Raw genomic sequence first — 57,671 nt, 5'->3', positions numbered from 1 at the left:
GTGAGCCCTCCGATGACGATGTTACCCGATCTAACTAAAACGACTTTGGCCTTACTGGATGCCACAGATCCATTGGCCAGTAAACGTGATGCGTTTTTTTTACCAGACAACACGCTGTATCTGGATGGTAACTCGTTAGGCGCTATGCCACGCGTGGCGGCATTAAGAGCACATCAGGTGCTAAACGAGCAATGGTCGCGAGATTTGATTAAAAGTTGGAATAGCCATCAATGGATTGATTTACCGCATAAGGTGGGTGAAAAAATAGCACCATTATTAGGTGCCGCGCCAGGTCAGGTGATTTGTTGTGATTCTACCTCGGTGAATTTATTTAAAATATTAAGCTGCGCCATGCTTATGCAGCCGGGGCGTACCAAAATACTGTCGCAAGCGGGTAACTTTCCTACAGATCTTTATATGGTGCAGGGCTTAGCAAGCTTATTGGGTGAGCAATATTGTCAGTTAGTGTTAGTTGACGACAGCCCGGATAATCATGCGCTTGAGCAAGCTATCACCACAGAGATTGCTGTATTACTGCTGACGCAAGTCGATTTTCGCAGTGGCCGGTTACTCGATATACAACGCCTGACTCAGCGAGCACATGAGCAAGGTGTCTTAGTTATTTGGGATTTGGCGCACAGTGCTGGCGCATTGCCGATTGAGCTTGATGCGTGCCACGTCGATTTTGCCGTAGGTTGCGGTTATAAATATCTTAATGGTGGGCCAGGTGCGCCTGCTTTTTTGTATGCCGCCACCCGTCATCATGATCGTTTAACCCAGCCGTTAACCGGTTGGATGGGGCACAATGCACCCTTTAGCTTTGCAACCGATTATCAAAAAGCGCCCGGCATAGCGCAATTTCTTACCGGAACTCCTGCCATTATAGCGATGAGCGTTTTAGACGCCGCGTTAACGGTATTTGATAATATAGATATGCAGCAAGTGCGCTATAAGTCGCTGGCGCTCAGTCATTGTTTCCATCATTTAGTTACAATGCAACCCTGTTTAGCTGACCTGCAGTTAATCACGCCGCTGCAACCAAGCGCCAGAGGCAGCCAACTGGCTTACCAGCATCCTCACGCTTATGCACTATGCCAGGCACTGATTCAGCGTGGCGTTATTGCTGATTTTCGGGCCCCCAATATTTTACGTTTAGGGTTTACGCCGTTGTATTTACGCTATGTGGATATTGGCACTGCGGTAACCATCTTAGCTAATATCGTGAGTTCACAAGAGTATTTAAAGCCAGAATATGCGGTGCAGCAAAAAGTTACCTAATGCCGCCTATAACTGACTATAAATAGTCAGTTAGTAAACGTTTCGGTAACGTTTTACTGCACCACACATTTTTCTCAGATCAGGTGTTTAGCCGCTATACTGATTAGTAGGCATAATTAGGTGCTGTGGAGAATAGTATGTATAGGGCAGTTATTCTTTGTATTCTGGTATTTCAGCTTATAGGTTGTAGCACCGCTATTAACTCGCAAAAAAATGCAGATCACCCATTAGAAAATCAAGGCCTTTTGTTAGAACAAGAAGTGGCAGCTTTGCTCGCTCAACCTTATATCGACCCGATCACGCGCTATCTTCAGCTTCATCAACAAGATGCGTCGCGTGCTAGATATCTGCAAGCACTCAGAGACGAAAGGATAAATCGTTGTCAGAAGGTAGCAAGCAGCTATCAGCAACAACCCAAAACTGTCCAAATGTTACAGCGGTTTCAGGCAGGGTATCGATTCTCTTGCCCTGACGAAGTGGAAGATTTCGCCAGGCAGCTTACGGTTGCTGAATACGGAGATTGTTATTTGTTAACCAATTTACGCAACTATAGTGCTGCGCTTGTGCCATGTGAGCAAGCCGCTGCAAAAGGGGATCCGCGCGGGCAGTTAAATATGGCGATAATAAGCAACGCACAGCGGAACTATCCAAAAGCACGGTATTGGGCGGAAGTTGCGGCAGAATCATTACCAGAGGCGCATTGGGTGTTAGGTGAGCTACATGCAAATGGCCATCTGGGGGAAAAAGATTTAACGGCCGCCCGATTGAGTTACCAGTTTGCGGCTGAGCATGGGCTGGCCCAGGCCCAAATAGCCCTAGGCCTTTTACTGATAAATAATGCTGGAGGGGATTTGCCGCAAGCAAGAGCCTGGTTGCTGAAAGCGGCTAGACAGGAGAATGCAACGGCGCAATATTATCTGGGAGACATGAGTGAAAAAGGCTTAGCTGGGCCTGCCGATCTATATGAGGCTATGGTTTGGTACGATTTTGCTAATATGCGAGGAAGTAATCAAGCTCGTATAAGGTTACTTCACCTTAGTCAGCAGGCGATAGATCTGAAGTTATTGTCGTTGGCTAAGGATAAGGTGCTGCGGCAGTTGGAGCACGCTGACTAATGAACTTCAATAGAATGTTTTTAACGCTGACGTTGTGGTTTAAAAGTCATTGGCAGATGGCTTACCTGAAACAACTCAATCAATCTAAACAAGCGATTTTCTTGCTGTTGCTACTGCTGATTGCATTGTTTATTAGTTGTATGCTGGTGATTTCCCGCTTAAATCTCACCTTTTCAGAAAAAGTTATCTCGGAATTGAGAGAAGAGCAATTAGAGGACTCTTTCTATGCGAATCTGGATCGACTTAATAGTCAGCAGCACTTACTAGAACGCTATACAGACGATTTGGCCTTGTTTGCTCAGGCGTTTCATTCACTACATAGAGTGGGTAATACGCGGGTACAGGCAGAACTGGGGCCTGCTATTAAAGGCAAACTTGTCGGGTTTCCAAAGGCTTTTGGGGTTGGAGTTTGGTTTGACTCGACGCCAGGGAGCAATGCAGTGTCTCTTACCAGTTATGTATACCGGGACTCAGCACAGCACAGCAAACTAACATTGCTGACCGGGCGTGATGGTATTAATTATCGTTATCAGCCGTGGTTCGAGCAGTATCAAACCAGAACTAACCAGCAAGACCCTAATGCAACTTACCTGACCTCCGCCTATTTTAACTCCTTATCTAATGCGGCTGTCATGACCTTAGTAAAGCCCATTTTAGATAAAGACGGGGCACAGATAGGTATAGTCAGTACCGATTGGCATGCTGAGCAGATCATTAATCTGGTGAGCCAAGTACAAGTAACTCCTAATACTTTTGCCTACCTGATTGATCGTAATAACAGCATATTGTCAGGCCTGAGTAACATAGAGGATATGGAACAGGTCGATGAGATTATGCTACATATTCAACAATCTCGTTTGATCGATAAATTGAATTTTAACTCGCTATCCGGAGGTTTGAGCGTTCAGCGCCCTACTGTTATTAAAGAGCAATTGACGGTAGAAGGGCGGCAATACGACTTGTCCTATGCGGCGAGTAACGCGGGAATGTTGTTTGGTATTGGTGTACCGAGAGACGAAATTGACGCCGTGCTGCGACCTATCCGCACCCGTAATATGCAGATTTTATGGTTTAGTACACTTTTTATGGTGGGATTATCTGCATTGTTATTGCGCTGGACTTTAGGCGTAATGCGACAATTACAGGCATCTTACAAGGATGAACTGACTAACCTCCCTAATCGGGCCCGTCTTTTATTGGACCTTTCCAAAGGTGACAGGGTAAGCTTGGTGCTGGTAAATCTGGATGACTTCAAGGAAGTAAACGGCTTGTTTGGTTACGCTTGTGGTGATTATGTGCTGCAAAGCATAGCTGGGCGCCTTAACAATGGTATAGATAGACAGTCATTTGGCGAGGCTAGTTTGTATCGGTTGGCCGCTGACGAGTTTGCTATTGTTACACATCCTTTATCGTCAGAGCATTTGATACTGTTTCTACAGCACATTCAGCAGATGCTGGATACGCAACACCTGTCTTGGCAGCTGCAAGAAATTCCGGTACGTATGACTCTGGGGGCAGTAGTACAAGATGTCAACGGGCAAGACCATCCCAACAGTTTGATCACCAGAGCCGAGTTCGCATTGCAGCAGGCGAGGCAGCAGCAAAAAGGTTTTGGTATCTATCAGCCAGATCAACATATCGAAGAAATCTACCAATACAACTTGCTGTGGGCTGGCTATGTGAAAGAGGCGTTGCGGGATGATCGGATTATTCCCTACTTTCAACCAATTTATGATAACGCAAACAATCGAGTGAGTAAGTACGAATGTTTGGTCAGAATGCAATTAGATAACGGTCAGATTGCAAATCCAGGCCAGTTTCTTGATGTAGCACGCAAGGTTCGTTTAGATCGGCAACTCACCATGGTGATGGTGGAAAAATCCTTTAAAAAATTTGCAGGCACAGATTTGGAATTTTCCATCAATCTGTCTTATGCCGATTTACTTGATGAAAACCTGACAGCTTTTATTAGTCAAAAACTGGATGAGACAGCTATCGGCCCACAAGTGATTTTTGAAATTCTGGAATCGGAAAGCATTGAAAATTATCACGGGGTGAAACGGTTTATTGACGAGGTTAAGAGTAGAGGTTGCCGGATTGCAATAGACGATTTTGGTACTGGTTACTCTAACTTTGAACATCTGTTGCGGATGAAGGTGGATATTATCAAGATCGATGGCAGCCTCATTCGTAATTTGGATCAAGACTTTGTTGCGCTTAAGGTTACACAGGGTATAGTGCATTTCGCCAACAGTTTGAACATGACTACGGTCGCAGAGTTTGTTCACAACGAAGCGATCCAGCAGCATGTACGACGGTTGGGTATAAACTTCTCTCAGGGCAGTTATATCTCTATGCCACAGGTTGACTTAATGCTTTAGCAACAACGCTGCTCTTTTTTACATTCATTTAATTGCATAACAACAATATAGTTAATCATTGTCGCAGCAAAGTGTGCCTATTTGGTGCAAATTGCACTGCGCAAAAGCGTGGGGCTAGCACCATATATGACGAGTTTTACGTTATCTGTTTACATCATGGCAATGGCGGCATTTATTATTGTTACCGCCAAATTTCTTACTGTAGGTCTGCTACCAGTTTTGGCCCGTGACTTACTAAAGCCGCCTAACATAAAAAGGTAAAGCCTGTTTATCTAATTTGTGGCGATCGGTATATTTGGCGCTATTAACGGTTACCCCAAAGCCCGCAATGCATGGAGAGGTGAATATATGCAACGGTGGCTAGTGGTATTAGTACCATCATTTGGAATAATTAGGCGGGCACAGGCTGCTATACGCACAGAGCAAATTTCACATCTTTCATTGGAATATTTAAAAGACGAAGGCCTGGTAAATGGCGCGCGTCTGGGATACCGGCTGCTGGAATTTCACTTTACTACTCTGTCGCTGCTGGGCGACACCAATAGGGTAGAGCAAATATTTACCCTTAAAAACTAAATAAGTCTTTGTGTGCTGTAATGCGCTAGCACTGCACATATGTACACTGGCTATTGTGTTAGGTTTGAATGGTTAAAATAAAAGGAAATGGCGATGTGGTTGCAAAAAGAGCTGTCATTACAGGCCCGAAAGCGTGGTTTTCACCTCATTACCGATGAAGTACTGCGCCAATTGCCACAGCTTGAACAATTTTCGGTGGGGATCTGCCATATTTTTATTAAACATAGTTCTGCTTCGCTAACGATTAATGAAAATGCCGATCCGACTGTGCGGCAAGATTTCGAGCAGTTTTTTAATCAAGCTGTACCTGAAAACGAGCCTTATTATACCCACACCTGTGAGGGCAGTGACGACCTGCCCGCACATATCAAAAGCAGCTTGCTTGGCAGCAGTGTCAGTATCCCCATTACCGATGGCAACTTGTGTTTAGGCACTTGGCAGGGCATCTATTTAGCAGAGCACCGTAATCATGCGGGTAGCAGAAGACTGGTAGTGACCTTGCAGGGCGAATAAAAAGTCGTTTCAGATAACACTTCATTTTTGACAGAGCCAATTGATTGTTGGGTCATTTTTTAACGAGCGGTATAGCCGATATCAATCACCAACTCGGTACCTGCTATGAATTTAGACTCATCTGAAGCAAGGTACAGTCCGCCACAAGTAACATCCGTTTGCTCATCAGTCGCACCGTTCTCTTTGATGCACGCTAGGGTAGCGGGGCGGCGGTGTCTACTTTTACGCCGACGGCAGTGATGTGGCGGTAGCGCTGGCAAGGTCCCGAACGCCCTGAAGGCAGCCCCGGGAGCCAGTGATGTCACCGTGACGATCTCGGCTGGTGTGGTCGAGGTGCAATATGACAAGAAAATGGTATCAGTCGAGCAATTTAAAGCTGCTGTAAAGGAGGTGGGCTATGGTGTTGATGCCGCTAAACCTGAACAGTTCTGTAGCCGCTGTTGCGGTTAACTTGCTTATGTTTGCCAACGCACCGATTAATGTTTTCTGAATTATTAGACTGGATGCAAGCAACATTTAAAGCGTTGGTCATTTGAAAAACGATGCCGGTAGTCAACGCTCAGGAGATCAAAATGAAAATCAATAAATCCCTTACCAAAATAGCCGTGCTTGTTTCTTCATTTATGTTCGCAACTATTGTATCCAGCTCAGCCGCTGCGCACTGCGACAGCGGGATTAGTGCTGTTATTAAAGATGTGCAGGCGGCAATTGCCAATCAAAAGATTGATCGCGTTTTAACGTGGGTAGGTAGAGATGACGAGGCTACTGTGCGAGACGCACTTAAGATGACATTGGCGGTCCGGGAGGAAAGTGAAATTTAGCAACTGTCGCCGAATCAACAAAGTAGTTGATATTGATCTGTGCCAATACATTACGCACTTTTATTTCAATTTTAGCCATGCCACAGCAAGGAGTTTTAGATGAAAACAGAATCGCAGAATGATTGGAACCCGCTTGACACCTCGAACTTAAAAGACCAACGTCAAGCTTACGATAACATGCGGGAGCGTTGTCCGGTTGCGCACTCAGAATTTATGGGGTGGTCGTTGTTTCGCCATAAAGATATTACTGCAGTTCTTGCCGATCCGAAAACCTTTAGCAATGTATCGCAGTTTCTGGCCATTCCGAACGGAATGGATTTACCAGAACATGGCCAATACCGCAAAGCACTTGATCTTAATTTTGAAAGCGAACAGATGAGCTGGTTAGAACCAAAGGCAAGAAAGATTGCTGCGGAGCTTCTAGAATCAGCGCTTACAGGCGATGAGGTTGAAATGGTTACTGCTTTCGCCAACCCCTTTACATTAAAAACGTTATGCGCCTTGCTGGGTTGGCCAGTACAACAGTGGCAGTATCTTGATAGCTGGGTACAAGGCAGCTTGCAAGCATCGTTTGATAAAGACTCGGTTGCTGGCAAAACCCTGGCAAATGAATTTTCCCAGTACGTAAAAGCCAACCTGAATAAGCGGCGTCTTTCACCTCTCGAGCAGACGGATGCTACAAATAATTTGATGAACACGAAAGTTGATGGAGTGGAACTTGACGACGATCAAATTGTAAGTGTACTTCGTAACTGGACTGCGGGTCATGGCACTGTCTCAGCCAGCTTGAGCGTTCTTTTTATGCATCTGGCTGAAAACTTGGAGCTTCAACATCAGTTGCGAAGCGATTCAATGTTAATCCCGGCAGCAATAGAAGAAATTTTAAGGCTGGATGGTCCGCTTGTTTCTAATCCACGCACTACTACTAAGGAAGTTGAGATCCAAGGGAAGATTATACCGAAGGGTGAGCATATAGCCCTGATGTGGATTGCCGGTAATCGTGATCCGCGTGCATTTGCAAAGTCAAATGAATTAAAGATTGAGCGAAATAATGAAGAGACCTTAGTTTGGGGCCAAGGTGTCCATATCTGCCAAGGCGCTTCTTTGGCCAGGCTTGAAATGCGGTTAGCTGTTGAAGAAATGCTGTCGAAAACGAAACTTTTTGAACTGACAGATAAAGTCCCGCGCCGAGCAGTCTATCCCAGTAATGGCTTAAGTTCACTCTATCTGCAGTTCAGGTGAATAGATTATTAGCAAGATCGTGTTTAAGTACACTGTAGGGCGAAGCACTATGATTAAGGTTTATCGATACAATACTGCACAAGAGCAATGGCTTTATATGCAATCGTGAACACTGCCTGATGAGTTTTGGGATCGCGTGGTCTTCTATGCCGTAGAGTACTTAAAGCAAAAAGCCCCAACCCTTGTGTATCAGTGCTCCTGCCGGGAGGGCCTTTGTGGTTCGGATGGTATGAACATTAACGGCAAGAGCTGGTTAGTTTGCATAAAGCGTCCAGTTTAGTGTGATGGTTAGTGCGCTCCGGTTGCGAGTTATAAAGTTGGACCCGGACAACTAGCAACAGCACTTTTTATTTACTAAGGAGCAAGAGATAATGCAAATTAAAACACTATCTGAATTGATTGAATGGACTCGCGCGTTGCATGAAAAGCTGGCGGCCTGTTTGGCACATTGCGCACCACGGCATGCTGAAGAGCGTGTGTCCATGTTGCTTGGCTATCTGGCGTCGCACGAAGTTGCAATGGAAAAAATGGTTGCTAAGTTTAGTCAGCAAGCGGATCCGAAAGCTGCCGATACCCTTGTTTATGATTACATTCCCCATAACCCCGTTTCCACACATTTAGTTTGTGACGAGCATTACGCCAAGATGACGGCTGCTGAGATTAACGCGGAAGTTTTTGAGTTTCATGAAGAGATTAATGAGTTGTATCGTACTTTGCTGGATACCGCAGTCATTCCCGAAGCAAAGCAGCTGATGCAAGCACTGCTTGATATGGAGGAGCATGAAACAAAAAGATTAGTACGGCAAGTCGCAAGGATGGACGACTTGTAATCAGCAGATTTTTAATGGTAATGAAATGTTGAACAAAAAATATGAATATCGGCTATTATTTCGTGGTAAGGTATTTGCCTTATCCGGGTAGAAGGTAATGATGGTTCGTAAATTTTTATTACTTTTGGTTGTTTTTACTCTTAGCTTTCAAGCGCTGAGCGTATCCTTATCGCCTGTAGAAACACCACGCGCCCTCTCATTTGAACATGCCGCATTACATTTTTGGGGGCAGCCACATACCCACGATGCTGATCACCCGGAACAGATACACCTGGAATTTTCTGCCGAAGCCCGTAACCACGTAGCCCATGATATTCATAGCACAGCGGCTTTAATGCAACACAACTTAGTAAAAGACAGCCCGGTACACACCATGGCTGATAGCCGTTTTATGCAAACTTTGCCTGACCCCTTTTTACACCGTGTAACACCTCCCCCCAGAGCCTGAAGCTACCCTTTTTAAACAGGTTAAACTCGCTGCATGCGTAGCGGTTTTTGTTGATTGTGCTTCATATTCTGGACTTTATATGACATTGCTTCCCTGCAAGCCATTTGCCATGGCTGGTTTTTTGCGTACGTTACTGCCGTACCTGATGATGTGTTTTGCGTTAAACACGCCTTTGCTGCATGCCGCACCCGGTGCGCATGGCCCTGATGGTGAACATCTCACCACTGATAGTCAGCAACAGCTGACACTGCTGCCACGCTTTGAAGCCTTTAGTGAGCTATTTGAATTGGTCGGTGAGTTACAGCCGCATGCGTTGGTGCTGCATCTGCATGATTATCAGAGCAACCGCCCGCTGGCTAATGCACAAATAGAACTTGAAACAGCTAACCTGAGCAGCAGTGCCCACTATATAGCGGATAAAAATCATTACCTTATTGACGACTCAGCCCTGCTGGACAGGTTGCAGCAACCCGGCACTCATGAAATGATCCTCACCATTATCAGCGACGATAATGCCGATTTACTCACCGCCAGCCTGGACTTTTCTGCAACAGATCATGCCGATACAGCACACCATCATCATGGTCACTTTCCCTGGTGGAGCTTGCCTTTTGGCCTGCTGATGTTTGTTGCAGGCGCGCTGTTTGGCCGTCGGGGAGCTACCAAATGATTCACTTAATGAATAGCACAATACGTTGTTTCACCAGCCTATTAACGCTGGCTGGCCTAGTGCTTGCCAGCAGTTTAGCGGTTATCGCTGCGCCTGGTGCACATGGACCTGATGGTGAGCATCTAACTGAGGCCAGGCCTACACAAGGCAACGCTATTGGCCGCCAGGCCGATGGTTCAGTACAGATGCCAATGGCAACCCAGCAGCAGCTGGGTATTTTAACGCAGTGGGTGCACAGCAGCATCACCGAAAAGTATGTGCAACTGGACGGCGTAGTGCGGCATCATCCTTCCGGCCGAGCTGTGGTACAACCCAGCAGTAATGGCAGGCTGGATAGCGGGCCTCATGGTTTGCCGGTTTCTGGGCAAGTGGTGCAAGCCGGTGATGTGCTGGGCTATATCCGTTATCAGGATAGCGCTTATGAACTGGCCAATCAAAACAGTGAGCTTATTGCCCTGCGTAGTGATGCTGAGCAAGTGCAAAGGGACATCCGGCGCTTAACCGCATTAGGCGATTTAGCCCCAACCCAACAGCTGGAGCAGTTGCAAACACAGTTGCAACGGTTAACACAGCAAGAGCAGCTGTTACAGCAGGGCTTAGAAAAACCTGAGGTGTTACTGGCCCCGATGGCTGGCATTGTGCACAGTGACAATATCAGTCGCGGCCAGTGGGTCCAGGCGGGCACGACCTTGTTTGAAATTATTAACCCGGCGCAACTGATGATTGAAGCGGCCACAGTGAACGCCCATTTGCTGTCAGACATTGATATGGCGGTGCTTGAGCATGCACCTGACATTAGCCTGCGCTTTACCGGTTATGGTGCAAGATTAAAACAAGGCCAAATTCCGCTGTATTTTGAGCCGGTTATGCATGCTGGCGCAACCAAGGTGCCGCTTATCCTGGAACAGCCGGTAAGGCTTCGCGCCAAACTCAAGCAACAACAGCAGGGCATTGTATTGCCCGCGCAAGCGGTAGTGCGCAATAACGCCAATATGCCAGTGGTATGGATAAAGCTGTCAGCAGAGCGCTTTTTGCCACAGCAAGTACAATACATGCCATTAGACCCTGAGCGAGTGCTCATTTTGCAGGGCTTAGGGGACGATAATCGCGTGGTAATACACGGCGCCTCCTTACTTAATCAAGTGCGCTAAGGAGCCATCATCATGTTTACTGCTTTGGTTCGTGCCAGCCTGCGGCATAGGATATTTGTCATTGCCAGCGCGTTGCTGATGTTGTGCTACGGCCTTTGGCAAGCCCCACGGTTGCCGGTGGATGTGTTCCCTGATTTAAACAAACCCGTTATTACCGTACTGACCGAAGCGGGCGGTCTGGCGCCGGAGGAGGTGGAGCAACTGGTGACCTTTCCTTTGGAAAACATGTTAAACGGGGTGACTGGCGTCACGCGAATTCGCTCGACCTCGGGCATTGGTTTGTCCATTTTGTATGTAGAGTTTGACTGGGACACCGACATTTACCGCAACCGTCAGCTCGTCGCTGAGCGGCTAAGTTTGGCCAATGCCCAGCTACCGCCTGGGGTGGTGCCCACCATGGGGCCGGTTTCTTCTATTATGGGCGAAATTATGTTGCTGGCACTGCCCTTGTCTGCCGATGGCGGGGCAACACCAATGCAGGCCCGTGATTATGCCGATTTTGTGTTAAGGCCACGTTTGTTGGCACTGCCCGGCGTGTCTCAGGTTATTGCCATTGGCGGGGAAGTGCGCCAATTGCGGGTAGAGCCAAATACGCTTAAATTACGCCAACTGGGGGTAAGCCTTGAGCAAGTACAGCAGACATTAACCGATTTTGCGGCCAATAAAGGCGGGGGTTTTATTGATCTTGGCAATCGGGAATACTTAATCCGCCACCTTGGCCGCACCCAAAGCCTGGATGATGTGCGTCAGCTGGCCGTGAGTTGGCAGGAAGGCGTACCGATAAGGTTGGCACAAGTGGCTGAGGTGAGTTACGCCGCTGCAGTAAAGCGTGGCGATGCTGGCTTTAACGCTATGCCCGCGGTAATTCTTAATGTACAAAAGCAACCCGGTGCTGATACGGTGCAGCTCACTGCAGCCGTCGAGCTAGCCTTGAGTGACATGAGCGCGGCGCTGCCGCCGGGCTTAGCGCCACCACAAGTATTATTCCGCCAGGCAGACTTTATTACCGCTTCTGTGGCTAATGTAACCGAAGCACTGCGTGATGGCAGCATTATGGTGGTGCTTATTCTGTTTATCTTTTTGTTATCTGTCAGAACAACACTGATTTCATTGCTGGCGATACCGCTATCGTTAGCGGTAACGATGTTAGTGTTTCAGTGGTTGGGGTTATCCATCAACGTAATGACGCTGGGCGGCTTGGCCATTGCTATTGGTGAGCTGGTGGATGATTCGGTGGTCGATGTCGAAAACATTTTGCGCCGCTTAAAGCAAAACCTGCACAGTGTGGCACCTCAGCCGGTATTGCAGGTGATATGGCACGCCAGTGTCGAGGTACGCTCGGGTATAGTCTATGCCACTGCTATTGTGGTGCTGGTGTTTTTGCCGCTGTTTGCCTTACCGGGCATTGAAGGCAGGTTGTTTTCACCACTGGGCATTGCTTACATAGTGGCGATTCTGGCCTCCTTATTAGTCTCCATGACGCTGACGCCGGTGCTCTGTTACTACTTACTGCCGAAGATGAAGCAACTAGAGCAGGGCGACAGTGCTTTACTGCGCCTGCTTAAACGAGCGCAGCAGTGTTGGCTGGGTTGGGCTTTGCCTAAAACAAAGCTGCTGATCGCTGCCGCTTCGGCGTTAATGCTGCTGATAGCCGTAACAGTGGTGGCGTTACCAAGGGCCTTTTTACCGGCATTTAATGAGGGCTCGCTAGTGTTGGGGGTATTGTTTCAGCCTGGCACTTCCTTAGCGCAAGCAAACCAGATGGGGCAGTTGGCTGAGTCATTATTAATGACAGTCCCGGAAGTGCATCAGGTCGGCCGGCGAACCGGGCGGGCAGAGCTGGACGAGCATGCTGAAGGGGTGCACTCCTCTGAAATCGATGTGGATTTACGGGCATCAGCACGCTCGCGCGATGAGGTGCTGGCCGACATCCGGCAGACATTATCGGTGCTGCCGGCTCAGGTGGCGATAGGTCAGCCTATTTCTCACCGCTTGGATCATTTGTTGTCTGGGGTGCGGGCACAGTTAGCGGTAAAAGTGTTTGGTGATGATTTGGATAACCTGCGTATGAGTGCAGATCTGTTGCGACAGCAACTGCTGCAGGTGCCCGGTCTGGTAGACGTGACCGTAGAGCAGCAGGTCCTTATTCCGCAGTTAACAGTGCGCTTACAGCAGGCAAAATTGGCCCAATACGGTTTGACACCGGGGGAGGCGTTACGGCAACTGGCGATGCTGACCGACGGCGCCCATATCAGCGACATTATTGACGGTGTAAAACGCTATCCACTGATTTTGCGCTTACCCGAGCAGCGGCGAACCCCCACTGAGCTGGCGAAGGTGTTATTAAACTCGCCAGCTGGTGCCATACCGGTGTCTGCCATTGCACACATTGACATGCAGGATGGCCCTAATCAGATTATCCGCGAAAACGGGCTGCGGCGTATTGTCATTTACGCCAATAGCGATCATGCGGATGTGAGCGACTTACTGGCGGCGGTGCGCACTATCGTCAATGAAACGCCATTACCGCCAGACAGCTTTGTCAGCATTGAAGGCCAGTTTTTGGCGCAAGAGCAGGCCATGCAACTATTAGTGGTGTTGTCTGTGCTGTCCTTCAGCCTGATTTTTCTGGTGTTGTATATCCGTTACCAGTCGCTGATTTTCGCCGGTATTATTATGTGCAGTTTACCCATGGCATTAACCGGTGCCGTGCTGGCCATGTGGCTGACTAACACGCCACTGTCGGTGGCCTCGGTGGTTGGCTTTATTACCCTTACCGGTATTGCTGCACGCAATGGTATTTTAAAAATCAGTCATTATTTGAATTTGTGCCGGCATGAAGCAGAAGTCTTTAGCACCAACTTGGTGATACGTGGGGCACAGGAGCGTTTGGCGCCGGTGTTAATGACGTCTATGGTGACGGCTTTTGCGCTGATACCATTACTATGGGCCGCTGATCAGCCAGGCAAAGAAATTTTACACCCGGTAGCGGTGGTGATTTTTGCCGGGCTGCTGAGCTCAACGCTACTGGATACCTTATTAACACCCTTGTTGTATTGGTTGTTTGGCGAGAAGCCAACACAGCAATGGCTACAACAAGCCTCTGATGAGGTTATCTAAGATTTTTTAAAGGGCATCTTGACAACGCCTTTAGCAAGTTTGTCATTTATAAACAGGGTCAATGATGATGAAAAAACAGTTATTAATGGTATTGGCAATAATGGGCGCTTTGGCATTGGTGTCACCGGTAGCACTGAGTCACAGTGATGCTAAGCCGCAACACGGTGGCGTATTGCACAGCAAATATGATCTGAATTTTGAACTGGTGCGTGAAGCTGACAGCATAAGCTTATATGTAGATGATCATGGTGAGCCTGTTGACACAACGGCATTAACCGGCCAGATCATGATACTGGCTGGGGGGGAAAGATCAGAAGCCGCCTTGGTTGCGGCTGGTGCAGGTAAACTTATCGCAACAGGTGTGCACATTCCGGATGGTGCCAGAGTCGTGGTTAGCTTAACTGACGCAGATAATAAAGTGATGACAGTGCGTTATATCTTTTAATTAATTGAGGTACCGGCGTTAAAAATAAGCGCTGTTAACCGCATACTATATGCTTAATTAAAGTGGGCGCTGCTTAGTAGCATCGCCCGGCTGTAAACCTTTAACGAGGTAAAAGTCCTTTTGTCAGTCGTCTATTGCAATAGGCGTTATTGACAACTACCACAGCACATTTGGCGATCATCATCTTGAGCACTGGCTTTTGGCTGCACAAATAAGATTTGGTTTTCCAGTAAAATATGCTGCATTAAGTCTTCTTTCAGCTCCTGTAAAGCTAAATACAGTGCGGTCCAGGTATTGCAGGCGCCAGCAGGTAGAGTAATGTTATCGGTTAGCTTATCCAGTGTTTCCAGAGCATCGCCGTGCTGCAGGTGCTCTTCTTCCATTACACTAATTGGCCCGGTCGGATAAATGCCGCCTGCCAGCATCGGAAACAGAATCTGCTCTTCTTTTACCATATGGCTTTCCAGCTCCTGATACATATCTTCCAGGTGTTGTGTTAGCCCTGTTGGGCAATTTGGATCGTTAGCATGTACATGTTCTACCCGCCGGGCCAGTCGGATAACCTCGGGCAGTTGCAGACGGTGGCGCTGGTGAAAACGCTGCAAGATATGCTCGATAAGCTCCTTTACAGGCTTGCTGCGCCAGTCGGTTATCTCGCCTTCTTGTTGTTGTAATTGCTGAAGTGCACTGAGAATTGGCGTTGCATCCAGTTCTTTTGCAGCCAGTGCTTCACGCAGGCTGTGCTGGCCGCCACAACAAAAATCCAGTTTGTACTGATGAAATACCGCCGTGGCGCCGGCAATAGTAGTCGCAATCTGCCCCAGCGACTGGTCTAAAAACGATACATGTGTGAAAGACATATTAACTCCTGCTTGTTCAATTTAAGGTGCGTATTTACAACGCCGCTACGCTTAAAAGGGCAAGAGTCAGGCCAAAACTACCTCCTTTGATTTATATAGCTTTATTATGCACTGTGGTAAATTGCACCCAGTTAATTTAGGGTAATATCTACCCAAGGGTAAAAAATACCATGCTGGAAGAAAGTTTAATTGCTGATTTGGTAACAGATTTACCTGCGGCCGTGCGCTTGCAGCGTTTGGTGAGTACCTTGCGTAGCCACTTTAGTTGTGGCGCTGTAGGACTGCTCAGACTGGAGCATGACGTGCTTAAACCTGTGGCTCTGCATGGTCTGGTACGCGAAGCTCAGGGCAGGCGCTTTGTGGTGGCGCAACATCCCAGGCTGGCAGCCATTCTTGCCAGCCGCAACCCCGTCCGGTTTGAGCCTGAGTCTGAATTACCCGACCCTTACGATGGCCTGTTAGCCGAGCAACCCGGTCAGGCACTGCCGGTGCACGATTGTATGGGTATTGCTCTTTACATTGAGGGGCGCTGTTGGGGTGTTATTACCTTAGATGCGTTGCAGGCAGGCAGTTTTTCTCAGGCTGCGATATACGAGCTTCAGCGCTACAGTTTGCTGGTGGAAGCCGCTGTACGGATGACGGAGCTGGAGCAAGCTAACCGGGCTTTGCGTCTCAATCATCATGCCGACGAGCAGCAATATGAACCTGCCGCCAAACAACGCTATGAGCTGATTGGCCAGAGTAAAGCCTTGCAGCAAATTCTGCAGGAGTTAACGGTAGTAGCCAGCTCGGATCTCCCGGTTTTGTTGCTTGGTGAAACGGGTGTGGGTAAGGAGTTATTTGCCCGTCATTTGCACCGTAGCTCAGCCCGAGCCACAAAACCGATGATTTATATTAACTGCGCAGCATTGCCGGAAAACCTGGCAGAGAGTGAGCTTTTTGGGCATAACAAAGGTGCTTTTTCCGGGGCTCATAGCGAGCGAGCTGGCCGCTTTGAAGCCGCCGACGGAGGAACATTATTTTTAGATGAGGTAGGCGAGCTGCCACTTTCTGTGCAAGCCAAATTGTTGCGGGTACTACAAGACGGTGAAATTCAGCGCCTGGGTTCAGATAAAACCCGTCAGGTAAATGTGCGGCTGGTTGCCGCAACGAATCGTGATTTGAAACAACAGGTTAAATGTGGCGAGTTTCGGGCTGATTTGTATCATCGGTTATCGGTTTACCCATTGCCAATTCCGCCTTTGCGCGAGCGGCCAGACGATATTCCGCTGTTAGCCGGCCATTTTCTGGAACTAAATCGCAGCCGGTTGGGGTTACGGGCGCTCAGATTATCCAGTGACGCCGAGCTGGCGTTGTTAAGTTACGACTGGCCGGGCAATGTGCGGGAACTGGAGCATGTAATAAGCCGGGCAGCTATTAAAGCATTAAGTCATGGCGCATCGCGTACTGACATTGTTACTCTTGGGGCAGTATTGCTTGATCTGGATACTGTGCCGGCAGCCATTACGCACAATGAAACAAATGATGTGTTGCAACTAAGCGCTATACCGTTAAAGCAGGCGGTTAACCAACTGCAACGACAGATGATTCAACAGGCTATAAGCCAGCATAATGGCAGCTGGTCGTTAGCCGCACGGCAGCTTGAGCTGGATCCCAGCAACCTGCATAAACTGGCCCAACGGCTGGGTCTTAAATAAATGGGTGAAGGACATAATGTGGCATTATAGTCGGGTGTTGTTGTGGCGGGCGCTGGCTTTTATTAGCTTAGCACTGGGCATATTAGGCATACCCTTACCGGGCTTGCCGACTGTACCTTTTATTTTAGTTAGCGCCTGGTCGGCCGGTAAAGGTTGGCCGGCCCTGGAGCAACGCTTGTTAACTCATCCGCATTTAGGCCCACCCATCCTAGCCTGGCGCCAAAACGGGGTGGTGCCGCGCCGCGCTAAATATCTGGCCACTGGCATGATGCTGCTAAGTGTGCTGTTGTTGCAGTTATCTGCCGCGCCGTTATTGCTAAAACTGCTGTTGCCATGTTTTTTAATGCTGGTGGCAGTGTGGCTATGGCGCCGCCACGAACACGTTACCGAGGATAATAATTATGACAAAGCCGACTAACCCGCCAGCCCTAAGTGCAGAGCAAGCGATGCGTTACAGCCGCCAGTTAATGCTGCCGGCACTGGATTTCCGTGGCCAGGAGGCATTGCTGGCAAGCTCGGTGTTAGTGGTCGGGATGGGCGGGTTGGGTTGTGCCGCCGCACCTTATTTAGTGGCCAGTGGTATCGGCAGTGTTACCCTGGTAGATGATGACACTATTGACCGCAGTAACTTGCAACGTCAAATCTTGTATCGTGAAACCGATATCGGGCAGAGTAAAGTACAGCAAGCTGCGGCTAGTTTGCGCTTGTTAAATTCCGAAATTGCAATACATGCTTTGCAGCTGCGGTTAAGTGCAGACGATTTAGCAACACTGGTACTGCAGTATTCACTGGTGCTGGACTGCACCGATAACCTCGCCACCCGCAATGCCATCAATGCCGCCTGCGTTAACGCCAAAGTGCCGCTGGTATCGGGGGCCGCTATCCGCTTTGAAGGCCAGGTCGCCAGTTTTAGTATGCAAGGTGAGAGCGCCTGTTATCATTGTCTTAGCCAAATGTTTGGCGAGCAACAACTCACTTGTATGGAAGCCGGTATTTTAAGCCCGGTAGTGGGTATTGTCGGCACTGTTCAGGCGCTGGAAGCAGTAAAAATCCTTGGTGGTGTCGGCACGCCACTTTACGGCAAACTGCAGTTATTTGATGCGCTAACAGGCCAGTGGCGGCAGTTTGGTTTAAACAAAGATGCTGGCTGCACTGTTTGTGGTTAATGCTTGCTGCGATTACCGTAGTGCCGGCTTAGCCACTTGCGGCAAGATATCGCTATGTACCATGTGCAGCAGTTTATAGGCATCACCTAAATCACAGTTCTCATGGTCGCGTTTTTTATAGCCCAGAGACGTTAACTCGATATGCCAGGTGGGCACGACATCTACTGTCGCTAGGGTTTGCTTTACACAGTTAAGCGGGCAGCCGTCTACTGCTAAAATAGGCCGGCCAGACTGGGCAACCTTCACCAATTGCTTAACCTTACCGCCCACCCCGGCAATACAAGACATTTGCGCTGAGCCTTCGCGGTCGAGCACTACGGCGAGATCATTGGCCAGCTGCGCGACATTAGAGCAACCAGAGCAGGAATAGACTAAAGGTTTATCGTTAGTTTCGGTGTTCATAAGGCGCTCCCTTGTTAAATAGTGTGGTCAGACTATTTATTCAGTGTAGAGGCCATAGCAATACGCTACTTGATACAAATCAAAGCCGCGGCACGCTTACCTCTTCAGAGGTAAGTTGGTAAATGTAATGCAAAGAATGCTCGGGCAAGGTTGGCATAGCGTCGGTTGCAACTCCCGCTATGCTCGTCACAGCAACTATGCCGGGCGTCCTGCCCGGCACCTGCGGCCAGCTAAAGCTGTTCAAATTCGTTCCAGACGAATTTGTCGCCCTAATGCATGCGGCAGGGCTCAGACACTCTGTGGCTGCGCTACCGGGATTCCAACCTTGCTTCAATAATATGGCTTTAGCAGTCTCTTTTCAGCCAGGCCGGCCATCTGGCCTGGGGGTGGTAAGCACCGGAAAATATATCAGTATATAAAGTAAGTAAGCCAATACCCAGCCAGCAACGCCCAGCCACAGCCACTGTATCGTTTGTGCTGGCCAGAGCCAAATCAGCAAGGTGCGGCTGACAGCAGCGGCCAGAACCAGCAAAAATGCCAGTGACATAATGGTATGCGGCTTTAGCATCCGGCCGCTGTGGCCCAATGACACCCGCGCCATCATGCTTAAAATCATGCTGCCCATAGCGCCGGCGGTAAGTGCGTGTAACGCTATGCTATTACTGATATTAACACCAGCATAGCGGGCGCTGTATAGTGCCAGGCCAATTGGAATACACCAGTACGCCAGATGCAGTGACCACAGCAGTGGCACTTTTATGGTGATCCAAATTTTCCAGCGCAGACAGCGCAGGGCAGTTAAGGTGGCGCTAAGTGCAAATAGGCCACTTAGCGCCAGCGGCGGCAGGTATTTGGTCAGCGCAAAAAAGTGCAGCACAAAGATCAGCCACAGTGAACCGAGCGCAGCGCGATCCAGCCACAACAGCGGTTCAACTTTTTTGGTTTGGGTGCCATTGGCAGTAAACATTGGTAAGACCCGGCCACCGACAATGGCCATTAGTAAGGCCACTAACCAGACCGCATTTTGGCTGCCCAGTTGGATTAGCTCATAGCTGTTGGTGGCAACCCCGATATACATCAGCGCATTACAGGTGGTAAGAAGTAGCAATACCGGCACAAAAAACAAGTTGCGATGCTGGCCTGCCTGAATGAGAGGCCTGGCCAGCAAGTAGGCACAAACCGGTAAAAAGCTTAGGTCGATTGCTGCCACCAGATATACCGGTAAGCCCTGACCGAACAGCAACAGCAGGCGGCCAGCCAGCCACAACAGGCTGATAAAAAGCAGACTTTTGCCATGTGGCGCCCGTAGACCGGTCCAGTTTTGCACCGCAGTTAGCAAAAAACCGATGATAATGGCACAGACAAAGCCAAACAGCATTTCATGGCTATGCCAGAACAGGATGTTGGCAAAAGGCTTAAGCTGAATATGGCCAGAAAGCGCCAGCCCCCACAGTAGCATGGCAAGGGCACTGAAAGCGGCGCCAAATAGAAACATGGGCCGAAAGGCCTGGCGCAACAACGGCAACAGCTTTTGTTCAGTTGCCAGGTCGGTAATTTGCATTAGTTATCCTCATTTTAAACAGGGTTATCTTCGTCTGACAGAAAATTCGCTGCATGTGCTGCAGCCAGTTTTTGTTGGTATTGCGCCGCCTGATTGGCAAAAAACATAGTGATCATACAAAGTGCCAATACGCCGTATAAAATCATAAAACAGCCGGTAACGATGCCAAGTGCATCCTGTGCCAAACCAAATAATATTGGCAGGGTACAGCCGCCCAGGGCGCCAATTGCCGCCACAAAACCACCGGCGCTGCCCATATGGTGCGGATAATAATCATGGATAACCTTATATACACTGGCGCGGCCAAAGCCCTGAGCTACGCCTATCACAAAGATCAACAAGGTAAACCACCAGACATTAATGGCTATTTCCAGCTGTACGTCTTTTTCCAGGCCATGAACAATAAGGGTAGTGGGCGGATAACTGAGAAAAAACAGGCAAACAATACATACCCAGAACACACTCCAGTTTACTGCTCGCGCACCGTAGCGATCGGCGAACCAGCCACCCAGCGCCCGCACCATTGATGACGTGGTAACAAAAAACAAGGTAAAAGCCATTGCTTGCTGCGCGCTCATCTCATAGGCCTGCATGTAGTATTGCGGTAGCCACAATAACAGCGCTAAAAAGCTGCCAAACACAAAATAGTAGTACAGCGAAAAGCGCCAGATCCTGGCATCACCAGCTAATTGGCGCAGGCTAAGCGCTGGGGCGTTATTGTAAGCCTGGGCTGGCTCGGCGGGTGACAGCAACGCAAATAACAGGGTGATCAACAACATGCCTGCGGCATAGAGCGGGCCAACCCATTGCCAGCCAAGTACATGAATGGCCAGTGGTACCAGCACGAAAGTAATTGCCACACCGGCATTGCCCACCCCAAATAAACCCAGCGCCCGGCCTTGACGGCTGGAGGCAAACCAGCAACTGACGTAGCGCACACCAAAGGTAAAAGATACCCCACTGATCCCAAACCACAGACCCAACCACAAATAACCGCTGTAGCTGCTAACCAGCGGTAACAGTAACAGGGCCGGGAGCACTGCCAGCATTTGATACAACCATAAGCGGCGGCTGCTGATCCTGTCCGCCAATATGCCAAAAGGGATCCGCAGCAGGGCACCACTGAAAATAGGTGCGGCCAGCAAAATGCCGTACTCGGTGGCGCTTAAGTTAAGTTGCTGCTGCAGCGGAATGCCCATTACGGCGTATAACGTCCAGACCGAAAAACAAGCAGCAAATGCCAATGTTGCCAAGAATAAAGCTCGGTGAGCATCAGGCAGCGTGGCCTGCGTTAATGTAGAGGGAGCATAGTGCACCATAGCTAAATATCCGCTTTAGATCATTATGATTAGTGTAACGCCAAAGCAAGACCTTGCCGCAGCGAAGAGGGCGTACCTCTGACGCGCCAGCGAGCGCCGTGCCCAATCGCAGACTCATCCTAAGTGGGTATCCGGCGCTGAATTATGGCTGGGCGGCTGCATGGTTGTGGCTACCTACAAAGTAGTATCTGTCTGTTTTTGAAAATAAAATTGCTTGTCTTGCTTTGTTTTGTATCAATGATTTTATCGCTATGGCTCTCTAAACTAGGCGCAGTTAACTGTTAATCTTGTGGAGAATGTTATGGCTGGTTCTGCTTTAGCAACACCAAGCGGTGGTGGGTTAAACCTGTTTAATTTCGCTGAACAAAAAATAAAAATGCTGCATCTGACCTGGTTTGCCTTTTTTCTGACCTTCGTTATCTGGTTTGCGCATGCACCTTTGCTTATTCATATTAAAGAAGCGCTGGCGCTGACAGATGCTCAGATTAAAGCCCTGCTGATATTAAACGTGGCCATGACCATACCGGCAAGGATTGTGGTGGGGATGCTGGTCGACCGCTACGGCCCACGAATTATGTACTCTTTGTTGCTGTTTATCTCAGCGCTGCTGTGTATTGGTTTTGCTTTTTCCCAAACTTACGATGCACTAGCACTGTTTCGCTTTTTACTGGGCTTTGTTGGTGCAGGCTTTGTGGTGGGCATTCGTTTGGTTGGTGAGTGGTTTCCACACCATCAGGTAGGCACGGCTGAGGGCATTTATGGTGGTTGGGGTAACTTTGGCTCTGCCGCTGCAGCGATGACTTTACCGCTGCTGGCACTGAGCTTTGGTGGTCCTGATGGCTGGCGTTATGCCATTGGTACCGTTGGCGTAATAAGTGCGGTATATGCGCTGGTGTTTTATAAATATGCCCGCAATACCCCCAAAGGCTCGATGTATTTTAAACCGAAAAAAACCGGTGCTATGGTAGTATCAAGCTGGGGGGCAATGTGGGGTCTTATTCTGATGAATATTCCTATGCATCTGGCATTGGGGATGTTGGCCTGGCGTTTATCACCTGCCGGGGTAGAGCTATTCTCTACCAATATGATGTACGTGTTATGGGGCGTGTTGCTGCTATTGTTTATCGTGCAAACCCAACAAACTTGGCGGGTTAATGTTGAGCATTTGCGTGCCGGCGTGCCGGAGGCCGATAAATACAGTTTTAAGCAGGTGGGTATTTTAAACATTGCTTACTTTGCTACCTTTGGCTCTGAGTTGGCAGTAGTATCGATGTTGCCGCTGTATTTTCTGGAGACCTTTGAAGGGATCAGTGCGGTAAAAGCTGGCTTGCTGGCGTCGGGTTTTGCCTTTATGAATCTGGTATCGAGGCCAATGGGGGGCTGGTTTTCTGATAAGTTTGGCCGGCGTAAAAGCATGTTGATTTTAATTGGTGGCCTGGCCGCAGGCTATTTTCTGATGGGCTTAATGGACAGCCACTGGTGGATCCCACTTGCGGTGCTGGCGACCATGGCCTGTAGCTTCTTTGTGCAAGCAGGTGAAGGCGCGGTATTTGCGATAGTACCATTAATCAAACGCAGCATGACTGGCCAGATTGCTGGTATGGCTGGCGCTTATGGTAACGTCGGTGCTGTGGTGTATTTAACCGTGCTCAGTTATGTCAGCTACAGTATGTTCTTCTACGTTATCGCAGCGTCAGCATTGGTTGGTCTGGTAGCGGTAATGTTTTTAGATGACCCTAAAGGGCATATAACCGAAGTCGGTGAAGATGGTACTGTGCACCGGATTAATGTCGGTTAGTTTTAGTACTCGGCTAAAAAGGAGCAACAAGTGAGCGCATCTGAACTGCAACTTCGCTATAGCAGTGTCTGTGAAGCCGGGCTTAAACCGGCTAACGAAGATGCAGTGGCAGTTAACCTGCCCGATGACGCCCACCTGTTAACATATAAGGGGGCCTGTTTTGCGCTGGCTGATGGCGTCAGCACGGCTGAGGCTGGTCAGCAAGCCAGTGAACGCGCGGTAAGTCGCTTTTGCCGGGAATACAGCCAGACGCCAGACAGCTGGTCGGTGGCCTATAGTGCCACGCAGCTGCTGGCCACCATCAACAACGAATTGTATGAGCTAAGCCATCAATTTGTGCACAATCAAAAAGGTTACCTGACCACTTTTACCGCACTGATCATCAAATCGCAGACCGCGCACTTTTTTCATATTGGTGATAGCCGTATATACCACTGGCGAAACGGTGTGCTGGTACAGTTAAGCCAGGACCATACCACGGTATTATCTGAGCAGCGCCAGTTTCTGGGGCGGGCACTGGGCATGGATGCACGGGTTGAGCTGCAACAAGGCAGTATCAGCCTAATGCCCGGTGACAAATTCCTGCTTTGCTCGGATGGCATTTCCGATTTTATTAATGCTGAAGCGTTACAACGTCAACTCACTGCTGCGACCGATCTGCAATTAACGGCGCAGCAGTTAAAACAGCAGGCATTAACTCAGGGCAGCGATGATAATGTCAGCCTGATTGTGCTGGAAGTAATGGCTTTACCCGAGCAAAGTCTGGACGATTTAAATCAACATCTGACCCGGCTACCCTTTCCTCCGGCGCTTAGCCCTGGGATGAAACTGGATGGCTATAAAGTAGTTAGCGAGCTATTTGCCAGCAGCCGCAGCCACTTGTATTTAGTTGAAGAAGAGAGCAGTGGCAGGCAATTGGTGCTGAAATGCCCTTCGTTGAACTACGACGATGATGCTTTGTATATAGACCGTTTTATCCGCGAAGAATGGATAGGTCTGCGGATTGAGTCAGATTATGTGGTCAGGGTAGTACGGCAATGCCGACCACGTACTTTTTTATATTACCTGCTGGAATATCTGCCAGGCCAGAGCTTAGAGCACTGGTTTGAGCGGCAGCCTAAACCGCTGAAGCCGGCATTGGCGATTAAGCTGGTAAAACAAATAGCCGAAGGGTTAAAAGCCTTCCACCGCATGGGGGCTATCCATCAGGATTTAAAACCCGGCAATATTATTTACCTGGATGACGGCAGCTTAAAAATTGTCGATTTTGGCTCGGTCTATGTGGCAGGCCTGGCTGAAATATACAGCCCGCTGCAACATGAAGCTGCACTGGGTACCGCAGCCTATTCCGATCCCCATTATTTACTTGGACATAACTCCGGGGTGCAAGGCGATATTTATGCGCTGGCTACCATCGCCTATGAGCTATTCAGTGGCGGTCATTTACCCTACGGAAATGCAGTGGAGGAGTGCCGTACTGCGGCTGATTACGACAAACTACGCTATCGTAATAGCAGCCGTTTTAATTCGGTTATTCCAACCTGGTTTGACAGGGCGCTGCAAAAAGGGGTGAGTTTAGACTTATCGCAGCGCTATCAAAGCATTAACCAGCTGCTGACTGATTTACAGCAACCGAACCCAGCGTTTTTGCACGAAGAAGTAAAACAAGAACACAAAACCAACCCGTTATTGTTCTGGCAATTGTTATCTGGTTTCTGGTTTATTACCTTGCTGTTGGTAGTCTGGCTATTTTTGCTTAGGCGCTAAGTCTGGTGTTGGCAGAAACCGGTTTGCTCCGTTGTTTGGGTTAGCCGTCAGTCAGCTTTTAGGCCGAAACGGCTTAATCACATCTTCATTGCACTGCAAAAAGGGCCCATCCATTAAATCAATGCAATAGGGCACGGCCGGAAATACCGCATCTAAACACTGGCGAATAGCTTTGGGTTTGCCGGGTAGGTTTATAATTAAGCTGTTGCCACGCAGGCCAGCAGTTTGGCGCGATAAAATGGCGGTGGGTACATATTTTAACGATTCGGTGCGCATCAGCTCACCAAAGCCTGGCATCATCCGTTCACACACCGCTTCGGTTGCTTCAGGCGTGACATCGCGTTTAGCTGGGCCGGTGCCGCCGGTAGTGACAATTAAACAGCAGCCTTGTTGGTCTGCCAGTTCGCGCAGCGTTTGTTCTATCAGCGGCTGCTCGTCCGGGATCAACCGGTATTCTGGTTGCCAGTCGCAGCTTAAATAGTCTGTTAAGGTATCGATAATCGCCTTACCTGATAAATCCTCGTATACCCCAGCACTTGCCCGGTCGCTTACCGTTACTATGCCAATTTTGGCGATTTGGTTGGTCATTATTTTTATCCTGTTGCCATGCCGGCCAGTTGCAGCCAGTAGCCATTACTGTCCGTGGCACTCAGTTGTTGCGGCGCTGTGCCACCACGGTTAGCTTTAAATTTAGCCAGCCAGTCAAAGGTGCCTGTTAGCTGTGGGCTTAACCGTACTATATCCACTGTGTTGTGCATAGTACTTAACTGGTTTACCAGGTTATAACGATAACCGGACAGGGTCTGAATACCGTTTAGCACAAAGACCTGGGTGCCGTCCTGACTACTGACTTGCCTGCCTTCAGGGTATTTTATGCAGCATAGTTCACACTGATCTTTACTACGATTCTCTGAGCGGGCGGTAAAACAACGACCACTCCAGGCCAGTGGCAGGTGACCAAAGCTAAATACTTCGGTCGTAAAACAGTCACGGATATCGCTAATAACGCTTTGGTTTAACACATCACTTAACCACTGGCCGGAAAGCTCAACTGGCAATACCCAGCGCTTTAGCCCCATACCAACAAGCCGACGTAATGTATGCTGGTTATAGCAATTAATCGCTGCGCCGGCGACAAACGGCAGGCTTTGCTCTTGCAGCATGCTAATGGCACCAACATCATTGGCTTCGACTAAAAACTCGCCGTTGTCGACGTATTTACGAAGCTCTCTTAGCTCACCAGGTGCTTCGTACAAGGTCATCGACGATAAACAGACTTGCTTGCCCGCTTCGCGCAGCATTTGTGCTACAGCTAAGTAGTCGTCAAACTTCAGCTCACGCCGTTTGCTGCAGACTGTTTCGCCGAGGTAAACAATGTCAAAGTCGCTGTCAGCTACCTCACGGTAAAACTGCAGCATTTGTGCTTTGGGCCAGAAATACAGCACCGGACCTAGTGAGAATTGCATTAGCTTATTTCCATTTTCGATGATAGGCACCCAGCGTGGTCTGGCTGCCTTCAGACAAGCCAGCGAGCACTTGCTGCCAATGTGGTTGCACATTAAAATGATCTGGCGCGCTTACTACGGCATCGATGGCCGCGCGCCAGACCTTAGTTATTTGTGCCACATAGGCAGGGCTACGCTGACGGCCTTCTATTTTTAATGACGTAATACCTTCGGCATACAACTGTGGCAATAAATCCAGGGTGTTTAGGCTGGTTGGTTCTTCCAGTGCATGGTAAGTATCATCGCCCACACTAAAGCGACCCTTGCACAGGGTGGGGTAGCCAGCTGTTTCATTCGGGGCAAAGCGATCAATTAAAATTCCGTTTAAGCGCGATTCCAGCGTGCCGTCATTATCCTGCCACTCTACAAACGCCGCCGGTGAGCAGGCGCCTGCGGTGTTGGGTGACTGGCCGGTCATGTACGAGCTTAAATAACAGCGGCCTTCGGCCATAATACACAGACTGCCAAAGGCGAACACTTCCAGATCAATTTCACAACTTCTGGCAATGGCACGCACTTGCTGCATCGATAACACCCGCGGTAAAACGACCCGGCTGATGCCAAACTGGCGGTAAAAATTAATAGCAGCAACATTAGTGGCTGATGCCTGCACTGACAGATGCCGTTCTAGCTTAGGATAACGCTCAGCAGCATAGGCCAGCACAGCAATATCAGCCAGGATCAGCACATCGGCGCCAGCGTGGGCGGCCATATCAACGGCCCGCTGCCAGCGCTGATAATTATCCGGATGGGCAAAGGTATTTATTGCCACATGTAGTTTTTTGCCATGCTGATGGACAAAGCGCGCAGCTTCTTTCAGCCTGGCCTCGTCAAAATTTAGCCCGGCAAAATGACGGGCGTTGGTATCGTCTTTTAAACCAATGTACACAGCGTCGGCGCCATGTTCGATGGCCGCCTTTAACGCCGGCATACTGCCAGCAGGGCAGAGCAATTCCATTTCCAACCTCTTCAATATATTAGTCACTTCAGCTACCTCCGACAGGGCATAGCTAAGTGCTTCGTAATGTGGTTTTATTATAGAGCTATAACGGACAATAAGGCTTTTATATGTTTGATATTAAAAGAGTTAACCATAAGGTGGTAGCGGCGCTACCCCCAATGCTACGCACTGCTATCTGTTGTGCGCCAAAGGGGTTACAAAGCGGCATGTTACAGTTGGTATTAAACCGGTTTTTCCAGCCTGAGCTAAGTAGCGGCGAGCTGAATTTTATGCAGCATAAGACAGTAGTGATTAGCGTTGTCGATATCGCGCTGGAATTTGGTATTTGCCTTGATGGTAATAAGCTGCAAGTCCAGCTGATGCCCGCGCAGCAAGATCTGCTGTTAAAAGCTGAACTAGCCGATTTTATTGCCATGATCAGTAACACCACCGATCCGGATACGTTATTTTTCCGCCGTCGGCTGCAAATGTTAGGTGATACCGAGCTGGGTTTATACTGCAAAAACCTGCTAGACAGCATAGGGCCGGAGCGTTTACCGCTACCTTTAACGCGCGGGCTGCAATGGCTGGCACTGCAACAAAAGACAGCCGAGTTGTCAGATACTAAGCCCTCGGTGGAACAACGTTAAGTCAGCCAGGCGCAATAACAGAGGTAAAGATGCAAACAATTAAATGGGACCCGACATTAATTAGTAAATATAACATTAACGGCCCGCGTTATACCTCTTATCCTACTGCACTTTCGCTGAGTACCGACTTTGACCAAGGGCTGATCCAAGGCGCAATCAGCCAAAGCCCGGACGAGCTTAGCCTGTACCTGCATATCCCGTTCTGCCATAAGCTGTGTTACTACTGTGGCTGTAATAAAGTGATTACCCGGCACCAGCACAAAGCTGATACCTATCTTGATGCCTTAGCAGAAGAGATGGCGTTGTTTGCGCCACTGTTAGATAGCAAACGTATTAATCAGCTGCATTTAGGCGGCGGGACCCCAACTTTTTTGACTGAAGTGCAACTTAGCCGTTTAATGGCGCTGTTACATAAGTTTTTTACTATTAATGCTGATGCTGAAATCAGTATTGAAATTGACCCGCGCAGTTGTAGTGATGGCAAGCTGCGTCACCTAAGTACTTTGGGTTTTAACCGCGTTAGCTTTGGCGTGCAGGATTTAGATGAAAAAGTGCAGATTGCCATTAACCGCGTGCAGGACACTGATCTTATCCGTCATCAGGTGCAGCTTAGCCGTGAGCTGGGTTTTAGCTCAATTAATCTCGACCTTATCTACGGCCTGCCGTTTCAGCAGCCGGCCAGCTTTGCTAAAACCGTCGATGAAATTATCCGGCTTAATCCGCACCGTATTTCGCTGTTTAGCTATGCCCATATCCCGGATCGTTTTGCTGCGCAGCGCAAAATAGATGACAGCAGTTTGCCGGATGCACCGCGAAAGCTGGAGCTGATGCAACTGGCCATCAACCGTTTTGTCGCGGCCGGTTATCAGTTTATCGGCATGGATCACTTTGCCAGACCAGATGATACGTTGGCCAAAGCACAACAGGCAGGTAAGCTGCAGCGCAATTTTCAGGGTTATACCACCGCAGGTCAGGATGCTTTGATTGGCTTGGGTGTGTCCAGTATCAGCCAGGTAAGTGGCGTGCTGTGGCAAAACAGCAAAGAGTTACCTGCTTATTATGCGGCAATAAATGCTGGCAACTTGCCGGTAGAGCGCGGTTTTAGCTTAAATGGTGATGATAAAATCCGCGCGGCACTGATTAGCCAGTTAATCTGCCATTTTGAATTAGATATAGAAGGGTTTAGCCAGCAATGGCATCTTGCAAGTTTCTGGCACTATTTTGCCGAAGCATTAGAGCAGCTGCAGCCCTTTATGGAAGATGGCTTGGTAGAAGTGTATGACGGGCGGATTAACGTAACCGCCAGCGGCAGGCTCTGGGTACGCAGTATCTGCGCCTGCTTTGATGCCTACCTTACCCAGGGCCAACAGCGCTATTCAAAGGTGGTGTAGGTTAAAATAGGCATGCTACCCAAACGCCTTTTATGTTTTGTTAAATGCCGGTAACCAGAAAATCTATAGCCGCAACGATGTCATCCCTGCTGGCAACGAGCGAAGTTTCCTGTTGTTGCAAAAAGCTGACGGCGACGCTGGTCAGCTGATAGGTAAGCACAGCAAACTTTGAGTTGTTAATTTCAATGACAGGGCAAAGGTGTTTGGGGTAGGTTTTGTCTGATCCCCGAATGGGGGTTAGCGGAATGACAACTCTGCTGTTAAGGGTATCGAGCAGACTGTTCTGAATATCAATAAAATAAGGGTAAATCTTATTGGTAGCTTGATCAGTATTTACATATACATCGAACTGCGCCATCAGAATAACCGATGCTTGTCAGAGAAAAGACCATTTTGTTCAGCCAGTTCATTACAGGCGTCAATGGCTTCGCGGTTATCTTGCAGCCATTGATTGCGTTTTTCCTGGCGGATTTTTTCAGTCAGCGCCCACTCAAGCGTCGCTGACAGGTTTATATTCAGGCGGCGAGCCTCTGCCAATAAATCTATGTTTATACTAAGGTTTGTCGCTTTTTTAGCGGCTGGGTTGCCGGTTAAAGGTTGCATCGCCTTTGCTCCATATATCATCTATGCGCACTACTTATACGCATCATGCTAGTTAATAGCATTTTACAAGTCAAGCAAGGGCTGCGGTGTTATCGCATAACAGACAGATTACTCAGGCAGGTTGCCGATGAACGAGACCCTAGGTGCCTGACGTCAGATGGTTTATAAAGGCGCGGGCAAGCACTTCAAATCAGCAAAAAATCAAAAGAGTCAGTGTATTTGATTTGGAAAAGAGACATTACCAGCAGAATTATCAATAAAGCTGATCCTATCGGCACAGGCCCAGCTATCAGTAGCTGGAGTAATGTCTCACTACAGGCCCACACACTTTGTCAGATTAATGTCATCCAAGTAAATTTTGCCTTTGGACGTCTTATCAAATACAAACGACAGCGAGTGCACGTGTGTTAAATCCAGTTCCACATTGGCCACAGCAAAATCTTGTAGCGGTATTTGAACTGACTGAAACGTGGGCTCTATAAATGCCTTTTCTGAGAGCTTTGGTTTTCGAGTCAGTAACGGATAGAGTTGATAATATTTCTGTAATTCTACTTGTGCTGTGCGGCCATCATGGTCGGACACTTGTAACGAGAAATTAGTGATGGTTTCACTACTATTTTCATCCAGTGCATTAGACACAGAAAATGCGAAACACGTTTTATCGTTATGAATAATCGAAGCGTCCATCGTTAAAGTGAAAGATGCCGGGTTCTGCTCCCAGGCCAGTTTGACAGCATGAGTATTCAGATTGGTCCATTGCCACCCTGGATGATGTTTTAGTTTCAGTTCTTGCCATTGCGTAAAGCCTTGTGCACTTATCTTAGCTGCGTTACCTGATGAGAGGTTAGCGTCGTTCTCAAAATTTGCGATGATCAATGAATTGGAGTCCAGGTAATTTGAGATGAAGTAGTGTCCTGGAAAAAATGTAGCGGCGGTCTGTGCGTGCTGGAAATAGTTCAAATAGGGTCTATCGGATTTGGTAACCGTTTCTGCAAAACGACTGACAAAAAATTTGCTTATGCGTTCTTGCTCAGTTGCTGCCATTACAGGAACTTGTTGGCCTGCAAGCAAACAGATATAGGGCTGTAAATCGCAATCGCCCCAGTCGCTATTAAATTGCCCATGATTAGCCGAGTTAATCATGATGCTGGATTTAAAATAAAAGTCCTCTGAGTCCATATTAACTCGTGCGTAAGCTGATGCCCCCATAAATACCATAGCATCAGCATCGGCGCTTCCTTGGATAGTGAGATAATTGATAGCGTCCAGCTCTACAAGAGACCCCCGGGGTTCATACTGACCGTCTGACGGCGCGATTGAAACAATTCCCCGAATATTAAAATTGAAATCAAATTTCAAATTGGCATTGTCAGGATAGTAATCCAGCCGGTTAAACAGGGCTGCAATGAAAACGCCTTCACCACCTCTTGAGTGGCCGATTAAGATAATATTGTCAAGATCGACGTTTTTGAACCAGTCTGTTGTGGAAGATGCCTGCCATTGACGCCATTGTTCCAGGTGCTTTAACAGCAACCATGCTCTGGCGTCATTTTCATCTCTTAATCGGAATTTAGAAAACCCGAAGTATCCTTCTGCACTGGTAAGATTGAGAAAGTTTTGGTCAACGGAAACAACTATGTAGCCAAGACTGGCTAGGTGCTCACCAAGGTATGCATATCCCTCATCTGAAAAATGTTCCATGGTGTGGTTGCCATGTACCATTAAAACTAATGGCGTCTTTTGTTCGGTAATTGGTTGCCAAATGCGTCCCTGTACAGGTAGCTCTGTTACATCAATACCCCAATATAGTTTGCGCATCCATGACGTTATTCCATGCCAGTTGTCCAATAATAAACTGCCGTCAACAGAGTCTGTAATGAAATCTGCCTGCTCTGCAAATTCCACTCTTCTGCGGTCGGAACCTGAGCCGTAGGTGAAGGTTCTAAAATCAAATGGCCCTTTTATAGTGGGATCTGCAACAGCAGAACGATTGGCGTCTTGCTTTACTTCAGTAAGAAACCGATTCAGATCCTGCGGTTGTATGAAAAACTGATGTGCAGTCAGTAAACAAACGCTCATCAGTAGCGAGCCAGCTAAATAAGGTGAAAATATCTTTCTTTTTGGAGCCTTTAACAACTTAGCCAGATAGCAGCTAATAAAGGCGAAAGTTGTGAAAAGCAATACATATAGTAGGAGTGCTGCAGGAAGACCATAGACGGCACTAAGGAAGCGAATGACAACGGGTGCGAATACAAAAATGGAAAACAATAGGTTATTTTTTACCTTTAAAAGGAAAAAATATGCTTTACCTACTACGAAGCCAATCAATATATAACCGAAAATAAACAGTAAAGGGCCAGCTAATTGCAAGAGCCATATATCCCCTCGGAGTAAAGTCAAACAAACAAAAGTTAAAAAAAGGCTACTCCAAACAGCAAGGCCTATACGTATCGCATTCTGATTGATAGAAGACAGAGGATAAAATGGCAATAATCCATTGAACATGGTTTTTAATTTTCTATACACTTTTTATACACATCATGCTAGTTAGGAGCATTTTACAAGTCAAGCAAGGGTTCCGGTGTTATAGCAAATCAGACGCTTTACTCAGGCAGGTTGCCGATAAACGAGGCGCTAGGTGCCTGACGTGAGCTGGTTTAGAAAGGCGCGGGCGGCCGGGCTCTGATACTGCAGTCTCGGGTATACCAACGAGATATCTACGGGCTTCAGGGTATGGTCAGGGAGCAAGCGGACCAGTTGGCCTTGCTCAATTTGTGCTTTGCAGGCCAGCTCGGGTAACAAGGCGATGCCGAAGCCCTGCAAACAGGCATCCAGTGCCAGGACAATGGTTCCGGCGCTGATTGTCCAAGCCACACTAACCGACTCACCCGAAGCAAATCGCCACAGATGCTGGTTTGGCTGTGTCACCACGGCAGGCAAGCGCTTTAAATCAGCCAGCGTTTTAGGAACAAAGTGTGCACTTAAAAAATCCGGACTGGCGACAATAGCTCGATAACCTGTCGCCAGCTTACGCACCAGCAAATCAGAGTCTTCCAAGTCCCCCATGCGCACAGTAAAGTCGATGCCATCGCGGATCAGATCGACGTTTTGGTCAGTAATGATCAGCTCCAGCTGTACTTGCGGATAATGCCGCTTAAAACGCCATAGTATGGGCGCAAGCACTGCCTGAGCCCCCTGGATTGAAGCAGATATCCGCAGCAGTCCCTTAGGTTCAGCGCTCAGGTTTACTATATCAGCCAGGGCATTTTCGGCATCATGGATCAACTCCCGAACGCGCGTGTAATGCTGCTTACCGATATCTGTCAGGGAGAGATTGCGAGTGGAGCGGCGAAAAAGGCTGGCACCAACCCGGTACTCGTACTCCGCCAGCCTTCGGCTTACTGTTGATTTGGTTATGCCAAGCTTGCTCGCCGCAGCGGTTAAAGTGCCACAGTCGGCAATCGCCACAAACACTTGCATTCCTTCTAAATCCATAATTGTTCCGTATCTGCAACTATACTGGCTTGATAATAGCTATATAGATGCATAATTCAAACTAATATACTGCTGTGGTTGTTAAATCAAAGCTATTTGGAGTGAGTTATGAGCGGTACAAAGAAAATCATTGTTGTGTTGGGTGCCAGCGGTCAGCAGGGTAAAGGGGTGGTCAATGCCATTAAATCGACAACCGACTTTAACGTGCGAGCCTTAAGCCGTCGTCCCGAGTCCTACCAGGGGCAGGCGGATCAAGTGGTGTTTGCCGATCTGAACAATCCCGATTCCCTTGCCGCCGCCTTTGCCGGAGCCCACGGCGTATTTGCGGTGACCAACTTTTGGGAGCCTGGCACAGACGAAATTACTCAGGCGAAAAATGCCATCGCAGCAGCCAAAGCTGCCGGCGTTGAGCACTTTATCTGGTCGACGCTGCCAAACGTCAACACCATTAGCAGTGGTCGATACGACGTGCCTCACTTTAGCAATAAAGCGGTGGTGGACCAGCTGGTGACAGCGGCCGGGTTTAAACACCATAGCTTTGTCGTTGCCACTTTCTTTTACCAGAACCTGCTTAATAACCTGGCGCCGACCACACAGTCAGATGGCGCTGCCGGGTGGGCATTGCCGATTGCCCGCGCCAGCAAAAGCATCCATATGGCGGATATCAATGACCTGGGCGCTGCCGTAGCAGGGGCCTTTGCCAACCCAGCTATGGCCGGCCAGGGCCAGTATTTACCAGTAGTTGGGGAATTGCTGAGTTTCGACGACATCATCACCGAACTGGCTCATCAAGGTAAGCATTACAGTTACCAGGAGGTGCCTGCAGAAGTATTCGCCGGCTTTTTTCCCGGCGCAGCTGAGCTGGCGCAGATGTTTGGCTATTTTCAGGAGTATACCTATTTAGGTACTAAAATCGGTAAGGCTGACATCGAACTTGAGCAGCAAATTGCAGGACGAACGCCAACCCGCTTTGCTGCATGGGCCGCAGATAACCTGTAGGAACTCATGGGGCGCCCGTTTTCTAGTGAAAAAGGCGCCCCCATGTTCGCTAATACAATGCCACTAACTCGCCGTCTTTATTAAAGGTCAGAAAATCGGCAATCATGCCACCCTGAATTTTCTCGGTCATCATTTTTAGTGGTTGTGCTGCTTCATCGTTATTAGGGGCGAAGCCGCCCCTGCCGCCAATGGCTGACACAAAAGCAATATCCCAGTCGACTCCGGTACTTTTTGATTCAGCCACTAAAACGCTGAAATCAGCAACTTCGTCCGGTAGTTTATCGACACACAACACCGGTGCCAAAGCACCGCCCTGGCCTTGTTCAAAGTTGTGTTTTTGCGTATCGGTATAGCCATTTGGCAGCTCTGCCTTGGCAAATACAAACAATAACCGCTGTGGTTCATCTTGCATTGCGGCTGCCTGAATTAAGTCGGGATAGGATGCAATATTCATATTCAAAGCTCAGTAACAATTTTTTCCAGTGTAACAAAGCTGCTTACCGGATATGGCGGCTATAGCGGGGTAATTAACTAACTACAAAGAGGTAATCACCTTTGCCTGCTCGGCGCTTAGGTATTTTTTACCTAAAATGGCAGTACTTTTTACCATGAGGTTTTGTTTATGAGGCGTTTTATCCGCAATTTGGCAATCAGTCAGAAATTGATGTTATTACTTCTATTACCGGCCTTAGCTGCTTTGTGGCTGGCGGGGGGAAGGCTAACAGCCAGTTGGCAACAGGTAGCGCTGGCACAGCATGTCATTAGCTCGATAGAAGCCTCTGTGACAATGAATGCATTGGTGGGGACTTTGCAAGCCGAACGCGGCGCCAGTGGGGTGTTTCTGGCCAGCTCCGGCAAACGTTTTGCCGAGCGGTTAGCTCAGTTACGCCAACAAAGTGATCAGCAGTTGCAGGCATTTATGGCATTGCGTTTACCGCAGTTACAACCTTTACAGCAACAGTTGCAGCAGTTATCAGAACTGCGACGGCAGATTGACCAATTAGCTATGACCAATACCGTATCAGCTGAGCGATATACGGCATTAATTACAGCAATGATAGCGTTAAACCACCAGTTGGAAGTAGACGTACAGCATCGCGAAATGGCCAAACAGCTGGCAACATTAAACCAGTTTATTGAAATGAAAGAACGCGCGGGGCGTGAACGTGCCATTTTGGGCTTGGTATTTAGCCAAGGTAGTTTTACCGGCGAATTGCTGGCACGCTTTAGCAATAATCTGGGAACTTACAATGCCTATGCGGAAAACTTCTTACGCATGGTTAGCCCGGAGCAACAACTGCACTGGCAGCAGGTAATACAGCATAATAGCTTTGCTGAGGTGGCACGGTTACAACAACTGGCATTTATTACTGCAATTGGTGCTGCATTAAATGTAGATGATGGCCAGTGGTTTGATATATCTAGCAGCCGTTTGGCGCAGATGAGTGAATTTGAACAACTCTTAAGCCGGGATATCGCAGCATCAGCAGAGCAGCTAAATCAGCAAGCGACACGGCAGTTGTGGCTGCTTTTAGCAATATTACTATTGATAGCGGTAGTGCTGGTAGTCGTCACAATGATTACAGTGCGTAGCGTCGCGTCCGCCGTGCATAGCATAGAAAGTACCATCGCTGCGCTGGCGCAACGCGATCTTACAGCACGCAGTTACTATCAGGGTACAGACGAGTTTGGCCGCATTGCGCACAGTACCAATAGTATGGCGCAGGAACTGCAACGCATTATTAATGATGTCGGCGCGGCAACGGTACAAGTGGCAACGGCGGCAGAGCAATCGTCAGCAGTGACGTTGCAAACCAGCAAAGGTGTGCAACAGCAACAACAGGATACCGAGATGGTAGCGACTGCTATGCACGAAATGAGTGCCACTGTGCGTGATGTGGCCAGTAGCACCGCAGAAGCGGCTGAGTTATCTGAGTCGGTGCAGGCAGGTGCGACGCAAGGTCAGGCTAAACTGGAGCAGAGCATAACCCTTATTAACCGTTTGTCAGCACAGGTAGACAGTACGGCTAAAGTGATTGATAAAGTAAAACATGATAGCGATGCTATTACATCGGTACTGGATGTTATACGTGGCATAGCCGAACAAACTAACTTGCTAGCGCTTAATGCTGCCATTGAAGCGGCCCGTGCCGGTGAACAGGGACGGGGCTTTGCGGTAGTGGCAGACGAAGTTCGCACATTGGCACAGCGTACCGCCCAATCAACCGGCGATATTCAGCGCATGATAGAAGGATTGCAGCAGGGCGCTCAGCAGGCTACAGATGCAATGCGCCTAAGCCTGGGTCAGGCGCAGGAGGGTAGTGATAAAGTCGCAGAAACCGGCACCATACTGGCCGGTGTGTTAAGCGGTATTAGTGGGATAAACGATAAAAATATGCAAATAGCTTCTGCCGCTGAGCAGCAAAGTACTGTTGCCGACGAAATTAACCAGAAAGTACTGAGTATCAGCGATGTTGCCGTGCAAACCAGTGCTGGGGCAGAGCAAACTGCCAGCACCAGCCGCGAACTGGCGCGTTTGACTGAGCAATTGCAGACGTTAGTTGGCCGTTTTAAACTTGCCTGATCAGGCCAGCTTGCTGTTAAACAGCGCAGTGATAAGGTCGGAGTGGGTAATTATACCAACCAGCTGTTGCTGCGTATTTAGCACCGGAATAGTCGACACGACACCCAGCAGTTGCTGCTTTGTGTCGGTTACCGGCAGGATGCTGACTTTATGCTTGCGCAGCAGCTGCCATACAGAGGCTACGGCGCTGTTGGGCCCCACGGGTAATAAGATCGCGGGATATGATATCACGACAGCGTATCTCACCGCTTTTACGTTGATAAGCATTAAGCTGTGTATGATGATATGGCCACTCTAAATCCTGTTCGCTGATATCCACTACGGTATTAAAACTGTTTAACGCACTGAGCAAGTCTTCCGGTTGCAAGCCCAGCCGTTTTAGTGGCGATGCATCCTGGTGCAAATGTACCGGATCATATTTCTGTTTCGGTTTTTGCATGCCGTGTTTAAGCCAGAGTTTTTGCAATAACAGTGCTACCTTTAACCGTTGAGCTAGTGCAATGGCCGACAACTGCTCGCTGTCGCGTTTAATCAGGCCCAGTTATAGTAAGGCAGTAAATAGGTTTTTGGCTTGGTGTTGCAAGGTTAAATCCGGTATGAGCACCAAAGCGGGGCAATTAATAGGGAGTTAATAACAAAAAAGACACCGCTGCGGGTGTCAGTTGGGATCGGAATCGGTCTGCTCAGGTAAACACGCCGTGAACCCATCCTTAAGGTTTATCCCGCGGACCAGCTCCGCTGTTCAAGTTGCATGGCGACAGTTAAATGAGGTTTTTTGTTCATCACCATTCTCTGAATATAAGCTCGGGCCCATGCTATATCACGGCTTGGTTATGGGTAAATATTGCTAAAGCAGTACTATCAGCTGGTATTGTGAGTAAAGCGGGGTGCAATGATGCACCCCTGACAAGTTAAGCTGTTTGTTGTGCTACAGCGTTGTCTTGCTGGTAGTGGTGATTACTCTGGCGGTGATAATGCCGCAAGTTATGCTCTAATCTGCGGCCGCTGCTAAAAGCTGATACTCGTTTTAAATAGCCGATAACCCGGGTGCCGTAGTCAATATCTTTACTGCCACATTTCGGGCAGGCACACAGGGTGCGTTTATCGATGGTTTCACATTGGTTACAGATGGTAATTTTGACGTTGACACAAAAGTAATTGCAGCCGGTATGGGCGGCAAGGTTGAGCAGGTTTAGGTAACCTGGCTGATCGAGCTTTTCTTCCAGATTTAAATGTAGTGCCGAACCGCCATCGAGGTAATCTAACAGTTCGCGGCCATGCAGTTGAAACTTATCCAGCGTATTGCTCTGTTCATCCTCTACCACATAAAAATACGAGTTATAGCAATCGCGCGTCACCAGGTAGCCATCTTCGCGGTCCCACTTAGCATTTTTCACACCCAGGTTTTCCGCCGGCACAAACTCAGTATTAAACATATAACCATATTCGGCTTTAGCGGCTTTATTAGCATCAAAAATTACTTTTAGCTGTTGCTGCACAAAGCCGATATAGGCTGGGTTATTGCTGGCCACTAAGCCTTGTGATTCTGCGGCTTCCACCATGCCGTTAATACCTATCGTCAGAAACTGCTTATCCAGGCTGATAAAACCAGCGTCGTACACTGTAAGCAGGCCGGCGGCTTTGTATTCTTCCATTAGTTTACGGTACGCCACCTGATACTTATGGATTTTAGTTATCTCGGTGGCTAAATCGCGGCCATCCTGCACTAAACGGTTCATATTGATGGTAATCACGTTGATGGAACCGGTAGCGACACCGCCAGCGCCAAGCGAGTAAGAAAAGGTATTATCACTAATTTCACTGCGTAGCCGGCAGCAGCTGGCTAAGGAGTCGGCGTTGTCTGACTGATAGATAAAGAATGCGTTACCCGCCGCCATCTCGCCGGCGATATCATTGGCGAAGGCTGTGTCTTTACATTTACCGTTATCCGTTAGCATGGCTACGGTGACGACAGGGAAAGTCAGTACGGTTTTTTCGCGCTCTTTATTAAACCAGCTAAGGAAAAACTGCTGTAAAGCAGCGACCGACGGCCACTCAGGTTTGACGAAATCCGGAAACACAAAACTGCCAAACATACTGTTAAAGTAATGCTGGTCATAGATCGAAATATTCCAGAATACACTCTGATAACCGCGGGCAGCGGCTGGCTGGTTTAGCGCATAGACCACATGCTGCAGATGGTTTTCAATCTGTTTGGTGTGGGTGTGCAGATAGTTGTCGCCATAGTCTTTACGGGCAAAATAATCAAAGTAAGTAAGAAACTCTACGGTGGCGACAGCACCGGCAAACTGGCTGGATACCGCAAACACAAAATTGACGAAACAGCCACAAAACGATTCCAAATGTTTCGGAGCTTGTGACTCGCCCCCCAGTTTCGTTAAACCATCACGTAAAAACGGATACATAGTCACCGACACACAGTACGGCTTTAAGCTGGTTTCATCGTGCACGTAAATTTCGTGCTGTGCTATCTGACGCAGATATTCGGCTGCCAGCTCGGCACCAAATAACTGGCTGATTTTATTGCTGACCAAGGCACGATTAACTTGAATAAAATGATCTTTCATCAGCTCCGCTTCCAATGTGGCGATATTTTTCTGGGTAACATTGGCATTGGCATCTAACTTAGAGCCATCAGCGGCGTTGATGGCGTGCAGGTAATTATGAATAAAATCGAGCTTTTGTTGGAGTTGGTGAAAGTTGAGTGCTTGCATAGCGTATCCCTCAGCAGGTGGTTAACGAATAAATAAATGGTTCAGGCAGTGGCCTGTGCGTAAATCAATAAATCTTTGGTTAGTGCCTGGGCTGCTTAGGCCTCCCAGTTCCGCCAGCCAGCGGCCGGTCTTCAGATAGATCAGTTGTTGCTTTAGCTCAGGGCTGACATCGTCCAGCCCGGTATATAAGCAGGTATTCAGGCCCGCGCTGCGAGCCAGGATTAACAGCGGTAGTAACGCCTGCGGTTGCCATTCCCCCCCTAAAAACAGGACGCAGCTAATCAGGCCCTGATATGTGTTTAAGCGTTGTTGCAGGTAGTTATGGGATAACACTGTGCCTTGTGCAGTGTGCCAGCTATAGCTGCTATGACAGCCTTTGCAACCCAGCGGGCAACCGGCAATGGTATATGCCAGTGATACTTCGCCAGGTACTTCCTGAAAAACGATTTGTTCATCGGTAAAATTCAGCATAAAACCCTTAGTATTGGTTCCACTTCAAGTAGCAGCGTTGTTGCCCTGATTCGCTTACTGCAACGCTAACCTGGTCTAAGCATTCCTGCTCGCTTGTCCACTTGTCGTCAGGCTGCAGCTTATACATAGTGTCTATATATAGTGTTGTTTTAATTTTTGCTGTCTATATGTTGTGTTTTAGCTTAGCGCTCAGCGCAAAGTTACGTTTGATCTGGATCAAGTTTTCGAGCAGGCTTCAGTTGGCATAGGGTGCTAACATGCGGTTTTACTGCATTTATTACCCCATCGTGGGTAAGGCACAAAGATCGGCTGTCTGGTAAAGAAAATAAAAAGCCGCCCACTGAAAACCAGGGGCGGGGCAGAGGAACTAAGACGCTATCTTGGCTCGGGTGACACTATCAGAAAAAACCGGTATCAAGCCTGGATTACAACTGATAACTCAGCATCAGCCATACTTTAGACGTATCTACTGCCAGGGTGTCGGCATTGTAATATGCCAATTTAACCAAGGCAGATAATTGTTTGTTGAAGGGGTAGTTGGCGCTGACGTTCCATTCATCACCGTATTTAAGGCTGCCGGTATCACTATCAAAACGGTGGTAAGCCAGTGTTAGCGCAATAGCTTTACCTTTTACGTCTATCTGCAGCCAGTTATCCCGCAACCCCTTCTCAGGAGTATTTAAAAATATGTCAGCGAAGCCAGAAAAGGCATGCAGGGTTGCCAATGGTGTTTGAAAAGCGCTTTGACCGTTGCCGGCTAGGCGTTCTTGCCCCACTTGTAAGGTGACGTTTTGCAATGCCCAGCTTACACTTAAACGGTGGTAGCGATGGCTAAAACTAAGCGGTGCATTATGCGCATCGTCTTGTTTGGCTAGTGCTAGCTGCCAGCTCAGTGTTGGTCCTTTGGCTAGTTTTCCCTGATAATCAACACCGACAGTGCGGCTGCTGCGTGTTGCCCAGTTAGCAAAGTCAAAATCATAACCAAAGGCGGCTAATTGATGTGCCGGGTTAAGTTGCCACAGCAGCAGCGCCGTATTAAAGCTGCCTTGCTGGTCGGCCGCGGCGCCTTTGGGGCCAAATACCCGGTTTACATTATAAAAATGACCCAGTTCAGCATTAATGTTGTCGCTGAATGTGTGTTGTAGCCGGTAGCCGTCAAGTGTTTGCTCGTTCTGACGCCAGCTGACGCCGCCCAGAAAACGTTGATTAGTATGGTTAACTAACTGGCGGCCTGCGCTAAAGCTAGTGCCGTTGTCATTCTGATAACGCAACAAAGCCTGATTAATATCGGTACCCTTAGGGTCCGCCACCACGCTGTAAGCGGTGTTGCCGTTAACGGTACTATTAAAGCGCTCGCCACCTAGTACACTGACATTATCCACTTGCAACAGTGCGCTAAAACCAGATACCTTGCTGCTATTAACGGTCAGACGGCTGCGCAAGGTTGAGGCAAAAGCGTCTTCCAGCGTATTATCCTGGTCAACTGCTTCCAACCGGTAGCGCACTTGCGCAGATACGCTGCTTTGAGCCAGTGCCGAACTCAGTTCATTGGCGGCCAGGGTAGGAAAAACGGACAAAGGCAGGGCAGATAAGACGACAACAGGTAGAGCTTTCATAGGGTATTCCTTAAGTCAGGCTGCTGAAAAACAGGATGATCTTAACGCGATAGCGATATAAATATAATTAAATTAAAGGGTTACCTATTAAGCGGTAAAAGCGTGCTGCTGTTGGTATCTCAACTGGCAGGAGAACGAAAATGTTTATAGGGGAAGTGGTTAAACAAACCGGTGCGTCTGCCAAAGCTGTCAGGTTATATGAGACTTTGGGGCTGTTAGGGCAGGTACAACGCCGGGGGCTGTATCGTCACTACAGTGCGGTGCAACTGGCGCAAATTAAGCTGATCCGTCAGGCACAGCAGTTAGGATTTCGCTTGTCTGAGTTGGGCGCTATGCTACCAGATGCGGGGCAGCAACCGGATTGGTCCCTGTTGTTGCAGCATCTGGAAGACAAGCAACTTGATATTCGCCGGCAACTGAGCCGCTTGCAGCAGTTTGACCAGCAATTAAGCCTGATGATCAAAGAAATTAGCCATTGCAGTGCTGCCCAGCCGCAGCCGGTGCTGACAGATTGTAGTACGTTAGTCTTTACGGGTACTTGACTCTGCCCCTAGGGGCAGGTGTTAGGCTATGCAGCACATTACTTGCATGGGGTACCTTAATGTCTGGAAAAAAAGTTTTAGTGATCAGTGCTCACCCAACCGAACAAGGTATCGGGCAGGCTTTAGCCAGTGAATATGGCACAGCAATTACAGCCAACGGACATCAGATCCGTTGGCTGTATTTAAACACCTTGAGTTTTGATCCGGTGTTGAGACATGGCTATCGGCAGCTGCAACCCTTTGAGCCGGATTTGCAGGCAGCGCAAGCTGATTTACTCTGGGCTGAGCACATTACGTTGCTCTACCCAGTATGGTGGGGCAGTGTGCCGGCTTTGCTAAAAGGCTTTTTGGATCGGGTATTGCTACCGGGCTTTGCCTTTAAATATCAGCCAGATAAAAAATACCCGCAGCCTTTACTTATGGGCAAAACTGCGCATTTGCTATTAACCATGGATACACCTATTTGGTACTTCCGTTGGTTTTATCAGGCCCCGGCTTTACATCAGATCAGTAAAACCACCTTGGCTTTTTGTGGTATCAAACCGCTAAAAAGCCTGATGTTTGGCCCGGTAGTCAGTTCTAGCGTTCAGCAGCGCCAACGTTGGTTGCAGCAGGCGCGACAATTAGCACTAAAAGTCTATTAGTCCGGCTTATAAGTTATTGTCGTTCAAGTCTTTATTGCATCAGTGGTGAATCTGACAGCTTAAAATCAAAGCCATCGATTTCCGCATTCACAATTAAGGTGTGAATATATTGTGCCACTGCTTTACGGCGCACTTTTTCATTCAGATATTCAGCTATTTTTTGCTGTACAGCGCTAAAGGGTAATAGCTTGCCCGGCACTTTGCGGGCAATAAAGACGATATGAAAACCGTAACGGCTTTCAATACCCTGGGGCAGTAAACCGGGCTCAGCGCTGAAAATCTGCCGTTCAAATTCTGGCACTGTTTGGCCGCGGCTAATTTGGCCTAAGCTACCACCAGTTTCTTTGGATGGGCAAGCCGAATAGTGTTTAGCCAAATCAGCCAGGCTTTCGCCATCTTGTAGTTTTAGAATTAATTGCTCAGAGAGTGCTTTGGCTTCTACCCGGGCTTTATCATCCTCTGGTGCAGCGGCCAGCAGAATATGGCTAACTTCCAGTAGCGGTGAGCTGGCAAAACGCTGTGGGTTAAGCTTGTAATACTGCTGGCACTCTTCATCGCCAGCCGTGGGGATTGTCAACTCGCGGTTAATCAGCGCATCGAGAAAGTCCTCATCGCTGGCGCGGTTTAGCTCGCTTTTTACCGTCAAGCCCAAGGCTTTGGCACGCTGGCGTAACAGCTCACCGATAATCAGCGATTCGGCAGCTTTTAAGGTGGCGGCGCGTTTGCTTTCTGCCGGATGGTACTGTACTTCGGCCATAATAGCCGCTTCGCTGATACTGGTATTGTTTACTTGGATCATATAAACCTCTGTTCTGAGTTACATCCCGCAAGGCTGCTTTCAGCCGGTATGGCACGCAAAGATGCCGTAAATCCTCCCTGGAGGGTTATCAATTGCTGCCGTGCAATTGCCCTCCGTCAGGGGCAGCCGTACTTTTTATCTCACAAACCGCTGCCGCACTATCTGGTGCTGCCGACTGATATATTGCACCGGCACACTCAGCATATGTACTAGGCGGCTGAACGGGAACACCACAAACAGGGTCATGCCCAAAAACACATGCATTTTAAAAATCCAGTGCACGCCGCTGATGGCTTCTGCTGCGGCCACACTGTTAAAGGTCACAGTATGTTGTGCCCAAGCCATCAGTTTTAGCATCTCAGCACCATCTAAATGGCCCATCGACACAAAGATAGACAACAAACCAAGAATTAACTGCGCATAGATTAACAACAAGATGGCAATGTCCATGGTATTGCTGGTGGCGCGAATACGCGGATTAAACAAGCGGCGCTTAATCAGAATGGTTAGGCCGTAAAAGCAAATTAAGCCAAAGATACCACCGGCGACGATAGCGATCATCTGCTTCATTTGTGTGGTAATACCGAGCAGGTACCACAACTCTTTTGGCAGCAGCAAACCAGCAAAGTGGCCTAAAAAAATGCCAAGGATACCGATATGAAAGGCAATGCTGCCCTTACGCAATTGTTTACTCTCTAATAACTGGCTAGAGCTGGTTTTCCAGGTATATTGCTCTCTGTCATACCGGATCCAACTGCCAATCACCATAATGGCGATGGCAATGTAGGGGTAAATGCCAAAGGCAAACAAGTTTAAGTGTGCCATAGTGGTGCTCCTTTAAGCGCGCTTTGCTGCGGCCTCTTTGTAAAGTTCTTTGCTAAGGGGATCCATTGTCAGTAGGTCTGTACTGAGCGGAATAAACTGGTCACGTCGTTGCCCTGCGCTGGGTTTATTGCCTGTGCCACAGGCTGAGTCTGTTTGATCGTTGCCCATAAAGCTGACCATTTCTTCTTCCCAGACTTTATCCAGCTCTTTTGGCGTATCGTCACGTTTTTCACCGGCAATTTGCGCTTTGATATCAGCCAAATCCACCGCCGCGGTAGACAAGGCCAGTAAGGTGTCGAAGATGCTGGCGTAATTTGACTCGCGTTGTTGCAAGCGACACAACAGCACCGCTAATACCGGAGCAATTTCTTCCAAACCGATTTGTGCGTTTTGCTCACCCTGGGTCGATAAAAACTCTAAGTAAAGCGGTAGATAATCCGGCAGTTCTTTTACGCCGATATCCAACCCGGCTTCGCGGTATTGCGCCATTAGGTTAACCATCGCCTGGCCGCGATCGCGTGATTCGCCATGTATATGCTCAAAAATCAGCAAGGACAGCGAGCGCCCGCGCTCAAACAAGCCATCGTATTCAGCTTGCCAGTCCATTAACTCGCCAGCACAGCGCTCGTTAATAAAATCGCTTAAGGCTGCGTGCTGCGCTGGTGCAATAGTGGCCTCAGCCACTATTGCCAGCAACTCGTCTTTCGCTTCGAGTAACGGCTGCTTCGGGTAATCCAGCAGCAGGGATAACAGTTGTAATATTCGCATGGTGTTAATCCTTTATTTCTACTGAGATAACCTGGCGTACGCCCTTGGCTTTAGTACCAAACAGGTTAACATTGTTATTGCCATCACCACAGCCGTTACCAAAGCTAAAGCCACAGCTAGATTTTAAGTCATATGCATTTTCGGCATAGGCCCGATGGCTGGTTGGAATAACAAAGCGATCTTCATAATTGGCCAGTGCCATATAGCGATACATCTCCTCCACTTGCACCGGCGTTAAACCCACTTGCTTTAGGACGTCGGCATCTTCGACACCATCAACCTGCTGTGAGCGTTTAAAGGCGCGCATGGCGATCATCCTCTCCAATGCTCGTACTACCGGGGCTTCATCACCGGCGGTTAACATATTGGCTAAATAACGCAGCGGAATACGCAGCGATTTCAAGTCTGGAATTTCACCATTCATACCAACATGGCCAGCCTGAATTGCACCCTGAATGGGTGACAGCGGTGGTACATACCAGACCATGGGCAGGGTACGGTATTCCGGGTGCAGTGGCAGCGCCACTTTCCAATCCATTGCCATCATATAGACCGGTGAACGCTGCGCTGCGGCGATCCAGTTATCTGTAATGCCTTCGGCTTTGGCCGCGGCGATCACGATCGGATCCTTTGGATCAAGGAAGATATCCAACTGGGCTTGATACAAGTCTTTTTCGTTTGGCGTATTGGCCGCCGTTTCAATTTTATCGGCGTCATACAGCAGCACGCCTAAATAGCGAATACGGCCAACACAGGTTTCTGAACAGACCGTCGGCTGGCCGGCTTCAATGCGTGGGAAGCAGAAAGTACATTTTTCGGATTTACCACTTTTCCAGTTGTAATAGATTTTTTTGTACGGGCATGCCGAGACGCACATGCGCCAGCCGCGGCATTTATCTTGGTCGATCAGTACAATGCCATCTTCTTCGCGCTTATAAATGGCGCCACTGGGGCAGGCCGCGACACAAGCCGGGTTTAAACAATGCTCGCACAAGCGGGGCAGGTACATCATAAAGGTCTTTTCAAATTGACCATAAATGTCTTTTTGCACCACATCATTGAAATTCTGGTCGATTTTGCGCTTAGCAAACTCAGTACCCAGAATCTCCTCCCAGTTCGGGCCCCATTCAATTTTTTCCATGCGTTGACCACTGATCAGCGAGCGTGGCCGTGCCACCGGCTGATGTTTAGTGTCGCCAGCCGTGTGTAAATGCTGATAGTCAAAATCGAACGGCTCATAGTAGTCGTCAATTTCCGGTAAATCCGGGTTGGCGAAAATATTCGCCAGGATACGTCGCTTACCGCCAATCTTTAATTCCAGCTTGCCACTTTTATTGCGGACCCAGCCACCATTCCATTTTTGCTGGTTTTCCCACTCTTTTGGAAAACCAATACCGGGTTTGGTTTCTACGTTGTTAAACCAGGCATACTCTACACCTTCACGCGAGGTCCAGACGTTTTTACAGGTGATGGAACACGTGTGGCAGCCTATGCACTTGTCTAAATTCAGCACCATGCCAATTTGGGCTCTGACTTTCATAATAATTCCTTAAATCTTGTTAGGGGGCAAAACACACAATGATGGATTTCGCGCCAGTGCAGGTTGGAGAGCTTCGATATTTCAGACCCCAACACCGCGCTGGCGTGAAAGATGCTTTGTGGTTATGCCTCCTTGTCTAACCAGTCGACTTTGCCCATCTTACGGATGATGACAAACTCGTCGCGGTTACAGCCAACGGTGCCGTAGTAATTAAAACCGTAAGCTTGCTGGGCATAGCCACCAATCATATGGGTCGGTTTCATTACCGCGCGGGTCACCGAGTTATGGATACCGCCTCGGGTACCGGTTAGCTCGCTACCGGGCACGTTTACAATGCGTTCCTGCGCGTGGTACATCATGCTCATGCCTTCTGGCACCCGCTGCGATACCACAGCACGGGCGGCGATGGCGCCATTCACGTTAAAGATGTCAATCCAGTCGTTATCTTCAATGCCGGCAGCCTTGGCATCGATTTCGCTCAGCCAGACGATAGGGCCGCCACGCGACAGCGTCAGCATTAGCAGGTTGTCTGAATAAGTACTGTGAATACCCCACTTCTGGTGTGGCGTGATCCAGTTCAGTACGATCTCTTTATTCCCGTTAGGCTTTTTGTTCAGCACAGGCTGTACAGTTTTTAAGTTAATTGGTGGCTTGTAGCTACACAGCTGTTCGCCAAAATCGCGCATCCACTCATGATCCTGATAAAACTGCTGACGGCCGGTAATGGTGCGCCAGGGGATCAGCTCGTGTACGTTGGTGTAGCCTGCGTTGTAAGACACATGCTCATCTTCCAACCCAGACCAGGTCGGTGAGCTGATGATCTTACGCGGCTGGGCGACGATGTCGTTAAAGCGAATTTTTTCATCTTCTTTTGGCCGTGCTAAATGCGTATGATCGCGGCCGGTAATTTTACCCAGGGCCTCCCAAGCTTTAACTGCTACATGGCCATTGGTTTCTGGTGCTAAAGACAGAATCATCTCGCACGCATCGATAGCACTCTCAATTTTTGCCATGCCTTTATTTGCACCTTCATCGGTATGTACCCGATTAAGTTTTCGCAAAAAGCTAACTTCTTCTTTGGTATCCCAGCTGATCCCTTTGCCGCCATTGCCAATTTTTTCCAAAAGGGGGCCGACAGAGGTAAAGCGGGCGTAAGTATTGGGGTAATCCCGCTCTACAATATTGATATGCGGCATGGTCATCCCCGGAATGGCCTCGCACTCGCCTTTCCACCAGGCTTTCACGCCATAAGGTTGGGCGAGCTCTGCTGGGGTATCGTGGTGCATTGGCGTGGTAACTACATCGGTTTCTACCCCTAAATGACCAACAGAGGCTTTAGAGAAGGCTTTGGCAATACCTTTAAATATTTCCCAATCACTGCGCGCTTCCCATACTGGATCAATAGCAGCGGTTAACGGGTGAATAAACGGATGCATATCCGAGGTATTCATATCGTCTTTTTCATACCAGGTGGCCGTGGGCAGTACGATGTCGGAATATAAACAAGTCGTGGACATGCGGAAATCCAGGGTGACCCATAAATCGACCTTGCCTTCAGCGCCATCGTCAGTCCATTCGATATCTTCTGGCTTCTTGCCACCAAAACTCCCTAAATCTTTACCGAGCAAACCATGTTTAGTTCCCAGCAAATGGCGCAGCATATATTCATGGCCTTTGCCGCTAGAACCCAGCAGGTTAGAGCGCCAGATAAACATATTGCGCGGGAAGTTTTGCGGGCTTTCCGGTTGCTCACAGGCAAATTTAATCTTGCGGTCTTTTAGCTGCTGCAGTACATAGTCTTTTAGCTCAACGCCCGCTGCGTTGGCTTGTGCGGCTAGCCCAAGTGGATTAACGCCCAGTTGTGGCGCAGAGGGTAACCAACCCATTCGCTCGGCGCGGGCATTAAAGTCGATAATGCTGCCACTCCATTTCTCCTTGTTAGCCAGGGGCGATACCACTTCGCCCATGTCCAGTTTTTCGTAACGCCATTGGCTGGAGTGGTTATAAAAAAACGAAGTGCCGTTCATATGACGTGGCGGCCGTTGCCAGTCCAGCGCAAAGGCCAGTGGGGTCCAGCCGGTTTGTGGCCGCAGTTTTTCCTGGCCAACATAGTGCGCCCAACCACCGCCACTCTGCCCAATACAGCCGCACATCATCAGCATATTGATCAGGCCACGGTAGTTCATGTCCATGTGGTACCAGTGGTTCAGTGCTGCGCCCACTATTACCATAGAGCGGCCACGGGTTTTATCAGCATTGCGGGCAAATTCGGTAGCGACACGAATCACATCGTCGGGTTTCACACCGGTAATAGCTTCCTGCCAGCCTGGCGTGTAGGGAATATTGTCGGTATACGACTTTGCGCGACTGTCATCGCCAATACCATTATCAACCCCGTATTGCGCCAGCATTAAATCGAATACGGTTGCCACCAGCGCGGTACTGCCATCGGCCAGTTCGACGCGCTTGGCCGGGATTTTCCGCATCTGAATATCGGCGTGCTCAGTATGTTGAAAATACTGATATTCGTGCGGGGCGCCGCCAAAGTAGGGGAAGGCAACGTCGACCAGTTCATCCCGGTTATCTTTTAACGTTAATTGCAGCTCAAGCTCGCCCTCTTTGTCTTTTTGCTCCAAATTCCACTTGCCGCTTTGGCCCCAACGATAGCCAATAGCACCATTCGGGCTGGTTAAGCGGCCATCATGATTAATGGCAATCGTTTTCCAGTCTGGGTTATTGTCTTCACCCAGGTTATTGACCAAATCGGCGGCGCGTAGGAAGCGACCTGTGGTTAATACTCCTTTTTGTTCCGTTAACATCACCAACATCGGCATGTCGGTAGTACGGCGCACATAGTCGGTAAAGTAGCTGCTGGGATTATTAACGTAGAATTCCTGCAAAATAACATGGCCAAAGGCCATCGCCAGGGCCGCATCAGTGCCTTGACGCGGCGCTAGCCAGGTATCACCAAACTTGGAAGCTTCAGAGTAATCCGACGTAATAACACAGGTTTTAGTGCCCTTGTAGCGTACTTCTGTTAAAAAGTGCGCATCGGGGGTACGGGTTTGCGGTACGTTAGATCCCCAGACAATAATGTAATTGGAGTTATACCAATCGGCGGATTCTGGCACGTCAGTTTGCTCACCCCATACCTGAGGCGAGGCGGGGGGTAAGTCGCAGTACCAATCATAAAAGCTTAAACAGTTGCCGCCAATCAGTGACAGGTAACGGGCACCTGCGGCGTACGAGACCATCGACATGGCCGGGATGGGCGAAAAACCGGTAACCCGGTCTGGGCCATAGGTTTTGGTGGTGTAAACGTTAGAAGCGGCAATTAGCTCGTTTACTTCATCCCAGCTGGCGCGGATAAAGCCACCTAAACCACGACGCTCTTTGTAGCTTTTGGCTTTGACCGGATCCTGTACAATAGACTCCCAGGCTTTTACCGGATCGCTGTGCACCGCTTTGGCTTCGCGCCATAGTTTCATTAATTGCTGGCGAACCTTAGGATACTTTAACCGATTCGCACTGTAGATATACCAGGAATAGCTGGCACCCCGCGGACAGCCACGTGGTTCGTGGTTAGGTAAATCGGGGCGGGTGCGCGGATAATCGGTTTGCTGGGTTTCCCAGGTAACCAGACCGTCTTTAACGTAAATTTTCCAGCTGCACGAGCCCGTACAGTTAACACCATGGGTAGAGCGTACCACCTTGTCATGTTGCCAGCGTTGGCGATAGCCTTGCTCCCAGCTTCGATCTTCGTTGGTGGTAACCCCGTGACCTGCTGCAAAAGGCGCTTTGCGGGTGTTAAAAAACCGCAGTTTGTCGAGAAGATGACTCATAATTGACTCCTGGTCTTGTCCTGCATGAACAGACGTTTTTGCTTTTGGTAAGCACACTATAGAAACAACAGGGCGATGATGCTTGATTTGGATCAAAGCGGCTATAGCGCTAAATACATGATAAAAAACAAAAATACCTACAAATGGGTAGTGCCAAATCCCGTGGCAGGACCGACAATGGCGGCCCTTATACCACCAGTGGTGGTGTCGCGGCGCTAAGGCTTATCACTGCAGGAAAAAGGGAGTAGCTCCTTGGTATCCGGTATTTTGTAGGATTTCAGCAAAGAGGCGTAAAAGCAGATATGCTTGAACTCAGTAAACAGGCGGAGTAGTTATGCGACAGTTTTCTATTGTTACCCGAATTAACATTGCCCTGGCCTGCATAGTGACGCTAGCAATTGGCACTATGCTGGCATCGTATTGGTTATCGGACAAAAGTGGTCACGACGCCCTGGCGGTGAATATTGCCGGTTCATTAAGGATGCAAAGTTACCGTATGGCCTGGCTGACTCAGCAACAGGATATCGCCGCATTGCAACGCGCCCACACGCAATTCGACACCAGTTGGCAGCATCCGGTGTTTAATCGATTCCTGCAAGACGAGCACATTATTCAGCAATTTTCGGCAGCCAGGCAGCACTGGTTGCAAATTGCGCCGAGTTTTCAACAGCAGCCGGTTGATGTCTTACTGTTAGAGCAGCAATTACAACAACAAATTGCCTTGTTGGAACAGCTGGTATTTTACATTCAGCAAGATGCTGAGCAGAAGGTAAGTAGCTTTCGTACCTTGCAACTGGTGGCATTACTAGCGACGGTGCTGTTGTCGGCTATTGTGATTTACTGGTTAAAGGTAATGGTACAGCAACCGCTGGAAGAGTTAACCCGCGGCGCTAAGCAAGTTGCGATGGGAGATTTTACGCAGCGACTGACGATAGAGAATAAAGACGAACTGGGTACCCTGGCATATAGTTTTAATAAAATGAGCGATTCCATTGCCTATATGTATGGCAATCTGGAAAAGCGGGTAGAGCAGCAAACCGAAGCACTACAGCATAGTAATACTACCTTACGTTTTTTGTACAACACGGCACAGCGCATCAGCGAGCATGCACCTGAGTATGTAGATTTTAATCTGATCATCGCTGAGTTAAAAACAGTAGTGAAAGTTGACAACCTGGAGCTGTGCTTGTTCACCGAAGAGGGGGATAAACCTTATATGCAGGTGCAACCAGGCGATGGGAGTACGGATCCCTGTTTACAGGATAGGTGTGGCGACTGTCTGACTGAACCCTTGGCCGAAGGCTGCAACAACAGCAACTATAACTATATTTTGCACCGGGAGCGTAAAAAATATGGTGTGCTGGTTGCACGCACTGCAGATGGGCAAGTGCTTGAGCGCTGGCAGCAACAATTGTTGACCGCGGTAGCCGATCAGTTGGCACTGGCGCTAAGTTTAAAATCTGAAGAGCAGCAAGTGCGGCGTCTGGCGTTAATGCAGGAGCGTACAGTAATAGCCCGCGAATTACATGACTCGCTGGCGCAGGCGCTGTCCTATTTGAAAATTCAGGTAACCCGGTTAAACAAAGCAACACTAAAAGACGACAAAGCCACTATTGCCGATGTTTCGGCTGAGTTGAAACAAGGTTTAGACTCTGCCTATCGGCAGTTACGCGAGCTGTTAACCACCTTTCGGTTAAAAGTGGATGGCAACGGCTTATTTAGCGCCTTGCAAGCCTCGGTGAAGCAGCTCAGTGAGCAATCTGGCATGCAAATCACACTTGATTATCAACTGATCAATATTCCCTTAGCGCCACATGAAGAAATTCACCTATTGCAAATTATCCGCGAAGCCAGTCAGAATGCCGTGCACCACAGCGCAGGTACTGAGATCCTAATCAGCTTACAATTGCAAGACGCTGCAATTATCGCGTTGGCGATAGAGGATAACGGTGTTGGTATCCCGCAGGCGGCGGAAAAGCTCAATCATTATGGTTTGGCTATTATGCAAGAGCGCAGTAAGCACCTGGGGGGCCGTATCAGCATTAAACGCCGGCTAGAAGGTGGCACCGGAGTCTATTTCAGCTTTACGCCTGAATGTTTATTACAACAGCAAATGGCGTAGATCTCCCGCTAAAGGGGCGTTATCAGGCGTGCAAGCAGGGAGCAAATAGAGGCGGCAAGACTGTACTGTGAATCGGAGCCAGTTGTCTGCCAGGAATGGTTGGGGGCACCTGTGAAATACACCGGGCGCCCCAAATAGACTGACAGACAACTTAGTGTCTTTTCTTACGGATTATAAAACTCGCCATTCTTGCGCAAGTAGAAGAACCAATTAATCAGCACACATAATGCATAGAACACCGCAAAGCCAATCATTGCGTATTCCGGTGTGGCGGCTTTAATTTGTTCACCAAACACCTGTGGAATATAAAAGGCACCATAGGCAGCGACGGCAGAAGTCCAACCCAATACCGGCCCGGCTTGCTCTTTAGGGAACACCACGGCAATGGTTTTAAACGTAGAGCCATTACCAACACCACTCGCTGCAAACAGGCCAAGAAAGATCAAAAAGAACGGCATAAAATAGTGCTCTGGTGTGGCAGATTGATAGGCCAGTTGCATATAGTAAGCCGCGCCTAAGGCACAGGTAATCATTACTACTGCACAAACTTGAGTGACCAGCGCGCCACCCCATTTATCAGATAACCAGCCGCCTACCGGACGAATTAAAGCACCAATAAAGGGCGCTATCCAGGCATAGGTCAGGGCGCTTGGGCCATTGGGGTTAGCGGTATTATGTGTCATTACGCCATCGACCATAATATGGCTATAACCAAAGATAACCTGAATAGATAACGGAAAGGCTGCAGCAAAGCCAATAAAGGAGCCAAAGGTCATGATATAAAGCACACTCATTACCCAGGTATGCCTGTTATTAAATATTTTATATTGCCGCTCAAGGCTGGTACGAATGGCGCCAGGTAATAGCTTTAATGCCATTACGGTGGCAAACAACACCAGCACTAATACCAGTTCTTTTGGAATGCTATAGCCCGAGCCATTGGCCGCTTCAGGCAAAATTAACCATAAGCCAATCATCGAGGTGACAAAACCAATGCCGTACATCATTAAAATAATGGAAAAGGACCCTGCGGCACTGGGCAATTTGGGTGTAACTTCTTCGGTATGAATATTGTTCATACCAAACCAGATGGCAAAGGCCAGGGGGATTAGCAGTAACAACCATAGAAAGCCGGCATTTTGGATCCAGGTATCGCTGCCAGCGGCAATGCTACCAATTAGCGTACCACTGGCTTTTTGCAATACCATTGGCTCACCGCCGCCCAGCAGGCTAAAAGCCCCAAAAGTCATAAACAAGGGCACCAGAATTTGCATACTGGTCACGCCAAAATTTCCTAAACCGGCATTTAAGCCCAGCGCGAGCCCTTGCTGTTTTTTCGGGAAAAAGAAGCTGATGTTAGACATTGAAGCTGCAAAATTACCGCCACCTATGCCAGATAACAACGCCAGTAGCTGAAATACCCAAAATGGCGTGCTTTGATCCTGTAATGCCAAGCCGGTGCCCAGCGCCGGGATCATTAACAAGCTTGTGGTCAGGAAAATGGTATAACGCCCACCACAGAGCCGTACAAAAAAACTGGCCGGAATGCGCAAGGTCGCGCCACTTAAACCGGCAATGGCTGCCAGCGTAAATAATTCGGACGCTGAGTAAGGAAAACCCAGATTAAGCATCTGGACACTGATGATGCTCCACATCATCCACACGGCAAAGCCGCAAAGTAAACTGGGAATAGAAATCCACAGATTACGATTTGCAATGCTTTTGCCGCTTGTTTGCCAGAAGTGTTCGTCTTCTGGTTGCCACTGTTTAAGATCTGACATAGATCACTCCTGTAAATAGCATTTTTCGCTGCTGCAACTATGCAGGGTACTGCCAGTTGCCACAATGTATCTTCGGAGTTAGCAGGCAAGGCCTGAGAGTTAGTTGGAGGTACCTACAAGGTGGTACTTTAAGGTGTTTCTTTAATTAAATTTTAGTAAAATCAAAGTCTTTTGTTATGGTTGCTACTGTCGGCAGATGCTGCTTTGCCGATAGTCAGCACAGAGTGAAGTGGCATTTTACTGATTTATATCAAAGTTTACTGTCGGTTGTTATAAGCTAATAGCAGCAACCTCGTTAATCCCGTTTTGGAGCCAGAGATGTCAGAGCAAAAATCCAGCATTATGTTGGTGGATGATCACCCCCTATTACGTAAAGGCTTAAAGCAGTTACTCGCGCTTGAGGATGATTTAGAGGTGATTGCTGAGGCCAGCAGTGGCGCTGAGGCTATTCCAATGGCAGTAGAACTGGATCCAGATTTAATTATTCTGGATTTAAATATGCAGGGTATGGATGGTATTGCTACTTTAAAAAGCATGCGCGATGAAGGCGTAACCTCGCGCATCGTGATGCTTACCGTATCGGATGCCGATGAAGATGTGGTCAATGCTATCAGCAATGGTGCGGACGGCTATCTGCTAAAAGACAGCGATCCGGAAATATTGCTGGAGCAAATTAAACGCGCTCTTACTGGCAAAATGGTGCTAAGTGAAGCTATTACCCAGGTATTGGCCAGTGCCTTGCGCCGCCCGGCGGTAAAAACCTCTGCTGAGCTAAATAGCCTAACCAACCGTGAACATGAAATTCTTAGTTTTATTGCTAAAGGGCTAAGTAACAAGCTGATCGCCCGCGAGCTGAATATCTCAGACGGTACGGTAAAGGTGCATGTAAAACACTTATTGAAAAAGCTGGGTTTACGCTCACGGGTAGAAGCCGCAGTGTGGATGGTAAACCAACAGGGAGCCAAAAGCTGATGCAAGACGCCCGCGTCCCGAAACCAATGCTAAGCGCAGAGCAGGCGGTAATGCAGATGTTAGCTGAAGTCAGGGCAATAACCCAGCAGGTAACAGTACCGTTAAATCAGGCTTTAGACCGCGTACTGGCGCAGCCTGTGATATCAAGTATGAATGTGCCGGGTTACGACAACGCTGCGATGGACGGCTATGCCCTGCGCGCAGGCGATATTCAACCAAACCAGCCTCTGGCTGTGGCCGGTATTGCGTTGGCTGGGCATGCCTTTACTGACAAGGTTCCCTCTGCAAGCTGTGTGCGTATTATGACTGGGGCCGTGCTGCCTGCAGGCTTAGATACCGTGGTCATGCAGGAGCAGGTAACCCTTAGCGAAACCGATATGCAACAACAGATTTTATGCCAGCTTGTACCAGCAGTGGGGGAGCATGTTCGCCGTGCTGGCGAAGATATTTGCCAAGGGGCCCAGGTGTTTGCCGCTGGCCATAAGCTACGGCCAGCAGATCTTGGTTTACTGGCGTCGCTGGGGATTGCACAGGTTCAGGTACTACGCCAACTTAAGGTTGCCATTTTTTCCTGCGGTGATGAGCTGATCCCGCCGGGCCAAGCTTTGCCAGAAGGTCATATTTACGACAGTAACCGTTATGTGATCGCTGCGATGTTGCAACGTCTTGGCGTCGAAGTTTTGGACCTTGGCTTATTACCGGACGACCCAGCAGCGATAGAGCAGGCTTTTTTACGGGCGATGGCGCAAGCAGATGTGCTGATTACCAGTGCTGGTGTATCGGTGGGGGACGCCGATTACACCCGACAAATATTGCACAAACTTGGGCAGGTTAACTTTTGGCAGGTGGCAATAAAGCCGGGTAAACCCTTTGCGTTTGGCAAGCTGCAAGCATGCTGGTTTTTTGGGTTGCCGGGTAACCCGGTAGCGGCAGTCGTGACGTTAGAACAGTTAGTGCAGCCAGTGCTGCGCAAACTTAGTGGCGAAGGCGGGCAGCCATCAGCAACACTGCTAAAAGCTCAATGCGATGTGCCACTGAAAAAGCAACCGGGGCGCAGAGACTATCAACGCGGCTGGTATTGGCAGGATACAACCGGCTTAAAAGTTAAAACCCTTGGCAGTCAAAGCTCTGGCATGCTCAGTTCTATCGCCAATGCCAATTGTTACATTGTGCTGGAGCGTGACAGCGGCAGCTTGCCGGCAGGTGAAATGGTATCCATACTGCCATTTTCGGTGATGTTAGGCTAAGGTATTGATATCGGCTTGCCGCAACAATATGGTGCAGTATAGGCGCAAGCTGCAAGAGCGCCTTTTAACACTAGTGAGTTAGCCAGCAACAACTATTTTATACTATAGTATCCGAACCAGAGTTGGTTGCTGTTCTGGACAATCTTATCTGCCTAACTGAAGAATGCAGGCCCGAGCAACAAGGAGCACTTTCATGTCACAGGTTCAACCTATACCAGATGGCTATACTGGCGCCATCCCTTACCTGACGATTTCCAATGCCGCTGATGCTATTGGCTTTTACCAAAAAGCCTTTGCTGCCGAGCTTATCCTGAAAATGGATACGCCAACAGGCGCGGTGATGCATGCTGAAATGCGGCTGGAGCAGGCGCTGTTTATGCTGAGCGAGCAAAGCGACGACTGGGGTACCAAAAGCCCGCCGATGCTACAAGGCACCGCGG

53 protein-coding genes and 1 pseudogene (1 of these 54 running past the window's edge) are annotated in these 57,671 nt (G+C 48.7%); 31 read left to right on the top strand and 23 right to left on the bottom strand.

Going from position 1 to position 57,671, the window contains the following annotated elements; translation table 11 throughout:
* The 16 genes and pseudogenes from IE163_RS17150 to IE163_RS17075 form a co-directional block, all read left to right on the top strand.
* Positions 1-4, top strand: partial view of an alpha/beta hydrolase gene (locus IE163_RS17150; RefSeq protein ID WP_189434248.1) — the final stretch only. Its footprint begins 914 nt before the window's first position; the window shows 4 of its 918 coding nt (coding positions 915-918); its start codon lies off the left edge, out of view; it ends in the stop codon at positions 2-4.
* 8 nt (positions 5-12) lie between these two features.
* Positions 13-1,278 carry a kynureninase gene (gene kynU / locus IE163_RS17145; protein WP_229833636.1) on the top strand — a complete coding sequence of 422 codons (1,266 nt, stop codon included), beginning with the start codon at positions 13-15 and terminating at the stop codon, positions 1,276-1,278.
* 137 nt (positions 1,279-1,415) lie between these two features.
* Positions 1,416-2,393, top strand: coding sequence for a tetratricopeptide repeat protein (locus IE163_RS17140; RefSeq protein ID WP_189434246.1), 978 nt, complete (start codon positions 1,416-1,418; stop codon positions 2,391-2,393).
* Positions 2,393-4,774, top strand: a complete 2,382-nt coding sequence (locus IE163_RS17135) for an EAL domain-containing protein (RefSeq protein WP_189434244.1) — start codon at positions 2,393-2,395, stop codon at positions 4,772-4,774. Before IE163_RS17140 ends, IE163_RS17135 begins: the two co-directional genes overlap by 1 nt.
* A gap of 348 nt (positions 4,775-5,122) precedes the next feature.
* A complete protein-coding gene (locus IE163_RS17130) occupies positions 5,123-5,350 on the top strand; it encodes a hypothetical protein (protein WP_189434242.1) in 228 nt (75 codons plus the stop codon).
* A gap of 93 nt (positions 5,351-5,443) precedes the next feature.
* Positions 5,444-5,863 carry a secondary thiamine-phosphate synthase enzyme YjbQ gene (locus IE163_RS17125; RefSeq protein ID WP_189434240.1) on the top strand — a complete coding sequence of 140 codons (420 nt, stop codon included), beginning with the start codon at positions 5,444-5,446 and terminating at the stop codon, positions 5,861-5,863.
* A 252-nt stretch (positions 5,864-6,115) separates the two neighbouring features.
* Positions 6,116-6,313 (top strand): annotated as a pseudogene (locus IE163_RS18025) (heavy-metal-associated domain-containing protein); the annotation flags it as partial.
* A gap of 122 nt (positions 6,314-6,435) precedes the next feature.
* A complete protein-coding gene (locus tag IE163_RS17115; RefSeq protein ID WP_189434238.1) occupies positions 6,436-6,684 on the top strand; it encodes a DUF6448 family protein in 249 nt (82 codons plus the stop codon).
* Positions 6,685-6,783: 99 nt separating this feature from the next.
* Positions 6,784-7,926 carry a cytochrome P450 gene (locus IE163_RS17110; protein WP_189434236.1) on the top strand — a complete coding sequence of 381 codons (1,143 nt, stop codon included), beginning with the start codon at positions 6,784-6,786 and terminating at the stop codon, positions 7,924-7,926.
* Between the two features lie 136 nt (positions 7,927-8,062).
* Positions 8,063-8,206 carry a 2Fe-2S iron-sulfur cluster-binding protein gene (locus tag IE163_RS17895; RefSeq protein WP_268248637.1) on the top strand — a complete coding sequence of 48 codons (144 nt, stop codon included), beginning with the start codon at positions 8,063-8,065 and terminating at the stop codon, positions 8,204-8,206.
* Positions 8,207-8,297: 91 nt separating this feature from the next.
* Positions 8,298-8,756 (top strand): ATPase, encoded by a 459-nt coding sequence (locus IE163_RS17100; RefSeq protein ID WP_189434234.1) that lies wholly within the window; start codon positions 8,298-8,300, stop codon positions 8,754-8,756.
* Positions 8,757-8,853: 97 nt separating this feature from the next.
* Positions 8,854-9,204, top strand: a complete 351-nt coding sequence (locus IE163_RS17095; protein WP_229833635.1) for a hypothetical protein — start codon at positions 8,854-8,856, stop codon at positions 9,202-9,204.
* 79 nt (positions 9,205-9,283) lie between these two features.
* Complete coding sequence (locus tag IE163_RS17090) at positions 9,284-9,874, top strand: hypothetical protein (RefSeq protein WP_229833634.1); 591 nt, start codon at positions 9,284-9,286, stop codon at positions 9,872-9,874.
* A gap of 8 nt (positions 9,875-9,882) precedes the next feature.
* On the top strand, positions 9,883-11,025 hold the full coding sequence (locus IE163_RS17085; protein WP_189434231.1) for an efflux RND transporter periplasmic adaptor subunit: 1,143 nt from the start codon (positions 9,883-9,885) through the stop codon (positions 11,023-11,025).
* 12 nt (positions 11,026-11,037) lie between these two features.
* On the top strand, positions 11,038-14,145 hold the full coding sequence (locus IE163_RS17080) for an efflux RND transporter permease subunit (RefSeq protein WP_189434229.1): 3,108 nt from the start codon (positions 11,038-11,040) through the stop codon (positions 14,143-14,145).
* Between the two features lie 61 nt (positions 14,146-14,206).
* Complete coding sequence (locus IE163_RS17075; protein WP_229833633.1) at positions 14,207-14,590, top strand: hypothetical protein; 384 nt, start codon at positions 14,207-14,209, stop codon at positions 14,588-14,590.
* Positions 14,591-14,736: 146 nt separating this feature from the next.
* On the opposite strand, the gene ytfE is transcribed toward IE163_RS17075, so the two are convergent.
* Positions 14,737-15,450 carry an iron-sulfur cluster repair protein YtfE gene (gene ytfE, locus IE163_RS17070; RefSeq protein ID WP_189434228.1) on the bottom strand — a complete coding sequence of 238 codons (714 nt, stop codon included), beginning with the start codon at positions 15,448-15,450 and terminating at the stop codon, positions 14,737-14,739.
* A gap of 170 nt (positions 15,451-15,620) precedes the next feature.
* Between ytfE and norR the strand changes: the two genes are divergently transcribed.
* Genes norR through moeB form a run of 3 tightly spaced genes read left to right on the top strand, consistent with a single transcriptional unit; the run spans position 15,621 to position 18,313 of the window.
* Positions 15,621-17,147, top strand: coding sequence for a nitric oxide reductase transcriptional regulator NorR (gene norR / locus IE163_RS17065; protein ID WP_189434227.1), 1,527 nt, complete (start codon positions 15,621-15,623; stop codon positions 17,145-17,147).
* A 16-nt stretch (positions 17,148-17,163) separates the two neighbouring features.
* The gene (locus tag IE163_RS17060) at positions 17,164-17,565 is read left to right on the top strand and encodes a YbaN family protein (RefSeq protein ID WP_189434226.1); all 402 of its coding nucleotides are present in this window, start codon (positions 17,164-17,166) and stop codon (positions 17,563-17,565) included.
* On the top strand, positions 17,549-18,313 hold the full coding sequence (gene moeB / locus IE163_RS17055; protein ID WP_189434225.1) for a molybdopterin-synthase adenylyltransferase MoeB: 765 nt from the start codon (positions 17,549-17,551) through the stop codon (positions 18,311-18,313). The genes IE163_RS17060 and moeB overlap by 17 nt, the downstream gene beginning before the upstream one ends.
* A 12-nt stretch (positions 18,314-18,325) precedes the next feature.
* Here moeB and IE163_RS17050 read toward each other — a convergent pair whose 3' ends face one another.
* From IE163_RS17050 to IE163_RS17040, 3 genes are all read right to left on the bottom strand, one after another.
* Complete coding sequence (locus tag IE163_RS17050) at positions 18,326-18,715, bottom strand: putative zinc-binding protein (RefSeq protein ID WP_189434224.1); 390 nt, start codon at positions 18,713-18,715, stop codon at positions 18,326-18,328.
* A 358-nt stretch (positions 18,716-19,073) separates the two neighbouring features.
* Complete coding sequence (locus IE163_RS17045; protein ID WP_189434223.1) at positions 19,074-20,276, bottom strand: NnrS family protein; 1,203 nt, start codon at positions 20,274-20,276, stop codon at positions 19,074-19,076.
* 14 nt (positions 20,277-20,290) lie between these two features.
* The gene (locus tag IE163_RS17040) at positions 20,291-21,595 is read right to left on the bottom strand and encodes an MFS transporter (protein ID WP_189434222.1); all 1,305 of its coding nucleotides are present in this window, start codon (positions 21,593-21,595) and stop codon (positions 20,291-20,293) included.
* Between the two features lie 301 nt (positions 21,596-21,896).
* Here IE163_RS17040 and IE163_RS17035 point away from each other — a divergent pair, with 301 nt between their 5' ends.
* Entirely contained in the window at positions 21,897-23,393 is a 1,497-nt protein-coding gene (locus IE163_RS17035) for a NarK family nitrate/nitrite MFS transporter (RefSeq protein ID WP_189434220.1), read from the top strand.
* Between the two features lie 30 nt (positions 23,394-23,423).
* Positions 23,424-25,160, top strand: a complete 1,737-nt coding sequence (locus IE163_RS17030) for a bifunctional protein-serine/threonine kinase/phosphatase (RefSeq protein WP_189434218.1) — start codon at positions 23,424-23,426, stop codon at positions 25,158-25,160.
* A 51-nt stretch (positions 25,161-25,211) separates the two neighbouring features.
* On the opposite strand, the gene mog is transcribed toward IE163_RS17030, so the two are convergent.
* Genes mog through ubiU form a run of 3 tightly spaced genes read right to left on the bottom strand, consistent with a single transcriptional unit; the run spans position 25,212 to position 27,623 of the window.
* On the bottom strand, positions 25,212-25,748 hold the full coding sequence (gene mog, locus IE163_RS17025; RefSeq protein WP_189434216.1) for a molybdopterin adenylyltransferase: 537 nt from the start codon (positions 25,746-25,748) through the stop codon (positions 25,212-25,214).
* A gap of 5 nt (positions 25,749-25,753) precedes the next feature.
* The gene (locus tag IE163_RS17020; protein WP_189434214.1) at positions 25,754-26,626 is read right to left on the bottom strand and encodes a U32 family peptidase; all 873 of its coding nucleotides are present in this window, start codon (positions 26,624-26,626) and stop codon (positions 25,754-25,756) included.
* A gap of 4 nt (positions 26,627-26,630) precedes the next feature.
* Positions 26,631-27,623 carry a ubiquinone anaerobic biosynthesis protein UbiU gene (gene ubiU, locus IE163_RS17015; RefSeq protein WP_189434212.1) on the bottom strand — a complete coding sequence of 331 codons (993 nt, stop codon included), beginning with the start codon at positions 27,621-27,623 and terminating at the stop codon, positions 26,631-26,633.
* Between the two features lie 110 nt (positions 27,624-27,733).
* Between ubiU and ubiT the strand changes: the two genes are divergently transcribed.
* Both ubiT and hemN read left to right on the top strand, forming a co-directional pair.
* Entirely contained in the window at positions 27,734-28,255 is a 522-nt protein-coding gene (ubiT, locus tag IE163_RS17010; protein WP_189434210.1) for a ubiquinone anaerobic biosynthesis accessory factor UbiT, read from the top strand.
* Between the two features lie 29 nt (positions 28,256-28,284).
* Entirely contained in the window at positions 28,285-29,646 is a 1,362-nt protein-coding gene (gene hemN / locus IE163_RS17005; RefSeq protein WP_189434208.1) for an oxygen-independent coproporphyrinogen III oxidase, read from the top strand.
* 40 nt (positions 29,647-29,686) lie between these two features.
* On the opposite strand, the gene IE163_RS17000 is transcribed toward hemN, so the two are convergent.
* The 4 genes from IE163_RS17000 to IE163_RS16985 all read right to left on the bottom strand — a co-directional run bounded on the left by IE163_RS17000 (position 29,687) and on the right by IE163_RS16985 (position 33,744).
* Positions 29,687-30,004 carry a CcdB family protein gene (locus IE163_RS17000; RefSeq protein ID WP_189434206.1) on the bottom strand — a complete coding sequence of 106 codons (318 nt, stop codon included), beginning with the start codon at positions 30,002-30,004 and terminating at the stop codon, positions 29,687-29,689.
* On the bottom strand, positions 30,004-30,249 hold the full coding sequence (locus IE163_RS16995) for a type II toxin-antitoxin system CcdA family antitoxin (RefSeq protein WP_189434204.1): 246 nt from the start codon (positions 30,247-30,249) through the stop codon (positions 30,004-30,006). Before IE163_RS16995 ends, IE163_RS17000 begins: the two co-directional genes overlap by 1 nt.
* 312 nt (positions 30,250-30,561) lie before the next feature.
* Positions 30,562-32,775, bottom strand: coding sequence for an alpha/beta hydrolase (locus IE163_RS16990; RefSeq protein ID WP_189434202.1), 2,214 nt, complete (start codon positions 32,773-32,775; stop codon positions 30,562-30,564).
* Positions 32,776-32,883: 108 nt separating this feature from the next.
* Complete coding sequence (locus IE163_RS16985) at positions 32,884-33,744, bottom strand: LysR family transcriptional regulator (protein WP_189434200.1); 861 nt, start codon at positions 33,742-33,744, stop codon at positions 32,884-32,886.
* A 108-nt stretch (positions 33,745-33,852) separates the two neighbouring features.
* On the opposite strand from IE163_RS16985, the gene IE163_RS16980 reads away from it, so the two are divergent.
* Positions 33,853-34,743 carry an NmrA family NAD(P)-binding protein gene (locus IE163_RS16980; RefSeq protein WP_189434198.1) on the top strand — a complete coding sequence of 297 codons (891 nt, stop codon included), beginning with the start codon at positions 33,853-33,855 and terminating at the stop codon, positions 34,741-34,743.
* Positions 34,744-34,792: 49 nt separating this feature from the next.
* Here IE163_RS16980 and IE163_RS16975 read toward each other — a convergent pair whose 3' ends face one another.
* The gene (locus tag IE163_RS16975; protein ID WP_189434196.1) at positions 34,793-35,197 is read right to left on the bottom strand and encodes a ribonucleotide reductase subunit alpha; all 405 of its coding nucleotides are present in this window, start codon (positions 35,195-35,197) and stop codon (positions 34,793-34,795) included.
* A gap of 168 nt (positions 35,198-35,365) precedes the next feature.
* Between IE163_RS16975 and IE163_RS16970 the strand changes: the two genes are divergently transcribed.
* A complete protein-coding gene (locus IE163_RS16970; protein WP_189434194.1) occupies positions 35,366-37,327 on the top strand; it encodes a methyl-accepting chemotaxis protein in 1,962 nt (653 codons plus the stop codon).
* Here the strand turns inward: IE163_RS16970 and IE163_RS18020 are convergent, their stop codons facing one another.
* The 5 genes from IE163_RS18020 to IE163_RS16950 form a co-directional block, all read right to left on the bottom strand.
* A complete protein-coding gene (locus IE163_RS18020; protein WP_373297900.1) occupies positions 37,328-37,594 on the bottom strand; it encodes a CBS domain-containing protein in 267 nt (88 codons plus the stop codon). It lies immediately after the preceding gene.
* Positions 37,476-37,766 carry a hypothetical protein gene (locus tag IE163_RS16965; RefSeq protein WP_229833632.1) on the bottom strand — a complete coding sequence of 97 codons (291 nt, stop codon included), beginning with the start codon at positions 37,764-37,766 and terminating at the stop codon, positions 37,476-37,478. Before IE163_RS16965 ends, IE163_RS18020 begins: the two co-directional genes overlap by 119 nt.
* Positions 37,767-38,238: 472 nt before the next feature.
* Entirely contained in the window at positions 38,239-40,062 is a 1,824-nt protein-coding gene (gene nrdD / locus IE163_RS16960; RefSeq protein WP_189434192.1) for an anaerobic ribonucleoside-triphosphate reductase, read from the bottom strand.
* Positions 40,063-40,083: 21 nt separating this feature from the next.
* The gene (nrdG, locus tag IE163_RS16955) at positions 40,084-40,533 is read right to left on the bottom strand and encodes an anaerobic ribonucleoside-triphosphate reductase activating protein (RefSeq protein ID WP_189434191.1); all 450 of its coding nucleotides are present in this window, start codon (positions 40,531-40,533) and stop codon (positions 40,084-40,086) included.
* Between the two features lie 425 nt (positions 40,534-40,958).
* On the bottom strand, positions 40,959-42,149 hold the full coding sequence (locus IE163_RS16950) for a hypothetical protein (protein ID WP_189434190.1): 1,191 nt from the start codon (positions 42,147-42,149) through the stop codon (positions 40,959-40,961).
* Between the two features lie 140 nt (positions 42,150-42,289).
* Here IE163_RS16950 and IE163_RS16945 point away from each other — a divergent pair, with 140 nt between their 5' ends.
* Both IE163_RS16945 and IE163_RS16940 read left to right on the top strand, forming a co-directional pair.
* Positions 42,290-42,691 carry a MerR family transcriptional regulator gene (locus IE163_RS16945; protein ID WP_189434189.1) on the top strand — a complete coding sequence of 134 codons (402 nt, stop codon included), beginning with the start codon at positions 42,290-42,292 and terminating at the stop codon, positions 42,689-42,691.
* 59 nt (positions 42,692-42,750) lie between these two features.
* Complete coding sequence (locus IE163_RS16940) at positions 42,751-43,335, top strand: NAD(P)H-dependent oxidoreductase (RefSeq protein ID WP_189434188.1); 585 nt, start codon at positions 42,751-42,753, stop codon at positions 43,333-43,335.
* 31 nt (positions 43,336-43,366) lie between these two features.
* Here IE163_RS16940 and IE163_RS16935 read toward each other — a convergent pair whose 3' ends face one another.
* The 5 genes from IE163_RS16935 to IE163_RS16915 all read right to left on the bottom strand — a co-directional run bounded on the left by IE163_RS16935 (position 43,367) and on the right by IE163_RS16915 (position 51,109).
* Entirely contained in the window at positions 43,367-44,134 is a 768-nt protein-coding gene (locus IE163_RS16935) for a peptidylprolyl isomerase (RefSeq protein ID WP_189434187.1), read from the bottom strand.
* A 135-nt stretch (positions 44,135-44,269) separates the two neighbouring features.
* Positions 44,270-44,959: a respiratory nitrate reductase subunit gamma gene (gene narI, locus IE163_RS16930; protein WP_189434186.1), complete on the bottom strand. Its 690-nt coding sequence runs from the start codon at positions 44,957-44,959 to the stop codon at positions 44,270-44,272.
* 12 nt (positions 44,960-44,971) lie between these two features.
* Positions 44,972-45,727, bottom strand: coding sequence for a nitrate reductase molybdenum cofactor assembly chaperone (gene narJ / locus IE163_RS16925; RefSeq protein ID WP_189434185.1), 756 nt, complete (start codon positions 45,725-45,727; stop codon positions 44,972-44,974).
* A gap of 4 nt (positions 45,728-45,731) precedes the next feature.
* Positions 45,732-47,267, bottom strand: a complete 1,536-nt coding sequence (gene narH, locus IE163_RS16920) for a nitrate reductase subunit beta (RefSeq protein ID WP_189434184.1) — start codon at positions 47,265-47,267, stop codon at positions 45,732-45,734.
* A gap of 122 nt (positions 47,268-47,389) precedes the next feature.
* Positions 47,390-51,109: a nitrate reductase subunit alpha gene (locus IE163_RS16915; RefSeq protein ID WP_189434183.1), complete on the bottom strand. Its 3,720-nt coding sequence runs from the start codon at positions 51,107-51,109 to the stop codon at positions 47,390-47,392.
* A gap of 334 nt (positions 51,110-51,443) precedes the next feature.
* On the opposite strand from IE163_RS16915, the gene IE163_RS16910 reads away from it, so the two are divergent.
* Positions 51,444-53,231 (top strand): histidine kinase, encoded by a 1,788-nt coding sequence (locus IE163_RS16910; RefSeq protein ID WP_189434182.1) that lies wholly within the window; start codon positions 51,444-51,446, stop codon positions 53,229-53,231.
* A 164-nt stretch (positions 53,232-53,395) separates the two neighbouring features.
* Here IE163_RS16910 and IE163_RS16905 read toward each other — a convergent pair whose 3' ends face one another.
* Positions 53,396-55,012: an MFS transporter gene (locus IE163_RS16905; protein ID WP_189434181.1), complete on the bottom strand. Its 1,617-nt coding sequence runs from the start codon at positions 55,010-55,012 to the stop codon at positions 53,396-53,398.
* A gap of 318 nt (positions 55,013-55,330) precedes the next feature.
* Here IE163_RS16905 and narL point away from each other — a divergent pair, with 318 nt between their 5' ends.
* The 3 genes from narL to IE163_RS16890 form a co-directional block, all read left to right on the top strand.
* Positions 55,331-55,984 (top strand): two-component system response regulator NarL, encoded by a 654-nt coding sequence (gene narL, locus IE163_RS16900; protein ID WP_189434180.1) that lies wholly within the window; start codon positions 55,331-55,333, stop codon positions 55,982-55,984.
* The gene (gene moeA / locus IE163_RS16895; RefSeq protein WP_189434179.1) at positions 55,984-57,231 is read left to right on the top strand and encodes a molybdopterin molybdotransferase MoeA; all 1,248 of its coding nucleotides are present in this window, start codon (positions 55,984-55,986) and stop codon (positions 57,229-57,231) included. The genes narL and moeA overlap by 1 nt, the downstream gene beginning before the upstream one ends.
* A 193-nt stretch (positions 57,232-57,424) precedes the next feature.
* On the top strand, positions 57,425-57,671 hold a 247-nt coding region (locus IE163_RS16890; RefSeq protein WP_505602389.1), incomplete at its 3' end, for a VOC family protein.

It is taken from the genome of Alishewanella longhuensis, from assembly GCF_014653435.1.
In the GTDB taxonomy this organism is placed as follows: Bacteria; Pseudomonadota; Gammaproteobacteria; order Enterobacterales; family Alteromonadaceae; genus Alishewanella; species Alishewanella longhuensis.
Note: the sequence above shows the minus strand (reverse complement) of the source record. Positions and strands in the feature narration are given on the sequence as shown.

Coding starts and splice junctions, on each gene's coding strand:
- kynU (WP_229833636.1), top strand. CDS start 13: ATGACGATGTTACCCGATCTAACTAAAACGACTTTGGCCTTACTGGAT.
- IE163_RS17140 (WP_189434246.1), top strand. CDS start 1,416: ATGTATAGGGCAGTTATTCTTTGTATTCTGGTATTTCAGCTTATAGGT.
- IE163_RS17135 (WP_189434244.1), top strand. CDS start 2,393: ATGAACTTCAATAGAATGTTTTTAACGCTGACGTTGTGGTTTAAAAGT.
- IE163_RS17130 (WP_189434242.1), top strand. CDS start 5,123: ATGCAACGGTGGCTAGTGGTATTAGTACCATCATTTGGAATAATTAGG.
- IE163_RS17125 (WP_189434240.1), top strand. CDS start 5,444: ATGTGGTTGCAAAAAGAGCTGTCATTACAGGCCCGAAAGCGTGGTTTT.
- IE163_RS17115 (WP_189434238.1), top strand. CDS start 6,436: ATGAAAATCAATAAATCCCTTACCAAAATAGCCGTGCTTGTTTCTTCA.
- IE163_RS17110 (WP_189434236.1), top strand. CDS start 6,784: ATGAAAACAGAATCGCAGAATGATTGGAACCCGCTTGACACCTCGAAC.
- IE163_RS17100 (WP_189434234.1), top strand. CDS start 8,298: ATGCAAATTAAAACACTATCTGAATTGATTGAATGGACTCGCGCGTTG.
- IE163_RS17095 (WP_229833635.1), top strand. CDS start 8,854: ATGATGGTTCGTAAATTTTTATTACTTTTGGTTGTTTTTACTCTTAGC.
- IE163_RS17090 (WP_229833634.1), top strand. CDS start 9,284: ATGACATTGCTTCCCTGCAAGCCATTTGCCATGGCTGGTTTTTTGCGT.
- IE163_RS17085 (WP_189434231.1), top strand. CDS start 9,883: ATGAATAGCACAATACGTTGTTTCACCAGCCTATTAACGCTGGCTGGC.
- IE163_RS17080 (WP_189434229.1), top strand. CDS start 11,038: ATGTTTACTGCTTTGGTTCGTGCCAGCCTGCGGCATAGGATATTTGTC.
- IE163_RS17075 (WP_229833633.1), top strand. CDS start 14,207: ATGATGATGAAAAAACAGTTATTAATGGTATTGGCAATAATGGGCGCT.
- ytfE (WP_189434228.1), bottom strand. CDS start 15,450: ATGTCTTTCACACATGTATCGTTTTTAGACCAGTCGCTGGGGCAGATT.
- norR (WP_189434227.1), top strand. CDS start 15,621: ATGCTGGAAGAAAGTTTAATTGCTGATTTGGTAACAGATTTACCTGCG.
- IE163_RS17060 (WP_189434226.1), top strand. CDS start 17,164: ATGTGGCATTATAGTCGGGTGTTGTTGTGGCGGGCGCTGGCTTTTATT.
- moeB (WP_189434225.1), top strand. CDS start 17,549: ATGACAAAGCCGACTAACCCGCCAGCCCTAAGTGCAGAGCAAGCGATG.
- IE163_RS17050 (WP_189434224.1), bottom strand. CDS start 18,715: ATGAACACCGAAACTAACGATAAACCTTTAGTCTATTCCTGCTCTGGT.
- IE163_RS17045 (WP_189434223.1), bottom strand. CDS start 20,276: ATGCAAATTACCGACCTGGCAACTGAACAAAAGCTGTTGCCGTTGTTG.
- IE163_RS17040 (WP_189434222.1), bottom strand. CDS start 21,595: ATGGTGCACTATGCTCCCTCTACATTAACGCAGGCCACGCTGCCTGAT.
- IE163_RS17035 (WP_189434220.1), top strand. CDS start 21,897: ATGGCTGGTTCTGCTTTAGCAACACCAAGCGGTGGTGGGTTAAACCTG.
- mog (WP_189434216.1), bottom strand. CDS start 25,748: ATGACCAACCAAATCGCCAAAATTGGCATAGTAACGGTAAGCGACCGG.
- IE163_RS17020 (WP_189434214.1), bottom strand. CDS start 26,626: ATGCAATTCTCACTAGGTCCGGTGCTGTATTTCTGGCCCAAAGCACAA.
- ubiU (WP_189434212.1), bottom strand. CDS start 27,623: ATGGAATTGCTCTGCCCTGCTGGCAGTATGCCGGCGTTAAAGGCGGCC.
- ubiT (WP_189434210.1), top strand. CDS start 27,734: ATGTTTGATATTAAAAGAGTTAACCATAAGGTGGTAGCGGCGCTACCC.
- hemN (WP_189434208.1), top strand. CDS start 28,285: ATGCAAACAATTAAATGGGACCCGACATTAATTAGTAAATATAACATT.
- IE163_RS17000 (WP_189434206.1), bottom strand. CDS start 30,004: ATGGCGCAGTTCGATGTATATGTAAATACTGATCAAGCTACCAATAAG.
- IE163_RS16995 (WP_189434204.1), bottom strand. CDS start 30,249: ATGCAACCTTTAACCGGCAACCCAGCCGCTAAAAAAGCGACAAACCTT.
- IE163_RS16985 (WP_189434200.1), bottom strand. CDS start 33,744: ATGGATTTAGAAGGAATGCAAGTGTTTGTGGCGATTGCCGACTGTGGC.
- IE163_RS16980 (WP_189434198.1), top strand. CDS start 33,853: ATGAGCGGTACAAAGAAAATCATTGTTGTGTTGGGTGCCAGCGGTCAG.
- IE163_RS16975 (WP_189434196.1), bottom strand. CDS start 35,197: ATGAATATTGCATCCTATCCCGACTTAATTCAGGCAGCCGCAATGCAA.
- IE163_RS16970 (WP_189434194.1), top strand. CDS start 35,366: ATGAGGCGTTTTATCCGCAATTTGGCAATCAGTCAGAAATTGATGTTA.
- IE163_RS18020 (WP_373297900.1), bottom strand. CDS start 37,594: ATGCTTATCAACGTAAAAGCGGTGAGATACGCTGTCGTGATATCATAT.
- IE163_RS16965 (WP_229833632.1), bottom strand. CDS start 37,766: ATGCAAAAACCGAAACAGAAATATGATCCGGTACATTTGCACCAGGAT.
- nrdD (WP_189434192.1), bottom strand. CDS start 40,062: ATGCAAGCACTCAACTTTCACCAACTCCAACAAAAGCTCGATTTTATT.
- nrdG (WP_189434191.1), bottom strand. CDS start 40,533: ATGCTGAATTTTACCGATGAACAAATCGTTTTTCAGGAAGTACCTGGC.
- IE163_RS16950 (WP_189434190.1), bottom strand. CDS start 42,149: ATGAAAGCTCTACCTGTTGTCGTCTTATCTGCCCTGCCTTTGTCCGTT.
- IE163_RS16945 (WP_189434189.1), top strand. CDS start 42,290: ATGTTTATAGGGGAAGTGGTTAAACAAACCGGTGCGTCTGCCAAAGCT.
- IE163_RS16940 (WP_189434188.1), top strand. CDS start 42,751: ATGTCTGGAAAAAAAGTTTTAGTGATCAGTGCTCACCCAACCGAACAA.
- IE163_RS16935 (WP_189434187.1), bottom strand. CDS start 44,134: ATGATCCAAGTAAACAATACCAGTATCAGCGAAGCGGCTATTATGGCC.
- narI (WP_189434186.1), bottom strand. CDS start 44,959: ATGGCACACTTAAACTTGTTTGCCTTTGGCATTTACCCCTACATTGCC.
- narJ (WP_189434185.1), bottom strand. CDS start 45,727: ATGCGAATATTACAACTGTTATCCCTGCTGCTGGATTACCCGAAGCAG.
- narH (WP_189434184.1), bottom strand. CDS start 47,267: ATGAAAGTCAGAGCCCAAATTGGCATGGTGCTGAATTTAGACAAGTGC.
- IE163_RS16915 (WP_189434183.1), bottom strand. CDS start 51,109: ATGAGTCATCTTCTCGACAAACTGCGGTTTTTTAACACCCGCAAAGCG.
- IE163_RS16910 (WP_189434182.1), top strand. CDS start 51,444: ATGCGACAGTTTTCTATTGTTACCCGAATTAACATTGCCCTGGCCTGC.
- IE163_RS16905 (WP_189434181.1), bottom strand. CDS start 55,012: ATGTCAGATCTTAAACAGTGGCAACCAGAAGACGAACACTTCTGGCAA.
- narL (WP_189434180.1), top strand. CDS start 55,331: ATGTCAGAGCAAAAATCCAGCATTATGTTGGTGGATGATCACCCCCTA.
- moeA (WP_189434179.1), top strand. CDS start 55,984: ATGCAAGACGCCCGCGTCCCGAAACCAATGCTAAGCGCAGAGCAGGCG.